The organism is Gandjariella thermophila (assembly GCF_005405885.1).
Classification (GTDB): domain Bacteria; phylum Actinomycetota; class Actinomycetes; order Mycobacteriales; family Pseudonocardiaceae; genus Gandjariella; species Gandjariella thermophila.
The window spans coordinates 1-57,671 of the sequence record NZ_BJFL01000006.1 but is presented as its reverse complement, the minus strand read 5'-3'; the positions used below and the strand labels follow the sequence as shown (position 1 = coordinate 57,671).

Here is a 57,671-nt window from a genome sequence, read left to right as displayed (position 1 = left end):
GTGGCCGGCCGAAGCCAGATCGTCCGCGACGGGACGGAACACCGCCGCCACGTCCTCCGTCACGCCCGGGATGATAGGCGTGCCAACACGATCATTTCGACGTGGCGACGGCCTGCGGTCGCGGTCGCAAGCCGGCCCCGGGCCCGCCCACGCCGGCCACCGCGGGGCGTGACGGATGTCGGCCCACCGGTGTTCCCCGGTTCACCAGGTGGGCACCGGCGGGGCGGTCACCGGCGGCGCCGGCACCGGACGGTCGGCGCCCCACGGCGTGCATCTCCGGCCCCCGTCGCGGGCTTCCAGGCATGCTTGGACCTCGGAATGCCGGTGCGCGGCGAGCATGCGCGTGTAGACGTACGGTGCCGCGGCGGCATCCGCGTCGATGACCACCGACTCGGACTGGCCGTCCCGGGCGACCACGAGCACCCGGTCGCCGGGGGTGACGCGGGCCGCTCGGGCCCACGCGGCGCCGCACGCGTCGCTGACCCTCAGGTGCAGCGACGCCGCACCGACGGTCAGCACGGCGAACGACGCGGCGTCGACGGCGCACGCCATCGCCTCCGGGTCGTGGCCGGCGCACTGGGCGCCGGAGCACCCAACCGTGTACGGCGGTGTGGTGGGCTCCGACGCGGCGGAGCCGCCGAGGATGCCGGTGAACCGGACCAGTGCGCCCAGCACGGCGGCACCGGTGATGGCGGCGGCCACCGCGAGCGCCGAGCGCCCTCGCGGACCGGGAAGGCGGCCTGCCGTGGTGGGGCGGCTCGCCGCCGGCGCCTCGGATTCGGGCTCGGCACCGGATGGCTGCGGGCCGGCGGCCCGGCCGCTCCAGCGGGTCTCCGCCCGCTCCCACAGCGCGTGCACCCGGTCGACCGGCTGACCGGTCAGCCGCGCCAGCGCGTCGACCGCGTCCCGCGGTGGCAGCTTGATCCCGTTGAGGTACCGCTCCCAGGACGACTTGCTGTACGGCGTGCGCCGCGCGAGCGCGGCCAGGCTCAACCCCGAGCGGTCCTTGAGGCCCCGCAACACGCCGACGAGGTAGGCCACCTCCGGATCGAGGGAGCCGGGCAGCGGCCGCCACCGGCCGCTCATGCGCGTAGCAGGGGCCATGTCTGCGGTCCCACGATGCCGTCGGCGGGCACCCCACCCGCCTGCTGCAACCGCTTCACCGCCGCCTCGGTGCGCGTTCCGAACAGCCCGTCGATCCGCCCCGGGTCGAAGCCGTGGCGTGCCAGCAGGCACTGCACCTCCACGACGTCCTCGCCGTCCCCGTGCAGCGCCACCAAACGGTCCGAGGTGGTGCTGTGCCCGGCGTAGAGCCGACCGTCGCGCCGGGAGTAGTCGCAGCCGAGACCCTCCGGCCGCACGGAAGGCCGCGAATGGCCCGGGCTACCGAGCCCGGTCAACCAGGCCGCCGCGCCGGCCGCCGCCAGCACGGCGAGGCCGCTGGCTGCCACGAGAACCCATCGCCGCCGGAACCGTGGGGGCCGTCCGCTCGGTGTGCCTTCCGGTTCGCTCGGCGCGTCCTCCGGTCCGCTTGCCACGGGTTCGTCGGCCGGCTGTGGTGGCGGAGACTCGGCGCGCCCCCATTCGGCCAGCTCCCACAGCGCGAGCAGGCGGGGCAGGTCAGCCCCGGCCAGGCGGCCCAGTTCCTCCACCGCCCGGCGCGGGGGCATTGTCCGCCCGTTGAGGTAGCGGTTCCAGGACGACCTGCTGTAGGTCGTCTTCCGCGCGAGCGCCGACGCGCCGATCCCGGCGGTGTCCCTGAGTTCCCGTAACCGCACGACCAACTGGCGCACCCGTGGATCCAGGTCGCCCGGAAGCGGTCTCCACCGAGCCATGTTCCCCCCCTGGTCAGTGTGACTCCGCGATCTTCTGTTGTCCCCCCTGATCCCGTGGTTCAGGATTACCGCAGTGCCGGCTGGACGGGCAAGGTGAATTCCTTTCCCGTCCCGTGATCGTCATGGTGAAAGATTGTGATCAAGATGATCTGGGCTGCTCCAAGATCCGCAACAAGTGGCGACCATCGCTATCGCGGCCGGGGCGGGCGTGAGTTTGGCGACCTGAGGCCCGCCCCGGCCGGAGACGCCGAGGAAGGAGTGATCCGATGGATCAACCCGTCGACCGGTGCCCGGGCGGGCAGAACCCCCACCGGGGTACCGCCACCGAGGTCATCATGATGGTGTGTCACCTTCCGTGTGCACGGCGCGGCGACTGGGTGGTCCACATCCCCATGGGTTGCACTTATGTCAGTTAGGTCGGATGATGGCGCACGAGGGGAGGGGTCGACATGGTGCTGGAGATGCGATTGGCTCGCCGCGTCGAGCCGCCGGCTGATCGGGACGTGGTGGCCGACCTGGCTGAGGCACTCGCCGAGTCGGATGGCGACGTGGTGGTTCGGCTGGGACAACGTGATTTCGTGCTGCCCGACCAGGTCGCTGGTGCGCTCCGTGACCTCCTCGCGCGCCTCGCACGGGGCGAGGGCGTGGTCGTCGCCAACACGGGTCAGCTCCTGACGACAAGCCAGGCCGCGGAGGTTCTTGGGGTCTCGCGGACGTACCTGTGCCGGCTGCTTGACGAGGAAAAGATTCCCTACGTATACCGGGGTACCCATCGTCGGGTCCGACTGGCGGATGCCATCGCCTACACGGAGGAGCTTCGGAGGGGGCGCAAGCGCGCTCTGGACGACATGGCAGCCGTGTCCCGGGAGCACGGACTCTATTCGGATGATTTTTAGCCCCCGTGACCACGCTTGCTGCCTTGATCGATAACGTCGCCGTGTGCCGTTTCTCGCCTTCCTAGATGCCAATGTGCTTGTCCCCGCTCGGCTTCGGGACGTGCTACTGACACTGGGGGAGGAAGGGCTGTTCCAACCCCGCTGGAGCGTCGGTGTGCTGGAGGAGGTGCGGCGGCACCTCCCTGCTGAGATGGACGTGCGAGCCGTTGATCGGCTGCTGTCCGCGATGGAGGAGGCCTTTCCCGAGGCCAAGGTGGAATGGCCGGGCGTCGTGGACATTTCTGTCCGGCTCATGTCGAATCCCAAGGATCGCCACGTGGTGGCAGCGGCGCTGTGGTCGGGTTGCGAGGTCCTCGTCACCGCAGATGTGCGCCTCTGCGCGGAGATCGAGCGGTTGACCAGCTTGGAACCGCAACGCCCAGACGCCTTCCTGGCGTTCGCCGTGGATGCGGGCCCGCCGCGAGCCATTGCTTCACTTGTCGAGATGGTGCGCCGTCGATGGCTCCCCGAAGACCAACGGATCAGCGACGATCAAGTCATCGAGCGGCTCGTTGCCTGGTGCCGACGCCGAGACCTCCCCGCCACCGCTGACGTCATTTCCCGCTGCCGCTGAACGCCGCGTGATGCTCGGCTGCCCGGCCGGAGAGGTCAGCCGGGCAGCCGAGCGGTCAGGGCAGCAGGTGGTGGATGCGGATGGGGAGGTCGCGGACGCGGCGGCCGGTGGCGTGGAAGACGGCGTTGGCGATGGCGGCGGACACCCCGACCGCGCCGAGTTCGCCGATGCCCTTCGCGCCGATCGCGCTGGCCACGCGGTCGTCGTCGTCCACAAAGGACACATCGATCTCGCCGATGTCGGCGTTGACCGGGACGATGTAGCCGGCCAGGTTCTTGGACAGGAACCGGCCGAGATTCGGCTCGAACACCGACTGCTCCAGCACCGCCTGGCCGTAGCCCCAGGTGATGCCACCGATCATCTGGCTGCGCGCGGCCAGTGGGTTGAGGATCCGCCCGCCGGCGTAGACGCCCACCGCCCGGCTCATCCGCAGCAGACCGAGGTCCGGGTCGACGCGCACCTCCACGAAGATCGAGCCGTAGGTGTGGATCGAGTAGCCCCCGGTCCGGCCGCGGGTCATGCCACCGCCTTCCGGCGACCAGCGGCCCTCGGACTCCAGCTCGGTGAGTCCCGCCTCGGCCAGGGCGCCGGCCAGCGGGTCACCGGGCTCGGCGCCGAGCTTCTCCAGCGCCGACTCGGCCGCCGCTCGCACCGCGGAGCCGAGGCCCATGGTGGACATCGACCCGAACGTGCCGGTGTGCGGCGGAAAATCCGAGTCGCCGTGGCGCACCGCCACATCCTCCGGCGGGCAGCCGAGGGTCTCCGCGGCCACCGCCTGCACCATGGCCGGCAATCCGGTGCCGATCTCCTGCATGCCGGTCTCCACCACGACGTGCCCGGTGTGGTCGATCCGCAGCCGGGCGGACGACGGGGAGCGCGGGCTGTCCATGGTGGCCGCGGCCATGCCCCAGCCGATCAGCTCATGACCGTCCCGCATGGACCCGATCTCCGGATTCCGCTCGGACCAGCCGAACCGGCGCGCCCCTTCGCGCAGGCACTCGACCAGCTTCCGGGACGAGAACGGTTCGCCGGTGAGCGGGTCGACCTCGGGCTCGTTGCGCAGTCGCAGCTCCACCGGGTCCATGCCCAGTTCGTGGGCCAGCTCGTCCATGGCGGATTCCAGCGCGAACATTCCCGGCCCCTCGTGGGGTGAGCGCATCGGCGTCGGTCCCGGACGGTGCAGCCGCTGGATCCTCGTGCTGGTCTCGATCGCCGGGCTGGCGTACATCCACGTCGAGCCGTGCGGGGTGTTCTCGCAGTAGTCACCGAGCTGGGCGGAGGCGTTGCTGCTCGTGTGCCGCAGCGCGGTGAGCCGGCCGTCGGACGTGGCGCCCAGGCTGACCGTCTGCCGGGTCGCCGGCTGGTGCCCGGCGAGGGTGAACATCTGCGCCCGGGTGAGTACCAGCTTCACCGGCCGCCCGGTGACCCGCGCCGCGGCCGCGGCCAGCGGGATGTGCGGCCACACGAAACCCTTGCAGCCGAAGCCGCCGCCGACGAACGGGCAGAACACCCGCACGTTCTCCGGCGGCACCCCGAACAGCGCGGCCAGCGCCGCCTGGGCGAACAAGACGGACTGCACCGAGCTGTGCAGCACCAACTGGTCGCCGTCCCACCGGGCCAGGGTGGCGTGCGGCTCGATCGGGCTGTGGTGCCGGTCCGCGGTGGTGTACGTGGCGGTGACGGAGACGTCCGCGGCGGCGAGACCGGCGGTCACGTCCCCCTTCGACTCGTCGGTCTCGCCGAACACCAGACCGCCGTGCGGGACCACGTCCTCGGCCTGCCCGAACGGCACCGCCGGCGTCACGTCCGCGTACTCGGCCCGCACCAGGGTGGCCGCGTGCCGGGCCTGCTCCCAGGTCTCGGCGAGCACCACGGCGATCGGCTCGCCCTCGTGGTGCACGGTGTCCTCGAGCAGCGGCGGCACCGGGAAGCCCAGCGGCGGCGTGGACAGCTCACCAAGCGGCGGCAGATCGGCCCGGGTGAGCACGCGTACCACGCCGGGCGCGGCCTCGGCGTCCGCGGTGTGCAGCGCGGTCAGCCGCCCGTTCGGCACGGTCGTGGTGACGAGTGCGGCGGCCAGCGCGTCCGATGTGTCGGCGTCGGCGGCGTAATGCGCGGTGCCGGTCAGCTTGGCCGGCCCGTCCGGCCTGGTCAGTCCCGTTGTCATGCGGCGGCCTCTCGTTCCGCGAGTTCGCGCGCATCCGCGATCGTGTCGCCAGGGCGCGCCGGAGGTTCTTGGGTCACTTCGGCCGGTGAGGCGCCCTGCCGCCCCGATCGCGGGGCCTGGCGGCCGGGACGCGCGTCGTGGTCACCTCGGGTGCCGCGGCTTGACTCACGCATCAGGCTGCCTGCAACGCGCGGACGGCGGCCCGCTGGGCGAGCGTGATCTTGTACTCGTTGCCCGGCAGCGGGCGGGCGTCGCCGAAGTCGGCGGCGACGGCGGCGAGCAGAGCCGGCCGGTCCGAAACGGACAGTCCGACCACGGCCTGCTCGGCGCCGCCCAGCCGCCACGGCCGGTGCGCGACGCCGCCGAGAGCGAGCCGGGCTCCGGTGATCGTCGTCCCGGAGAGCTGGACCACCGCGGCGGCGGAGACCACCGCGAACTCGTACGACACCCGCTCGCGCACCTTGAGGTAGTGGGAGTGCTCGGCACCCGACTCGGCGGGCACCTCGACCGCGGTGATCAGCTCGCCGGCGCGCAGTTCGGTATGCCGCTCCGGCTCGTCGCCGGGCAGCCGGTGGAACTCGGTGGCCGGGATGCGCCGCTCGCCCGCCTCGCCACGGACCACGATGGTGGCGTCCAGCGCGGCGAGCGCGACCGCCAGGTCGGAGGGGTGGGTGGCCACGCAGTGCTCGCTCCACCCGAAGATGGCCTGCGCGCTGGTGTCGCCGTGCCGGGCGGCGCAGCCGGAGCCGGGCACGCGCTTGTTGCACGGCAGCGCGGTGTCCGCGCGGAAGTACGGGCAGCGGGTACGCTGCAGCAGGTTCCCGCCGATGGTGGCCATGTTGCGGAGCTGCGCCGAGGCGGCGCGCAGCAGCGACTGCGCCAGCACCGGGTAGCGGTCCCGGACCACCGGGTGCGCGGCCACGTCGCTCATCCGGGCCAGCGCGCCGATCCGCAGGCCGTCCGGAGTGGACTCCACGCCGGCCAGCGGCAGGCCGGTGATGTCCACCAGCCGGGCCGGCGCCTCGATGCCCTCCTTGAGCCAGTTCACCAGTTCGGTGCCGCCGGCGATGGCCTGCGTCTCCGGCTGGCGAAGCGCGGCCAGCGCGACGTCCACATCGGACACGCGGTGGTAGCTGAACGTCCTCATCGGGCGGCACCGCCCAACTCCGCGGCGGCCTTCGCGACCGAGGCGACGATCTGCGGGTAGGCGGCGCAGCGGCAGATGTTCCCGCTCATCCACTCGCGGATCTCGTCGTCGGAGGTGGCGTGGCCCTCGGCGATGCAGGCCACCGCCGACATCACCTGACCGGGGGTGCAGAAACCGCACTGGAACGCGTCGTTCTCCAGGAAGGCGCGCTGCACCGGGTGCAGCTCACCGCCGGAGGACAGCCCCTCGACGGTGGTCACCTCGGCGCCGTGCGCGGTGACCGCCAGGGTCATGCAGGACAGCACTCTCCGGCCGTTGACCAGGACCGTGCAGGCACCGCACTCACCCCGGTCGCAGCCCTTCTTGGTGCCGGTCAGGCCGAGCCGGTCGCGCAGCGTCTCGGTCAGTGTGGCCCGCGGATCGACCTCGATCTCCCGGTCCACGCCGTTGACCCGCACGGTCACGGCGACATGGTTGGACACGATTGCTCCTTCTTGTCCGCGAGTCTGGGCGCCCACGATCCCGTCGGCAGGGCACGATTCGAGTACGAAGTCGGCTTGCTGCGCACGGGTGCCCTGCCTCCGTGATCGTGGCGGTGGCCGAAGCGCGACCACAGGCGGTTGCTCGTGCGCCTGCTCCGGCAGCCGGAACGCTATGCCCTGGAGTGCGCTCCAGGTAAAGGGGAAATGTCCCGCGACCTCGACCGCGCCGCCGTCAGTGCCTGTTCCTGAACGCGCGCCGCGATCGCGTCGCCGGGGCGCGACAGGGATATGACACTCCGGTTATTCCTGGTAGGGCGCCACGCCCCCGCGATCGCGGGGCTTCGCCCCGGCGCGTTTCCGTGCTCGTCATCGCAGGTCCGTCCCGTTCCGGGACAGGCTGTCAGCGCAGGTGCTCGGCGAAGAAACCGAGCACGCGCCGCCAGGCGTCCTCGGCGGAGTCGTGGTGGTAGCCGAAGCCGACGACCCTGGCCAGCGGGGCGAACGGACCGAGCGGCATCCGGTTGGCGAAGCTGTGCACGGCGTCCGGGTACTCCTTGACGTCGTGCGGCACGCCCAGCTCGGTCAGCGCCGACTCCAGCTTCGCGGCGGCCCCGCGCAGCGTGCGGTCCCGACCGCCGAAGCTGGCCACCACCGGGCAGGAGCGGCGCAGCACGGATGTGTCCTTCGGGACGGCCCCGTAGTACGGCGCGGAAGCCTGGAACCCGCGCGGACCGGCGAGCAGTGCGAACCCGCCACCGAGGCAGAACCCGGCAACGCCGACCCTGCCGGTGCAGTCGTCCCGGTCGGCGAGCAGCTTCCTGGCCGCGTCGATGTCGTCGAACGCCTGCCCGCTGCCCGCGGCAAGTTGGCCGAACACCGCACGCACGCAGCGCAGGAAGCCGCCGCGGCTGTAGAGGTTGGGCACCACGGCGAGGTAGCCGGCCGTGGCGAAGCGTTCCGCGATGCTCCGAATGTCGTCGGACATGCCGAGCGCGTCGTGGACCACGACGACCCCCGGCCACGGTCCGGCGCCGGACACCGCCGGCGTCGGAACCGCGAGATAGCCCTCGATCTCGCCGTCCGTGGACGGGAACCGCACCGTCACGCGGCCGAACGTAGTACACCGCGGCGGCCGAAGGCACCTCCCGACGTGTTGGAGTTCGGTCAGGCCGCGTAGTACGCGCTGCCGCCGATCCGGCCGTGGCCGCAGACCTCGCCGAGGTTCCACGCCGCCTGGAACGGCTGTGTCTCGTCCGGCGGGATCACGGAGATGGTCGCGGCCGCCGGCTCGCACGGCGCGGTGTCCGGCTCACCGTCCGACGGCACGATCGTCCAGTGCAGGTTCTTCGCCGCTGACGCGCCCGGCGCGAGCCGCACCATGGTCGGCCCCGGCTGCTCGTCCCGGCGCAGGTCGGTGGGGACCGGCCGGCCGGAGCCGTCGACGAGTTGCAGGCCGCCGTAGCCGTAGAGGGTGCACGGCGCCCGGCCGGTGTTGGTCACCACCAGCCGCGCGTAGCGCTGGCCCGCGCCGGGCGAGCCCGGCTCGACCCGGCCACGCAGCACGGCCGCGGAGCAACGGGTGGTGGCCGGCGGCGCCGGCGCGGCCTGCCCGCTGGTCGTGGGCCGCTCGCCGGCGGGCGACGTGGCCGGCACGCTGGTGGCTCCGCTCGGCGTGGCGCCGGCGGCGGCCGGCTGGCTGATCGCCGCCGTCGTGGTGGTCGGCGTCGGAGTGCCGTTCGACGACCAGGGCTCCGCGCCCTGCGTGCCACTGCACGCACCGAGCAGCAGGCCGCTGGCCGCGACCAGCACGCCGAACACGATTCGGTTGCCGATGCCCGTCATGGTGTCCACCTCCCGGCTCGCGTACCCCCATCTACCCGCGAAGACGCGTGTCCGATCGGCCGGTTGGCCAGCGTCGTGAAGAATCACCGGTTCGGACGCACATCCGGGTGAAGGTTCCCCAGACCTGTCGATGAGCGGACGGATCGGGCGTCCGCCGAGGTTGCTCGGCGCACCGATCGGGTGGGCCGGTTCAGCCGGCCGCGGCCCAGCCCGCGGGCAGCACCGGCATGCCGTCCACCGGCTCCGTCCACAGGTAGGTCCAGCAGACCTGGCCGTCCGGCAGGGTGGTGCGCACCCGGCGGTACTCCTCGCCCTCGTAGCGGTCCAGCGCCGGCAGTGCGCGCCGGGGCGAGGCGAGCCGCAGCACGTGGCCGGGCACGCCCGGGCCGTCCCCGAGGCGCAGCGCGGGATACCCGAGTCCGGTGTCGTAGAGGGTGCCGCGGACCGTGGCCGGCACCGGCCGCCCGGTCAACTCCGGCTCGACCAGCCGCCACGCGGGCTGGCCGGGTTGCAGCGTGCCGTACACGAACACCCGGTCCGGCCAGTCCAGCGGGTCGGGTTCGCCGCGCACTGTGCCGCAGTCCAGACCGTCGGTGGGCGCCGGTGTCCCGGTGAGCGCCGCGGCGGCGTCTTGGGCGAGCTCGGCGCAGCGCACCGGCGCGCCGTCCACCAGCAGCGGCTGCCGCTCCGTCGAGCAGGACACGTAGCCGAGCACGCCGTCCACGACCGCGCCGTCGGCCAGCACCACCCGGCCGGTGTGCACCCGGGCCAGCCGGTAACGCCGGCCGCGGCCCTCGCACCGGTCCAGCACGCGCACCTGCTCCGGGGTGGCGAGCCACACGGCGTGCTCCTCCACGGTGCCGGGGGCGGCGGCCAGGGTCGCCGGGCGCTGGTCGTCGACCACCCGGAACCCGGTGGACCACACCGCGGCCAGCCCCTCGCACCGCGCGCGCAGCACCACCGCCGGACCGGTTAAGCCCAGTTGCTCACGCAGCCAGGTCACCTTGGACGGGCAGCGGTTGGAACCGTAGGCGAGCACCGGCACCCGCTCGGCGAGCGGCGCGGCGCCGTGCTCGGCCAGCCACGCGTCCAGGTCCGTGCCGCCCGGCTCCACGGCCCACCCGGCCGGGGTGCCCGGTTCGGCGCGCACCGGCCAACCCGTCCGTCCGATATGGACGAAGCTGTGCTCGGGCCGGGCGCCGGGGTAGGGGTCGGCGGGGTAGGCGGTGTCCGGGAATGACGCATGCACGGGCCCCAGTGTGCCGGCTGAGCCCGGGCCGGGTCAGTACCGCCGGTGCGCCCACCGGTCGCACGGCATGGGCGCCATTCGCCGGTGTGCCGGCGGCCATTCGGCGGGATCGGGATACCGGCCGTGGGTTGTTGGTGGTTTGAACGATAATTCCCACGATCGTGTTGGGAATGTTGTGTGTCGGTCGGCAACGGAGTAGCCAAATGGGCGTGAACGCGTGCTCGCCGAAGGCGCGGATGGTGGAATGCCCGAGGTGTCTCGGGTCCGGAATGGTTGGCGGTAAGCCCTGTGGTGACTGCGGAGGGCTCGGCCAGGTCCCCGGGCGGTGACGGATCGGGCGGCGAATGTGACCTGTGCGCCGGAACGGGCGTGCTGACCTGGCAGCAGCCGGTGCCCACCCAGACCGGGTTCGTCGTCCGCGAGATGGAGCACCCCTGCCCGCGCGGCTGCTCCGGCTGGTGGCGGATGTCGGCGGCGGAGCGGGAGGACGCCGTTTCCGAGCGTCCCGGCGCGGGCGGCTTCGCGGCCGAGGCGAACGAGATCGGCTGGCTGCGCGGCCGCGAGTTGGAGGACTAGCCAGCATCCGACGGTGACGTGCCGCTCCTGGAACGGAGCGAGGCGCGCTTGTCAGTGCCTGTTCCCGAACGCGCGCCGCGATCGCGTCGCCGGGACGCGACGGGGACATGACATCCCGGTTATTCCTGACAGGGTGCCCCGCCCCGCGATCGCGGGGCTTCGCCCCGGCGCGTTCCCGTGCTCGTCATCGGAGGTCCGTCCGGTCCTGGAACAGGCTGCCAAAGCGCGCGCCAATCGGGCACCGCGCGACCGCCGCTACCATGGCCCCGGCGATCGAGACGATCACGGCCGGGGGAGGTGCGGCGATGTCCCCGCCCGTCGAATGCCCCTTTCCCGCGGTGCGGGGCGAGCGGTTGGACCCGGCGCCGATGTACGGCCGGCTGCGCACCGAGCAACCGGTGTCCCGAGTGGTGCTGCGCAACGGTGAGCGCGCCTGGCTGGTCACCCGGCACGCCGACGTGCGCGCGGTGTTACGTGACCGGCGGTTCACCTCCGACCCGACCGCACCGGGATTCCCCCAGCTACGCCCGATCCAGGAGCCCCCACCCCCGCCTGGCACCTTCCTCTCCTACGACCCGCCGCGGCACACCCGGTTCCGCCGGATGCTGGGCACCGAGTTCGGCGCCGGTCGGTTGGCCGCCTTCCAACCCGAGATCGACCGGATCGTCGCCGAGCAACTCGACGCGCTGGCCGGCGTGGGCCCGGGCGCGGATCTGGTGCGGACCTTCGCCCGCCCGGTGCCGTCCCGCGGTATCTGCGCGCTGCTGGGCGTGCCGTTCGCCGACCGGGCGGAGTTCCAGCGGCACATCGAGGTCCGGCTGGACTGGTCGCGGCCGGCCGAGGAGGTCCAGGCGGCGAACGCGGCGGTGCGCGACTACATCGAGGGGTTGGTCGCCGCGAAGGAGGCGGAGCCGACCGACGACCTGATCGGCCGACTGGTCCGCCGGCAGGTGCGCACCGGGCGGCTGCGGCACGAGGAACTGGTCAGCATGGCCATGCTGCTGCTGGTCGCCGGCCCGGAAACGACGGCGAGCACCATCGCGCTGGGCGTGCTGGCGCTGCGCAGGGACCCGGACCAGTGGGAGGCGCTGGTCGCCGATCCCGGCCTGGTGGACGGCGCGGTCGAGGAACTGCTGCGCTACCTGTCCGTGGTGCAGAACGGCGTGGTTCGCGCGGCCGTGGCGGACGTGGAGATCGGCGGGCAGCGGATCGCGGCCGGGGAAGGCGTGATCGCGTTGCTGCCCTCGGCGAACCGGGACCCGGCCGCGTTCGCCGACCCGGACCGGCTGGACGTGCGCCGGGACGCCCGCGGCCACCTGGCGTTCGGTTACGGCGTACACCAGTGCATCGGCGCGCTGCTGGCCCGGCTGGAACTGCGCGGCGCGTTCCGGGGGCTGCTGCGGCGCTTGCCCGGCCTGCGGCTCGCCGCGCCCGAAGCCGACCTGCGGTTGCAGCACGGCGGCGCGGTGTTCGGTGTGCGTGAGCTACCGGTGCGCTGGTAGCCGCTGACTGCCCGGTCCCGGCGTGCGGCCGGCCTTGACCGCCGACCGGTTTCGCTAAAGACTGCTGGTGAAATTGTGGCGACAACCGGGGCCGGGGTGTCGCCGCGCGCCCCGCGGTGAGCGCGGCCGGTCAGCCCGCCGAGTGCAGGCGGTCCACCACGGCGGGGCGGCGGGGGTCGTCCACCCGCACCACGACGTCCGCCACCCGTTGCGGGCTCACCTCGTCGTCGTAGCGCCGGTACGCCGGCAGCGCCCAGTGCTCCTCGGCCGGAGTGCGGCGGGCCAGCGCGCCCGGTGACAGCCACAGGTGCACCGTCAGGTCCAGCGGCAGGCCCCGGCCGAGCAGCAGTTCGCCGTCCAGCAGCAGCACGCCTCCCTCGGGCAGTTCCACGTAGCCCGCCCGGCTGGCCCGGTCGACGCGCGCGTCCCACAGCGAGGGCAGCGCCCGGCCGGAGCCGCCCGGCGACAGCGGGGCGAGCACCTCGCGGCGCAGCGCCCCGGCGTCCAGCCAGTCCTCGTATCGCGCGTCGGGATCGGTCCGGCCGTGCTCGTAGCGCAACGAGGCAGGACGGAGAAAGTCCCATGTGGACACTCGGAGCACCTGGCGGCCGCGCACCCGCAGCGGGTCGACCAGGGCGTCGGCCAGCGCCGCGGGCTCGGCCGCCGGCGGGCCGTCCACCGCGACGCGCGGCCACGGCGCGCCACCGCACGCGTCGATCCGTTCGGCCAGCTCCGTGACCAGGCGTTCCGGGGAGACGGGGCGAACCTGCACCCCGCCATCCTGCCGGTACGGGCGCGGCGCTGCTCCGTTCGGCGGAGAGCGATCGTCGGCCCAGGTCGCAACCATCGCTGGGTACTGGCGGGCGGTCACGCCCCGTAGCGTCCGGCCATCTCCTTGGCAGGACGTCAGGGAGCGGAAGGAGAGAGGACATGTCCGCACGTTCTCTGGGCCGGGGCCTTCTCGCGTTCGCCGCGACCGTGCTCGCCGGCCTCGCGCTTTCGGTACCCACCGCCGGGGCCGCGCCGGCGTCGGCCGCGCAGCCGTTCATCGTCGGCGGCCACGACGCCACGCAGACCTACAGCTTCATGGCGTCGATGCAGACCACGCAGGGCGAGCACAACTGCGGCGCCTCGCTGATCGACAAGCAGTGGCTGGTCACCGCCGCGCACTGCGTGGAAGGGCAGCAGCCGAGCGAGTTCCAGTACCGGATCGGCACCACTGATCGCACCAGCGGCGGCGAGGTGGCCACGCCGGACAAGTTCGTGGTGAACCCCAAGTACGACCCGCAGAACACCGGGGACTACGACATCGCGTTAGTCCACCTGGCCAAGCCGGTGCAGGCGCAGCCGATCAAGATCGCGGGCACCTCCCCGCAGCCCGGTACCGACGTGCGGGAGATCGGATGGGGGCTGACCTGCCCGGTGCGCGGTTGCGGTGAGCCGCCGCAGAAGCTGCAGGAGCTGGACACCAAGGTGGTGGACGGCAAGCAGTGCACCAGCCAGGAGAGCCCGTTCGACCCGGACCGGGAGCTGTGCATGGACAACCACGGCGGCCAGGCCAGCGCCTGCTACGGCGACTCCGGCGGCCCGGCCGTGGTGCATGACGGCAACGGGTTCGCGCTGGTCGGCGCCACCAGCCGGGGCCAGACCGCGAGCTGCCCGGAGAAGCCGGGCATCTACACCAACGTGGTCGCGCACACCGACTGGATCAAGCAGACGCTCGGCTCCTCGGCGTCCTCCTGACCCCGTCACCCAGGCCCGTGGGGGCCGTGGCGCCTGCCACGGCCCCCACGGGTGTCCACACCGGACCGCCGGTGACCCTGCCGGATCACCGGTCTCCTCGGGTGGCCGCCGTCAGTGCTTGTTCCTGAACTCGCCCCGGCGTGTTCCGACACTCGTCATCGCAGGGTCGGTCCGGTTTCGGAACAGCTGTCAGCGGGTGAGCGGGGTGAAGTCGCGGCTGGCGATGAACGTCGGCCGCGGGTTCTTCGCCGCGAACGGGTCCACCAGCGCGTTCTCCACGCTGTTGAACACGATGAAGATGTTTGACCGTGCGTACGGCGTGATGTTGCTGCCGGAGCCGTGCATCGAGTTGGAGTCGAACATCAGCGCCGAGCCGGCCGGGCCGGTGAACTGCTCGATGCCGTGGGTGGCGGCGAGCTGGGTGAGGCTGTCCCGGTCCGGCGTGCCGATCTCCTGCTCCTTCAGCGACTCCTTGTAGTGGTTGTCGGGTGTGTTCCCGACGCAGGAGACGAAGGTGCGGTGGGCACCCGGCATGAGCATGAGGCCGCCGTTGTACGGGTAGTTGTCGGTGAGCGCGATGGAGATGCTCACCGCCCGCATCGCGGGCATCCCGTCCTCGGCGTGCCAGGTCTCGAAGTCGGAGTGCCAGTAGAACCCGGCGCCCTTGAATCCGGGCATGTAGTTGATCCGGCTCTGGTGCACGTAGACGTCGGAGCCGAGGATCTGCCTGGCCCGGTCCAGCACCCGCGGGTCCCTGGCCAGTTCCGCGATCAGCTCGCTGGTCTTGTGCACCTCGAAGATGGACCGCACCTCGTTGGAGGTCTTCTCGATGACGGTCCGCTCGTCCTTGCGGACGGCCGGGTCGTTGGCCAGCCGCTCCAGCTCCTGCCAGAACGTCTGCACCTCAGCCGGACTGAGGAGCTGCTCGATGGTCAGGAACCCCTTACTGTCGTAGGAGCGCAGGGTTTCCTCGTCGATGGGGCCGGAGTCCAACCCGGGCCACACCGTCGGGTCGGTGCGCTCGATCCACTTCGGCTCCGAAAAGACGCGGGTGGGGTACCGGTCCTCCGTCCTGGTGTCGGCAATAGTCATGCTCGCCTCCTCTTCCGCGAGTGTCCGCGGAGTTCACCCTGTCGACCACCGCGCGCGCCGCGGCTTGACATGATCCTTCGAAGGCTGTCGCGGCCCGGCCGGGGTCGCGATCCGGCGGCTCACTCGCCAGCGGCCACCGTCTCGTCGTCCTCGATGATCAGCGGGTACACCCCGTTCTCGTCGTGCACCTCCTGGCCGGTCACCGGCGGGTTGAACACGCACACCGTGCGCATCTGGGTCTTCGGCCGAAGCTGATGGTGCTCGTGACCGTCCAGGAGGTAAAGGGAGCCGGGCCGCAGCTGGTAGGTCTTGCCGGTCTCCTTGTCGGTGAGCTCGCCCTCACCCTCCACCACGAAGACCGCCTCGACGTGGTTGGCGTACCAGAAGTCGTTCACGGTGCCCGCGTACAGCGTGGTCTCGTGCACCGAGAAGCCGACCTTCTCCTTGGCCAGAATGATGCGCCTGCTGCGCCAGTTCGGGGTTTGGATGTCCCGATCGGTGCCGTCGATCTCGTCGACCGACCTGACGATCACGTCGCCTCCTCACTGTCCTTACGGGGAATCTCTTCGGGTCAGGCGGTCTTGAGCACCGAGCGCACCGACGCGGTGAGCAGCTCGATGCCCTGGGTCAGCTCCTCGTCGGTGAGGGTGAGCGGCGGCAGCAGCTTCACCACCTCGCTCTGCGGCCCGGAGGTCTCCATCAGCAGGCCACGGGCGAACGCGGCGGCGCACACCTTGCCGGCCAGCTCGGGCTGCTCGAAGGCGAGGCCACGGGCCAGGCCGCGGCCGCGCGCCTCGACACCCGGGTTGGCGTCGGCGATCTCCTGCAGCACGGTGCCGAGTTGCTCGCCCTTGGCGAGGGTGCTTTTCTCCAGCAGGTCGTCGTTCCAGTAGGTGCGCAGCGCGGTGGCCGCGGTGACGAAGGCCGGGTTGTTGCCGCGGAAGGTGCCGTTGTGCTCGCCCGGCTCCCACTGGTCCAGCTCCGGTTTGATCAGGGTGAGCGCCATGGGCAGGCCGTAGCCGCTGATGGACTTGGAGAGGGTGACGATGTCCGGCTGGATGCCGGCCAGCTCGAAGCTGAAGAACGGCCCGGTGCGGCCGCAGCCCATCTGCACGTCGTCCACGATGAGCAGCATGTCGTGCCGCTGGCACAGCTCGGCCAGGCCGCGCAGCCATTCCGGCCGGGCCACGTTGACGCCGCCCTCGCCCTGCACGGTCTCCACGATCACCGCGGCCGGCTCGTTGAGTCCGCTGCCGGCGTCCTCGAGCAGCCGCTCGAAGTACAGGAAGTCGGGATACTGGCCCTCGAAGTAGTTGTCGTAGGGCATCGGCGTGGCGTGGACCAGCGGAATTCCGGCGCCGCCGCGCTTCATGGAGTTGCCGGTCACCGCCAGCGCGCCCAGAGTCATGCCGTGGAAAGCGTTCGTGAAGCTGATCACGGACTCCCGTCCGGTGATCTTGCGGGCCAGCTTCAGCGCGGACTCCACCGAGTTCGCCCCGGTGGGACCGGGGAACTGGACCTTGTAGTCCAGCCCGCGCGGCTTCAGCACGATGTCGGAGAAGGCTTCCAGGAAATCCCGCTTCGCAACGGTGTTCATGTCCAGCGCATGCGTGACGCCGTCGCCGGACAGGTAGTCCAGCAGCGCCTCCTTCAGCACCGGATTGTTGTGGCCGTAGTTCAGCGCCCCGGCCCCCGCGAAGAAGTCGAGGTATTCTTTTCCGTTCTCGTCTTTCAGCCAGCTACCGCTGGCTTTGTCGAATACGGCCGGCCAGGAGCGGCAGTAGCTCCGAACTTCCGACTCGATGGTCTCGAAGATATTCACGGTTGCTCCGTTCGATCTTCTCGTCGGTTCCGTGATCACGCGTGGGGGCCGACCCGGTCGGCCGGCGGTGCGGCCGGGGCCGGCGTGACCAGCGGGCCGATGCGGTAGAGATACTCGGCCTCGTGCCCGTCCGGGAACAGCTCCGCGCCGAACAGCACGCTGCGCGACAGCTCGGCGCCCCAGCGCTCGGCCAGCGCGGTGAACAGCCGGATCGACGCGGCGTTGTCGGCAGTGATGGTGGTCTCCAGGTAGCGGACGCCGGTGCGGACCGCACGGTGCAGTACATGGTCGACGAGTCTTCCGGCCACGCCGCCACCGCGGTGTGACGCGTCGACGGCGACCTGCCAGACGACGACGGTATCCGGCGCATCGGGCCGCACGTATCCGGTGACGAATCCCACGACATTGCCGTCGTGCCTGGCCACGGCGGAGGTGCCCGCGAAGTCGCGGGCCCACAACAGGTACGCGTACGACGAGTTGAGGTCAAGTGCCCCAGAATCACGTGCAATTCGCCAGAGCGCCGACCCGTCAGCCAGCGTGGGCGGCTCCACGGACACGGTCGACGACCCGTTACCGAGATTCCCGGGTTTCGGGTGCGCGCTGGTCATGTGGACCGAACGTAACAGGTCTGTGGAAAATCGCCACTCGCTGCCCCGTCACCGGCTTGGAGTTTGTGAGGGTTGCTACACCCCTGTTGAGGGCAGGTATCGTCCGTGCTACCCGGCTACATCACGGACCAATAACGCCGCCGTTCGGGGTGTCACCTGCGACGATGCCCGGCGGCGCGGTCCGGTACGCGTTCGTCCGTTGTGGACCCTCAGGGTGGGTGTAACCATCGCGCCCGGGCGGCTAAACGTTACCTGTGACATTCATCACATTCCTGGGTGACTGCGGTCGCCGGCCCCTCCGGCCCCGTGCTCGACCGGTCAGCCGGGTGCCGGCGGCCCCGCCGCCCCGACGCGCGGTGAACCCTTCCGGCCCGCCAGCCGTGTAACCACGTGACGAACGGCCGCGGGCACGCTCCCGCGGCCGACCGCGCAGCAACAGGGAGACTGCCGATGGGTTGCCGAACGCCGGCCCCGGTGGGTCGCGCCATCGCAGGTTCGTCCGGTTCGGCAGCGGGCCGCGCGACCGGGAGATGGCGATGGTGAGCTCGCTCACTGCCGCCGACCGCGCTGCCCGGGCCGGACATGCACGCGCGGTTTCCGGTGCCGCGGAGGGAACGCCTTCCTCCCGCACCGGATTACCGATGCCGACTGGGCGGTCGATGCCTTCGGAGCTCGGGAGGAAGCGCGTGAGGTTCGGAGCCCGTCGATCCGATCGCGGGTCAACCGCCGTGGACGAGGCCCTGATCAAGTCGGTCTTCGACGAGCACGGGGGAATGCTGCTGGCCTACGCGACCCGGCTGACCGGCGATCGCGCGGCGGCCGAGGACGTCGTGCAGGAGACGCTGTTCCGCGCCTGGAAGCACCCCGAGGTGCTGGGCAACCGGAAGGGCTCGGTGCGCGGCTGGCTGCTCACGGTCGCGCGCAACATCGTCACCGACCGGGCGCGGGCCAGAGCGGCGCGCCCCACCGAGGTGGCGGAGCAGTCACCGAACTCGGCGAACGGCCCCGTGGAGCGTGACCACGCGGACCACGTGGTCAACTCGATGGTGGTGCTGGAGGCACTGGACGCGCTGTCGCCCGAGCACCGCGAGGTCCTGGTGGAGATCTACTACCGCGGCCGCAGCATGGTGGAGGCCGCGCAGGCGCTGGGCATCCCGCCGGGCACGGTGAAATCGCGCTGCTACTACGCACTGCGCGCGCTGCGCGGCATCGTCGGCGTCAATCAGCCCGCACGAACCAGGGAGGGGGCTCGGTGATGCGGTTGCCGAGCCGCGGCACCCAGGGTGGGCGTGGCACGCGCGGGGGCCGCCAGGCCTGGCGATCGGGGCGGCACGGGGCGTTTGGTCGGGGTGTGACGAGGACGGGTGTGGGGCGTCCCGGCGACAGGGTCGCGGGCGGGCTCGCGGGAAGGACGGTGGCGAGATGAGCGAGCAGGAGATCGACCGCTCGCTGCTGGGCGCCTACGCGCTCGGCGTGCTCGACCGCGCCGCCCGGCATTCCGTCGAGTCGCACCTCGGCAGGTGCGCCGGCTGCCGGCACGAACTGGCCGAGCTGACCGCGGTGGAGCGCGCGCTGCGCCAGGTCCCGCCGGAGGCGTTCATCGAGGGCCCGCCGCCCGGCGGCGACCTGCTCCTGCAGCGGACCCTGCGCCGGATACGGGACGACCGCGGCGGCGGCTCCCGGGTGGGACGGCGGATCGCCGTCGCCGCCGGCGTCGTGGCGCTGGCCGGAGCGCTGGTCGGTGGCGGTGCGGTGGTCGGCAGGATGACCGCTCCGCAGCAGCCGGTGGCGCTGAACCCGCCGCCGCAGGACGAGAACACCGCGCAGCCGCCCGGGACCCGGATGCTCACCGCGGCCGACCCGGCCACCGGCGCGCACATGACGGTGGCGGTCGCTCCGGCGGCCGGCTGGGTGCGGCTGCACGCCGATGTGGTCGGCGTGCCGGCCGGCACCCGGTGCCGCATCTGGGTGGTCGGCGACGACGGGCGCCGCGAGGCCGCCGGAAGCTGGCTGGCCTCGGCCAACGGCAAGGCGGGGACCACGGTGGACGCGCTGGCGCTGATCCCGCCCGACCAGGTGGCCGCGGTGGAGGTGAACACCACGGACGGCAAGAAGCTGCTGGTCGCCCGCGCCTGACTGGCCACGATCGGGCGACCGGCCGCGCGCGTCACGGCCGGCACCCGGCCGTGCGGGGCGACGATGACCGCGTGACCGAACCCGATCCGCAGCCCTACGCGGAGCAGGCCAGCAGCGGAATGAACCGCATCCTCCGCTCCGGGTGGTTCTGCCTGCTGCCGCCGTCCGCGATCCATCTGGTCTCCCAGGTGGCCTCGGCGCACGCCGAGGGCGCCGTCGCGGACCTGGACACCCTGCTCCGGCCGCTGCGCACGGTGATCGACCTGGACAGTCCACCGGACTGGGAGGACCACGTCGACGGCGCCGACCCGCACGCCGACCCGGAGGAGCAGCGGCTGAACAAGCAGCACCACGACGACCTGGCCGCCGGCCTGGCCGAACTCGGCCTGCCCATGCCGGCCACCATGCGCGAGGTGGCGCACCTGCTCGTCCGGTTCGGCGTGCTCACCCGGGAGGTCGGGGCGGAAGGGGAACGCTGGCGGTTCGCCGACCCGATCCCGTACCCCGAGGAGGTGCTCCCGGTCCGGCCGGAGTGGCTGGAACGGGCCCACCAGTACCGCTCGGCGAGCTGACCTGGCGCGGCTGGCTGGATCCTCCCGCCGCTCTGCCCAGCCGCGCGGCCAGGGCACGGACCTGCTCGACGAGTTCCGGCGGCTCGTGCACCTCGAAGTCCACCCCGATCGCGGCGATGGCCACGGCCAGCGCGGCCACCGAGTCCGCGCCGGTGTAGAGCAGGCAACGGTGGTCGTCGAGCGGCTCCAGCGTGCCCACCGTGGGCGGCACCCACTCGGCGACCACGGCGACCGGGGCGTACATGGTCAGCCGCGCCCGGTAGCGGTACGGCGCGGAGGACACCGCGCGGGAGACGTAGCCGGCGAGGTCGTCGGCGGGCGGCCGGCGCGGGGCGAACCGCGCGCCGGGGGACGGGCGGGACGCGATCCGGTCCACCCGGAAGGTGCGCCAGTCCCGCCGGTCGACGTCCCAGGCGACCAGGTACCAGCGCCGGCCGGTGTGCACCAGCCGGTGCGGCTCCACGGTGCGGGTGCTCTCCGTGCCGTGGTGACCGCGGTAGCCGAACCGCAGCCGCTCGTGGTCCCGGCAGGCGCCGGCGATCACGGTGAGCACGTCGGCGGCCACGGTCGGCCCGGCGTGCCCCAGCGGCACGGTGAAGGACTGCAACGCGTTCACCCGGTGCCGCAGCCGGGACGGCAGCACCTGTTCCAGCTTGGCCAGCGCGCGTACGGACGTCTCCTCGATGCCGGCGACCGTGCCGCCCGCGGCGGTGCGCAGCCCGATGGCCACCGCCACCGCCTCGTCGTCGTCCAGCAGCAGCGGTGGCAGCGCGGCACCGGCGCCGAGCCGGTACCCGCCCGCCACGCCCGGAGTGGCGTGCACCGGGTAGCCGAGTGCGCGCAGCCGCTCCACGTCCCGCCGCACGGTGCGGACGTCCACCTCCAGCCGCTCGGCGAGCGCCGCGCCGGACCAGTCCCGCCGCGCCTGCAGCAGCGACAGCAGGCGCAGCAGCCGGGCCGAGGTCTCCAACATGTGCCCAGTCTGGCAGCCATTCAGGGCGAAATCTGTCCGCGTTTCGGGCCGAAGGCGCCGGGCGGTGCGTGCCCATCCGTGGGACCGACCCAGCGTTGCGGTCGCCGGCAACAGACCAGACCGATCGTGCGACCGGCCTGTGGCTCCCGGCTCGGCTACCGTCGCCGGCACGGAGGTGTGTCATGCGGTTGCCCCGCGCTGTCTACCTGGTCCTGGGCGCCGTCCTGTACTCGCCACGCACGACGTCGCCACGCTGTTCGGTGACCTGGTCGGCCGCCCGAGGCGGGTGTTCCTGGCCGGCGTGTCCATGGGCGGGCACGTGATCGCGCGCTCGATGGAGCAGTACCCGGGGTTCTACGCCGGCGCGCTGCCGATGTGCGGGGCGCTCGGCGACCGCGCCCTGTTCGACTACTTCCTGGACTACCAGCTCGTCGCGCAGGCATTGGCCGGAGTGCGCGCCTACCCGGCGCCGGAGGACTACCTCACCGCGGTGGTGCCGCGCATCGAGCAGGCGCTCGGCCTGAACCGGCTCACCCCGACCGGCCCGGACGTGGTGGGCGAGCGTGGCGCGGAACTGCGCGCCATCGTCACCAACCGCACCGGCGGTCCCCGTCCCGGCGCGGACGCCGCCTTCGCGTACTGGAAGGACTTCCTGTTCCGGTTGGGCGCGTCACCGCAGGGCAGCGGCCGGGGGAGCGGCCCGGACCAGGTGGCCACCAACATCGGCACCGTCTACCAGCCCGACGCGCCGGTCGACGTCAACACCACGGTGCGGCGCGTTCCGCCGGCCAACCCGCTGGCCCGGTTCCTGCCCTCCCTGACCACCGTGCCGCGGGTGCTCGGCACGCCGTCCGGGCCGGTGGTCAGCCTGCACGGCCTGGACGACGAGTTCGTGCCGTTCTCCATGGAGCAGGTCTACGCCGCCGCGGTGGCCGGGCACGGCCGCGGCCAGCTCCTCGCCCAGCGGGTGATCCGCACGGTGGGCCACTGCGAGTTCGACACCCGGGAGGTGGCCACCGCCTGGCACGACCTGGTCCGCTGGGTGGACACCGGCGAGCGGCCCGCGGCGGACGCGGTCGGCGACCCGGCGGTGATCGCGGCACCGGACTACGGCTGCCGGTTCAGCGACCCGGACGCCTACCGCGACCCGCCGAGGGGCAGCACCCGCCGGCTGCTCCCGCCCTGCCCGCCGGCCACGGCGGTCAGCAGTCGCGCAGTTCCGGGCTCTGGTTGAGCAACTGGCCGCGCGGCGAGATGAACGCGCGGTAGCCCGCGCCGTCCACCGCCGAGATGCGGAACGCGGCCACCCGGTGGCAGTTCTGGAACGCCAGCCGCACGCCGAAGTGCCGCTCCAGCCCGCCCCGGATGGCGTCCGAGGCGAGGGCGCGCAGCAGTTGGCCACGCTCGGCCTCGCTCGGCGGCGGGGTGGCGTGGTCGGCGAACTCCTCGTCACCGGCGCGCAGGTCGTCGACCACCGCGCTGATCACCCGCCAGGCGTAGGGCAGTGAGGTGCGGACGCAGTCGACGAACTCGGCGTCGGACACCTCGCCACGCTCGGCGCGGTCCAGCAGGGTGGCGGGCACGTCAAGGGACACGGGAACCTCCGGTTTGTCGGGGATGGCTTTCGTCACCGTGCGGTGGCCGGGGTGACGCCGGACCGCTCCAGCGCCTCCGGGCCGAGCACGAAGTCGGGGTCGACCTGGCCGGCCAGGTCCTCGCCCGCCCGGTCGTTGGCCCAGGCGGCGGCGTTGCGCAGATGGAACTCGACGGCGTGCCGCTGGTAGGTGTCCCAGTCCTTGCCGGTGGCGTCGACCAGGGCGCGCATCGCGTCCAGCGCCGCGCGGTTCTCCGGTTCCAGCGCGCCGATCGACCGCACGTCGCCGCGTTCCGCCGCGCGCACGTGCCCCGAGCGGGTCACGCAGGCCAGCAGGTGGTCGCCCACCGCGTCGCGCAGGAAGTCGACGTCCTCGGCGTCGGACACCTTGTTGCCGACCACCGCGATCCGCACCCCGAAATCGCGGGCGTAGCCGAGGTACTGCCGGTACACGCCGACGCTGCGCACGGTCGGCTCGCACACCAGGAACGTCACGTCGAACCGGGTGAACAGCCCGGAGGCGAACGCGTCCGCGCCCGCCGTCATGTCCACCACCACGTACTCGTCCCGGCCGTCGACCAGGTGGTTGAGCAGCAGTTCCACCGCGCCGACCTTGGAGTGGTAGCACGCCACGCCGAGGTCGCCCTCGGCGAACGGGCCGGTCACCGCGAGGCGCGCGCCGCCGACCTCGCGCACGCATGCGGCGTAGATCGGGTTGTCCTCGACCACCCGCAGCAGCCGCGAGCCCGACCCGGGCGGGGTGGTCTTCACCATCGCGTCGGCCGAGGAGATACGCGGGTTCCGGCCCCGCAGGTACTCCTTGATCATCGGCAGGTGCTCGCCGAGCGTGGGCAGCGCGGCCGCCTCCGCATCGGTGGCGCCGAGCGCGGTGGCCAGGTGCTGGTTGATGTCCGCGTCCAGGGCCAGCACGGTCCGGCCCTGCGCCACGAGATGGCTGGTGAGCAGGGAGGCGAGCGTGGTCTTGCCGCTGCCGCCCTTGCCGACGAACGCGATCTTCACGGGCTGCTCCGTCATCCGATGGGTCTCTTATACTGAAATTGATATCGGTTTTCATTTCATGGTGCAAGACCGTGGCGGTCGCGCTCACCGCACCGGGTGAGCGTGCGTACCGTGTCGCCTATGGCGACCCTGGTGTCCTTCCACGCCCACCCGGACGACGAGTGCATCGGCTGCGGGGGCGTGCTGCGCAAGGCCCACGACGAGGGGCACCGCACGGTGCTCGTGGTGGCGACCCGCGGCGAGCACGGCGAGGTTCCGGACGGCTTCCTCGACGAGGGCGAGGAACTGTGGCAGCGGCGGGTGGCGGAGACCCACGCGTCCGCGGAGATCCTCGGCGTCGCGCGGGTGGAGTTCCTCGGCTACGTGGACTCCGGGATGATGGGCACGCCGACCAACGACGCGCCCGGCTCGTTCTGGACCGCCTCGGTGGAGGACGCCGCGCAGAAGCTGGCCGCCGTTCTGCGCGAGGAACGCGCCGACGTGTTGACCTGCTACGACGACAACGGTGGCTACGGTCACCCGGACCACATTCAGGTGCACCGGGTGGGCGTGCGCGCGGCCGAACTGGCCGGCACGCCCCGCGTCTACCAGAACACCATCAACCGCGACCACATCCTCCGTGGGATGGCCGCGTTCGCCGAGCGGTCCGGCGCGGCCGAGGCGCCGGGTCCGGACATCCGCGACAGGCCCGACTTCGGCAAGCCGGAGTCGATGATCACCGCCGCGGTGGACGTCTCCGCCTACGTCGACCACAAGCGGCGGGCGATGCGCGCGCACGCCAGCCAGATCAGCGAGCAGTCCTTCTTCCTCGCCATGCCGGACGACGCCTTCCGCTACGCGTTCGGCACCGAATGGTTCATCCGCGACGGCCAGGGCCCCGGCATTACCGAAACCGACCTGCTCGCCGGCCTGTGAGCAGGCCGCAGCGGGACGACGCGGCGCCGAGGTAGCACCCTTCGCGGGCCCGCCGGCCGAAGGCCGGTGTCGAGTTCGATGGTCGCAGGCCGCGAAGTTCGTCCAGGCGCTGGGCCTCGAACTGGAGTTCGCCACCGACCACAACTCCGGCCTGCTGCGCAACGGCGAGGGTCCGTACGTGTTCGTCGCCGAGGTGCCCCAGGACCGGGAACCCCGCATGCAGGTGGCGCTGAAGGTGGTCGACGCGGACGCGTTCCGTCCCGCTCCGGCCGTCGAGGTGGTCACACCGTTCGAGGACACCCATTACGGCACCAGGGAGATGACCGTGGGCGCAGATGCGGATGAACGCGACCATCGCGTCCATCGGCCGGTCGCGGAAGGGATTCCGCGGCCCGTGGGCTTCCAGGGAGAGGACGGTGTCCTCCCAGGTCATCCAGTGCATCGCGGCCTGCTCCCGCGGCCGGACGACCGGTGCCTCGGGCTGATGCGCTCCACGCCGTAGCGCCCGCCAGACGGCGGTTCGCCGGTTCGGCAGGCGGGTCAGGCGGGTGGCTCGGCCTGCGGGGTGGCCCGGCCGTCGACACCGGCCAGGTCCTCGGGGTCGAGGTCCTGGCCGTGTGTCGCGGCGTCGGCGTGCTCGGCGTCGTCGTGCACGTCGTGCAGGTCCTCCGGGTGCGCGCCGAGCACCCGTCGCTCCAGCGCGTCCAGTGTCTCGGCCGGATCGCGCCGCTCGCTCTCGGAGAACTCGCGGCCGTCCGGGTGTTCCTCGTCGCGCTGTGCCATCTGGTCTTCCTCCACGCCACCGGCGCCGGGCCCGGTGACGACCACGGGGAATGCCGGTCCGAACTCGGGTTACCCCGTGGCGGTGCGCGGCTATGCCTCGCCGAGCGCGCCCACCGGCACCGCCAGCGGCTCCGGCCGGGACTCGGGCGCGGAGTCGGGCTCGGGCTCGTCGAGGTCGGCGGCGAGTTCCCTGAGCAGGCCGGCGATCTCGCGTTCCAGGTCCTGGCAGGTGTTCGCCACCTCCTGGGCCTCGATCGCGTATTGCTCGATGGCCTCGGCGGCCTTCCGGATGGTGTCCATGGCCCGCTCGGTCGCCGGGCGGACGGCATGCGGGAAGAGTGGGTGGTTGCTCGGCGAGGCGATGCCCCAGCTGCCGGGGCCAAGCTGACCGGTGTCCGGCGCGCCGGCGGACGGCGCCTGGATGTGCGGCACCGCACCGGAGGGTGGCAGCAACTCGTCGGCGTCGATGACGAAGCTCTCGCTCACGGGTCGTCCTTCGTTTCGGATCAGCGGATGTGCGGAAACGAGTGCTGTCCGGCCGGGTCCGCGGCGTCGTGTGCGAGGACCGGCCGCGGCGGCGGGCGCGATACGTCCGCCCAGCACCATTAACTCACCAACCCCGCGCGAGGTTCCGGCCGGGGGTCGACGTCACACGAACGCACTGGTGGACCACCCGGACGCGGTGCGATGCGGAACACGGCTGGATGAATGGAGCCGCCGGAGGCAGCCGCCAGGGAGATAGATCCGAGGACCATGCCGCGATTCCGCGGAAATCGGCCGGTGTGCTGTGGGACAACCCCTCCGTCACGAGACGGCGGCTGACCGGCGCGGATGCTGCCCGGCGTGTACCGGTCAGGCACGACCGGAGTGCCGGGTCCCGATCGCGCCCCGGCGACGCGATCGCGGCGCGCGTTCAGGAACGAGCACTGAGAGCGGGCGGCACGGGCGGTGTTCCTCCTCGCCCGCCCGTGCCCCTTTCCCAGCTCAGGAAATCCGGTGCAGCACGGCGGGGCAGTAGCCACGTTGCTCGCCGTCGCCGGGTGCCCGCCACCAGCGGGCCAACTCGTCCCGGGCGGTGCGGTCCGCCCGGCCCAGCTCGTCCAACCGGTACTCGCCGTCGCGATGCGGCCGCAGGGCCAGCCGGGTCCGGCCGAGCAGCAACTCCACCGGGCCGCCGTTCCGCCGCCACAGCACCGGTTCCTGCCGGTCCTGCCGCGCGGCGTCAACCAGCCGCTGCCACACCGGCGGATCGGCGCGCACCGCGACCTCACCGGGCAGCGGCCAGCGGTGCTGCCAGCTCGCGCCGAGGTCCTCGGCCAGCCGCCGGGCGATGGGCCGGTACACGTAGTCGCGGGTGGCGGTGTCGATCGCGTGACGCAGGTAGCCGGCCAGCCCGTCCAGGGCGCCGGTGCCGTCCAGCCGGGCGCCGAGTTCGGCGCCGGGCCCCGCGTCCATGCCGTGCTCGGCGTCGAAGGTGGCGGTGAACAGCATGCCGTGCCGGCCGTCGGCGACCACGGCGTTGGCGTGGTTGACGTCGTCGGCGACGATCTCCACGCCCAGCTCGTGCAGCAGGCCGGCGTCGCGCCGGTGCGGGTCGCACTCGTTGCGGGCGCGGACCAGCATCCGCACCCGCACCCCCCGGCCGATCGCCCCGGCGACCGGGTTCACCAGCAGGTCGGGCCGGCCGAGCATGCCGTTGAGGGTGAACCCGGCCAGCAGCAGGTCCCGCTCGGCCCGGCCGATGACGTCGTGCACGCCGTCCAGCACGCCCCGCCGGTCCGGACCGGTCCACAGCACCCCCGGCCGAGTGTCCACTGTGGCCACCGGCACGTCGAAGTCCGCCGGCACCCCCTCGTGCCGCACCGGTTCGGCGTCCTCGCCCGCGTCGGGCATTCGCAGGGTGCAGCCGGACAGCCACATCCGGGCGAACAGCCGGGCCAGCCGGTCCACCTCGGTGGTGTCGCCGATCACCACGCCGACCTCGCCGAGCCGGGTGAACGCGGCGGTGTCCAGGTTCGCCGTGCCCAGCCACGCGGTCTCGTCGTCGACCACGACGAACGCGGCGGGGCAGTTCGGGTGGCCGCGCACCCGCACCCCACTGCCGGCCAGGAAGCCCACCCGCCGCCGGTGCGCCGCCGCCTGCTCCCGGACCTCCTCCGACGTCTCGTCCCCGGCGGCGAGCCGGGCGAGGCCACGGGCAAGGCCGGCACCGTCCAGCTCGCTGATCACGTAGACGCCGCCGGGCAACCGGTCGGCGGTGGCCGCCAGCGCGTCCACCACTTCGTCGTCACCGAGCAGGAAGCTGGTCACGAACACCTTCCGGCGGGCCGAGCGGATCAGCTCCAACACCGCCTCCCGCAGCGTGCGCGGCGATCCGCGGAACGTGCCGCAGAACCGCCAGGTCCGCTCGCCCTTCACCGCGGGCAGCGGCCGCTGCTCGGCCCCGCGCAGCAGGAAGAACCCCTCCTCGGCGTGCAACCCGCCGAGGTCCAGCCGGTGCGCGTCGGCATCGCCCGGCGCGTCCGTCCGATGTGGACCTTCTTCGGGAGCCGTCAGGTCCGGTCGGGTCGCCGGCGTGGTGCGGCGCCGGTCAGTTCCGCGCATAGTCGAAGTCCTCCGCCTCGCGCAGGGCGTGCACCATCCGCCGGTGCCCGAGCTGCCACGCCCGCCGCCACACCGCCTGCGGGCCGCCGACCTCGCGCACGGTCTCCGGTTCCGCGGCCACCACGTCCACCGCCCCGGCCGGCCGCTCGGCCAGCCGGCCGACGAACTCCTCCAGCGCGAAGATCCGCTCCGCCTCGTCGTCGGCCGGGGTGAACTCCACGGTGCCGAGCAGGTGCACTTGCTCGGCCCGGATCTCCAGGCCGACCCGGCGGGGAAGCGCACCCTGCCTGGTTACCGCCTGTGCGTACCGGCCGGTGAGCGCGAGCGAGAAGCATCCCGGCCCGGCCGGCCGCAGCGCGTCGGCCGGCAGCGCGACGCCGGTGAGCGCGCGCACCGCGGCGGCCCGGTGCTCCGGCTCACCGGGCCGCTCCGCGATCCGCCGCCATGACTCGATCAGGCCCTCGGCGCCGCTGATGTCGACGGTGCTCGGCGCGTCCGCGTCCTCGCCGCGCCGGTGCCACGTCACGGTGAGCGTCGCCTGGGGTCTTTCCTGGTCGAGCAGCACGGTGGCGGTGCCCTCGACGGCCGGGCACACCGGAACCGACGGCCGCAGGTTCCCGCCGGCGATGCTGTTGATCGGCTCGTCCGGCGTGCCGCGCGGATCCAGCGCCACCACGGACGCGGGCAGGTTGGCCACCCGCCGCTCGCCGATCCGGCCGGACAGCAGCCCGTGCAGGGTGGTGCCGTGCAGCTCGGCGGGGATCGGGGCGACCCCGAACGGCGCCGGGCCGTCCCGCTCGAAGTCGGCCAGGGTGTCCTCGACCACCAGCAGGTCGTCGGTTTCCGGGAGGTAGAGGAAGTCCAGCGCGGTGCTGCGCCGCTGGCTCACCGTGCCCTCGTCGAGCGCCCGCGCGGCGTCGCCGCCGGCGACGAAGTCGCCGTCCCGCGGCGCCAGCAGGTCGATGGTGCACAGCCGCCGGCCGAGGGCGGTGAAGGCCAGCTCGGGCAGGCCGGTGAGATCCTCGAAGGTCGCCGCGTCCAGGCGGCCCAGCTTGGTGGCCGCCTCCACCATGAACCGGTCCACCGGGTCCAGCTTCACCTGGTCGACCTCGACCACGGACACCTTCCGCCACCACAGCATGGGCAGCCGCACCCAGCTGATCCGCAGCGCCGGCGGCCCCTCGGGCGGGGCCTCGTCCACCGGCCGGAACTCGATCACCGCTCGCTCCCGCGGCGCCCGGGCGCCCAGTCGTCGCGCCGGGTCACGCCGCCCCGCTCGCAGAGCCGGAACAGGTTGGCGTAGAAGGATTCCGGCGCCTCCGCCGCACCGCCCAGCCGGCGCAGCGTGTCGCCGTGGCCGATCAGCACCAGCGCCTGCCGCGCGCTGGTGCAGGCGACGGCGAGTCGGCGCGGGTCCCGCAGCTCGCGGGCGAACCCCTCGGGAGGCCGGCCGTTGCCCGTCCGGAGTGGACTGTCCGCGAGCGCGACCCGCTCACCGGCCGGCGCGGGGCCGGTCGCGGTCGGGCGGGGTGCCGTGGAGCTGGGCGCGGCTCCCGCCGGCACCGCGGACACCGGCGTCTCGGGCGCGCCCTTCCCGGCTGGCCGGCCGAACGCGCGGCAGAACGACACGATCATCACGTCGGCGCGCTGGCCGCGCAGCCGGTCGATCGAGTCGACCACGGTGAACTCCAGGTGGCCGAACCCGGGATACCGGGGATGCCCCAGCTTGCGCCGGATCAGCCGGGCCTGGGCCGGGTAGAAGGTGAGCACGCCGACCCGCCGCCGGCCGTTCGCGCCGCCGGCCTTCAACTCCTCCTCCCACTGCTGGCACACCCCGCGCACCCAGTCCGCCTCCAACTCGTTGACGAAGCCGGCCGCGCCGTCCGGCGTGTCCCACGGCTCCGGGGCCGCGGTGGTGTCCAGGAACGTCACCGGGTCGCCGAACTCGGCGGGCGCGGTGCCCGCCGGCTCGCCGCTCTCCGGTGCCGGGGTGTCGTAGCGGCCGCGGTAGACCGGTACCCGCACCAGCTCCGCCATCTCGGCCGGCATCCGCCGCTGCTGGATCAGCCGGCAGCGCAGCCGGCTGTCCACGTTGCGCACGCACCAGTCGAAGACGCTGGCCGTCAGCGGTTCGCGGATCGCGGTGACCAGCCGAGCCTCCGGCGCGTCCTGGCCGCCCGGCAGCCGCCCGAACTGCTCGGCGTAACCGCCGCGCAGCTCGTTCGCCCAGGCGCCGCCGTCGCGCAGGCCGCTGGCCAGGCGCAGCACCTCGGCGGCGCGAGTCGGGCCCAGCTCGCCGTCCTCGGCGTCCCGCCACGGGCCGGCGAGGTCGTCCACCGCGTCGGCCAGCGTGCGGCCGGAGGTCCGCTCGGTGCGGTGCAGGGCGGCCATCGCGTGCAGCCGGTGCTCGTCCTCGGACGCCGTCCGCGGCGGCAACGCGTTCTCGTCACCGAACATGATCCACCGCCGGGCGCGGCGGCCGGGGATCAGGAACTCCGCGGCGGTGACCGCGTTGGCGTCGTCCACGATCAGCGTGTCGTAGTCCAGCCCGAGGCAGTCCGGGTCGGCGCCGAACGCGGTGGTGGTGCCGCAGACCAGGTTGACCGCGCCGGACAGCGCGCGGCCCACGGCGGCGCGGGCCCGCTCCCGGTCCCTGGCCTCCTCCCGCCCGGTCAGGCCGACCAGTTCGAACCAGCGGCGCTGCAGCTCCAGCTTCTTGGTCAGCTCGGCTTCCTCGGTCTCCAGCTCGGCGATGCGCAGCAGCGCGGCGCCGGTGTCGTCGCGCAGGTGCTCGGCCCCGGCGCGCTGCAACCGGTCCGCCGCCTCCTCCAGCCGGGGCAGCACCGACTCCAGCGTCCGCTCCGCGTCCGCCGCCCTGTTCCGCTCGCGTTCCTCCCGGTCGGTCAGCGAGTCGACCTCGGTCTCGTGCCGGCGCAGTTCCTCGTCGTAGCGCTCGGCCACGGCGATGTAGGCCTCCACGGCGAGCATCCGCTTGCGGTGGATCCCGCGCCACGCGGACCGCATCTTGCCGGCCGGGCCCATGCCGATCAGCTCCATCAGCCAGGTCAGCGGGCCGCGCCTGCCCCGGCGCACTGCCAGGCTGTGCTCCACGGCCAGCTCGCCGCCCTGCGCCTTGGTCACCTCGGCCGCCGCCTGCGCGGTCTGCCGGCGCACCAGGTTCAGCCGGTGGGCGGAGTGCTCGCGCTGTTCGCGCAGCGTCTCCGCGTCCACCTGCGGCTCGTCCTGGCCCGCGTCGTCGAGTTCCTGGCGGGCCGCGGCGTGCTCGGCGTTGACGTCCTGCCACGCCACCAGCGCGGCGCGTTCCTCGGCGAGCCGCGCCAACCGCTGCTCCCACCGCGCCACCCCGCCGTTCGCCGGGGTGCGCACGTCCTTGAGGAGCATCGCGTCGTAGCCGGCCTTGGTGAAGCCGCGCACGTCCTCGGCGACCAGGGCGTCCTTGCGGGACAGCCGTAACGGCACCACGCCGGGTTCGCCGGCCAGCCGGCGCAGCACGTCGTCCACCGCGAGCGGGTTCGGTGCGGTCAGCAGCACCCGCTCGCCGCGCGCGGTCAGCCTGGTGACCAGCTCGGCGATCACCTGTGTCCGCCCGGTACCGGGCGGGGCGTGCACGAAGAACGCGTGCGGCGCGGCCAGCGCACCCGCCACCGCCCGCTGCTGGTCCTCACCGAGCGGCCGGCGGTCCGGGATCACCTCGGGCAGCTCGGCGGGGGTGGCCAGCTGATCCGGTTGGCACAGCAGGGCGGCCAGGTTGGCCCATCCGCCCGCGCCGCCGTCGCCGTCGAGGAACCTGCGCAGCGCCTGGGCGTGCGGCCGGAGGCGGAAGTGCTCGGTCTGCGCGACGACGACGCGGGTGCCCGGTGCGAACCGGCGGCGCAACTCGGCGGCCCGGTCGGCGTCGTCCGGAAGCATCAGCACGACCACGTCGTCCTGCGCCTCGGCCAGCATCAGCCGGGTCCGCTCGTCCTTGCCGTCCGGGCACACCGCGAGCAGGCAGCCCTCCTCGGCGGCGAACGGCAACGGCTCGTCCAACCGCACCACCAGCTCACCGGACAGCGGGTCAGCCGAGGGGAACCAGCGGCTGCCGGACACCACCACGCCGGCCCGCCACGCCGTCGGGCCGGCCGCGGCGCACCGCTCGGCCAGGTCCAGGAAGGCGCGCAGCGGCCCGTACCGGCGGCGCGCCGCGTCCCGCAACTCGTCGTCACTCCGCGGCGTCGGAATCACCCCGGAGAAGCCGGGCAGGTCGTCGTCGGCGCGGCGCCAGACCAGCCCGTCCAGGCGGTACCGGCCCACCTGCTCGTGCGCCGCGCCCTCCTTCCGGTCGGCCCGTCCGCTGGCGTCCTGCCCCGTCCGCTGCACGTCTCGCTCGAACTCACCACCGCTCGCGCTGGCCACGGCCGTCCCTCCCTGTCGGACCCCGCCAAGGTCCACCGGGCACACCGGCACGATCGCGGGCCACCGACGCTGGACGCCGGCCACGGCCGCGCCGCCGGGTCACCACCCACAGGTACGCGCCAGTTCCCCATCCGGTTCGGGCCCGTTCCACCTCGCAGGACGGGAGAGCCCTCGCCCAGGTGCGGACTTCAGGTGGTGAGTAGGCCGACGCCCAGGGAGACGACGCCGGCGGCCAGCGCGAGGGCACCGGTCCAGACCAGCCAGATCAGCTTGTTGGGCCGGACGACGTCGCGCCCCATGGAGGAGAAGAAGAAACCGCCGGGAATGAGCAGTGCCGCCACGGGCACACCGAGGCGGGCGAGCCATCCGGTCGCACCCGGCAGCGCCGCGGCGTCCGCCAGCACCAGGCACACCAGGCTCAACGTGACCAGCACGCCGGCGTGGCCGTGCCCAGCCCGGGCGAACGTCTTCTGGAACTCCGTCATCGGCACCGCGCCGCGGGCGATGCGGGTCATGAAGTAGCCACCGAACTCGATGGTCACGATCGTCAGCAGCACGATCCCCGCGATGACTCGGGTCTCCGTGCTGAGCACCAGCGCTGGCATCCCTACTCCCGTCGCCCACGATGTCGTAACACTGTTACTAAACAACGTTACGAATTCCGCGTCAAGACCGTCCGTGTGGATCGGTAGGTCGCCACGCCGACCGACGGCCTGCCGGGCTATCGGTTGGCCTGCCGACGTGCCGCGACGGCGTCCGTGTACGTCTCGCTGGACAGGTCGGACTCGCTGACCCCGAGCTCCGCGAGCACGGCGCGGACCACGCGCAGTGCATCCGCCACGTCCTCGGTCCCGACGATCGTCTCCAACTCGATGAAGACCTCATCGCCCAGCTCCGGCACGCGTACCAGAGTGGCCAGTAGTTCGCGACCATGGGCGGTGAACCGGTAGTTCGTGCAGCGCTTCTCGAAGGAGAGGAAGTTCTCGACGCCCAGCGCCGCAAGCGCCGTGGCGATCACTTCGGCGTCTCCGACGGTTGTCTCGTGTTCGGGTTTCGAACCGCTGGCCGCGTCGACCGGAGGCTCCTTGTAGGTGAGTATCGACCGTCGCCGACCATCGGCGGTTTCGACGGTGCGTAGCCGCAGTTCCCGCCCGGCGTTGGAGAGTCGGCGGTCCGGGTAGTCGAAGTAGCGATCCCAGTACGTGCTGACCTCCGGCCGCGCGCGCTGGTCGAGCCGCTTCCGCACGGCGTCGGCATCCCGCACACGTGCCTTGAGCTCCGCCTCCACCGCCATTGCTACCTCCCGCTTCACACGACACGCCGCGCCGTACGGCGAAGCTCCCCCATGAACCTACGAAAGCCGCGATGCAGGGCACCATGCGGCGAGCCAGCGATGCGGTACATCGGTGAGGTATGCCCCTCGTGAATCTCTCCGAACGCTGAAACGAACAGAGTGTTGTCAAGTCCGATCACGCGCCAGGTTGGCAGTAGGTCGTAGATGTGGCCCTCCACGTCCACGCCTGCTGCCGCCAGTTCACGGAGCCGTTCGATGGACAGTCGAATGCCGCTGCTGAAACTGCCGTAGCTCTCGCCGACCTCGCTTGCGCGGCGGTGTGCGGCTTCGCAGTCAGGGTCGAGTAGTAGGACGCGAACCGTTGGCGCCCCAAACTTGACAAAAGACCGCAGAATCGAGTCGTTGAGTCCGATAATCCCGAGGCCGCGCACGGCCAATATGTCCACTTCTTTGGCGGCGTTGGCCAGGCCTTGTATGTCGGACAGTGCCGTAGACTGAGTCGGGTACACGGCAATCAATTCGGCCCTGCCGCTTGCGCTGAGATGATCAAGCCCGGCTGGGTGCCTTGGTGCAAGTCCCATGAGCATCCGCGCGTCGTCCGGCATGCTGAGGCCATCAGCTATCCGTTCGAACAGATCCAGTGTCGTAACAGCGCGAGTGTTCCGGACAATCTCGCTGACCCGTCCTTGCAGCATCCCCGTGGCAATCGCAATCCTTGACTGGCTGGCTCCTGTGTACCGCTGAGCAGCGCGGAAGAGCGCGGAAACGTCACGGGTACGGAGGGCATCGCGTACGTCCTCCCGCTGCCACGCCCACGCTGGCAACACAAGCGGCACTCCCGTCGACTCGGCCACATGATCACCTTACATCTCACCGTGAGATGTATATGGCGGTATGGGCTGAGCGGCGATCTTCGGTCGACAGTTGGGTCACCGTGTCGGGAGGTGATGGATCGTGGTCGAGGTCGATCCGGTGGTGCGCATCGCGGTGCTGGTCGGCGCCCTTGGCATCGTGCCGGTGGCACTGACAGTGGAAACACTCGTGCACGGCTTGATGCGCTGGTGGACCCGATCGATCACCGTCACCGTCGCACGCGCCCGGATCTCCAGTTGGTGCGCGTGTCTTGCTCGTCGGCTGCGCTCTGCTCGACCTCCGGTCGACCCGTCGCGCCCCCGGGGCGGCCGGCCGTCGGCGGGCACGGACTCGCCATTCCTCGCCCCCGTGCCCGCCGACCAGCAGAAAGGACAGTCGCGGTGACGCCACCGATCCTGCTGGTGCGCCTGAGGTCCGGCGTGGTCGGTGAGTCCCGCCGGGTCGTGCACGTCGTGCCCTGCCCGGACGTGCCGCGCATACCCGATGTGCTGGTGGCCTACTGCGGTGCCGAGATTCGGGCGGGTGTTGCCGAGTTGCTGCCGAGGCCGTGCGGAATGCCGTGTACCGCCTGCCTGATCAGCGCACCGTTGCCGGCATCGGCGCCGGTCCCTGCCGGTGACTGAGGTTGGCGGATGCGGAGCGCCGCGTGTGCCGCCGAGGATCAGGCGTCGTTGGCGGCGAAGCGTTCGAGGTAGCCGGTGACGAGGTCGATGCCCTGCTCGATCACCCAGGGGTCGCCGCGCAGGTCACGTTCGAAGGCGACCTGGAACACCCGGTCGCCGACCTCCACGGCCAGCTCGGCCACCCGCAGCGGGACCTCGGGGTCGACCAGCCCGGCCCTGGTGGCGTAGTCGTGCAGCGTGCGGGCGATCTGGCGGTTGTGCGCCCGGCAGAACTCCACCACCGCGCGGTTGGTGCGGCCGCGCCACCAGATCATCACGAACGCCGGCCGGCGGTGGTAGACGCGGACGAAGGCCCGCATGGTCGCGGTGATCAGCGAGCGGAGGGTGGGTTCCTCCAGTGCGGCGACGGCCTCGGCCACCTGCTGGTCCATCTCGGCGGTGTCCCGCTGCACGAGCGCCAGGATGATCTCGTCGCGGTCGGCGAAGTACTGGTAGAGCGACGCGACCGGGATGCCGGCGCGGGCGGCGATGGCCCGAGTGCTCAGGCCCGCCACACCGTTGTCGGTGATCAGCGCGGCGGCGGCGTCCAGGATGCGCGCGAAGCGTTCCCGGCTGCGCTGCTGGGTGGGGGCGCGCCGGCTGGTGACCGAGCCGGCAGCGGGCCTTGCGGTAGCCATGGCACCACTGTACAAATACTCGAACCTGACTCGGGTTCAGCTTTCTCGCAGGGGGCCGGCGCGTGAGGGAGTCTCGATGGGACGACTGGACTTCAGCCGCAGGAACCTGCTCGGTGGGATAGCCGCCGCCGGCGCCCTTGCCGCCACGGGCGGGCTGACCGGGACCGCGTCCGCGAGCACCACCGGCCGGCTACCGTCCACTGTGGACGTCGTCGTGGTGGGCGGCGGGATCTCCGGCCTGGTGGCCGCGCGGCGGATCGCCGCGGCCGGCCCGTCGGTGCTGGTGCTGGAGGCCCGCGACCGGGTCGGCGGCCGCACACTGAACCACACGCTGGCGAACGGCTCGGTGGTCGAGTCCGGCGGCGCGTTCGTCGGCCCCACCCAGGACCGGGTGCTCGCGCTGCTCGCCGAACTGCGCATCCAGACCTTCAAGGAGTACGCCCAGGGCGACAACGTCTACGTGGCCAACGGGCTGCCGCCGCAGCGCTACACCGGCACGATCCCGCCCGACCCGACGATCCTGCCCGACGCCGCGGTGCTGCAGACCCGGATCGACCAGATGTCCCAGCAGGTCCCGGTCGACGCGCCGTGGACGGCTGCCAACGCGGCCGACTGGGACGCCACCTCGCTGCACGACTGGATCAAGTCCACCACGGTCAACCCGAACACCGCCAAGCTGATCGAGTCCTACCTCCAGCCGCTGCTCGGCGCCGACGCCCGGGACGTCTCGCTGCTGTTCTTCCTGTGGTACATCGCGACCGAGGGCGACGAGCGCAACCCCGGCACGTTCGAGCGCTCGGCCGGCACCAGCGACGGCGCCCAGGACTCCCGGATCGTCGGCGGATCGCAGCTCATCTCGATCCGGATGGCCCAGCAACTCGGCGACGCCGTCGCGCTCAACGCCCCGGTGCGGAAGATCAGCCAGAACGGCTCCACCGTCACGGTCACCAGCGACCGCGGTGTGGTCACCGCGTCGAAGGTGATCGTCGCCGTGCCGCCACCGCTGGTGGTGGGCATTGACTGGGATCCGCTGCTGCCGCCGAAGCGGCTGCAACTGCTGGAACGCATGCCCATGGGCGCGCTGATGAAGGTCGACGCGGTGTACGACACGCCGTTCTGGCGCGCGGCGGGCCTGTCCGGCATGGCGGTGAGCGACACCGCCCCGGTGCGGGTGTGCTTCGACAACTGCCCGCCGGACGCGTCGGTCGGCGTGCTGATGGCCTTCATCGGCGGCGCGACCTGGGCGGACTGGGGCAACCGACCGCTGGCCGAGCGGCGCGCCGGCGTGCTGCGGCAGTTCGCGCAGTTCTTCGGTCCCCAGGCGCTGAACGCTATCGACTACGTGGAGCACGACTGGACGCACGAGCGCTGGTCGCTCGGCGGCCCGGTGGCCGGCATGGGCACCGGCACGATGCTGCGGTACGGCTCCACCATCCGGCAGCCGTTCGGGCTGGTGCACTGGGCCGGCACCGAGACGTCCACCTACTGGTCCGGTTACATGGACGGCGCGGTGCGGGCCGGCGAGCGCGCCGCCGCCGAGGTGCTCGGGTGAGCGACCGGGCCGAGGTCGCGGCCGCCTGCCGGCGGCTGGCCGCCGAGGGACTGCTGATCGGCACTGCGGGAAACGTCAGCGTGCGCACCGGCGACCGGGTCGCGGTGACCGCCACCGGCGCGGTGCTCGCCGAGATCACCGCCGAGCAGGTCACCGTGGTGGACACCGCGGGCGCCGTGGTGGCCGGTGAGCTGGCGCCCACCTCGGAGCTGGACCTGCACCTCGGCGTGTACCGGCGGTACGGCGCGAGCGCGGTGGTGCACACCCACGCGCCGATGGCCACCGCGCTGTCCTGCGTGCTGGACGAGGTGCCGTGCGTGCACTACCAGATGCTCGCCCTCGGCGGGTCGGTGCGGGTCGCGCCGTACGCCACCTTCGGCACCCCCGAACTCGCCGAGTCGGTGCTCGCCGCGCTGGACGGCCGGGCGGTGGCGCTGCTCGCCAACCACGGCGCGGTCACCCACGCCGACACCCTCGACAGGGCCGTCGAGCACGCCCTGCTGCTGGAGTGGGCGTGCGGCGTCTACTGGCGTGCCGCCGCGCTCGGCACCCCGCGCGCGCTGGACGAGCGGCAGCAGGCCGCCGTGATCGAGGCCGCGATCGCGCGGCAGTACGGCACCACACGGAAGGCTGAGCGCCGATGAACGTGATCACGCTGGGCGTGCATGTGCTGGACGTGCTCCTCCGGCCGGTGGACGCCATTCCCGAGGGGCAGGGCGCCGCCCTGGTCGACGACATCCGGATCACCGCGGCCGGCACCGCGGGCGGCACCGCGCTCACCCTGGCCAAGCTCGGCGCCTCGGTGCGCAGCGCAGGCGCGATCGGCGCGGACGCCACCGGCGACCTGCTGGTGCGGTTGCTGCGGCGGGCCGGCGTCGACACCGAGCTTCTCGTCCGCCGCGCGGACACCCCCACCTCGGCCAGCGTGCTGCCGATTCGCCCCAGCGGCGAACGGCCGTCGCTGCACCTGCTCGGCGCCAACATCACCTACGGTCCGGAGGACGTGCCGTGGTCCGCGATCGAGCGGGCCACCCACCTGCACCTCGGCGGGCCGGAGTTGATCGGCGCGGAGACCGCCGCCCGCATCCTGTCCTTCGCGCGCGGGCACGGCGTGGTGACCTCGGTGGACCTGCTCGCCCCTGGCGCCATGGGCAGTCTCGACCTGATCGCCGCCGCGCTCCCGTACACCGACTACATCCTGCCCAACGACGACCAGGCGCTCGGCTTCACCGGGGCGGACGACGTGCTGGACGGCGCGCACACGCTGCTCGACGCGGGCGCCGGAACGGTCGCGGTCACCTGCGGCGCCGACGGCGCGCTGATCGTCAGCGGGGACCGGGCGGACCGGGTACCCGCGTTCGCGGTCGACGTGGTGGACACCACCGGATGCGGTGACGCGTTCTCCGCCGGCTTCCTGCGCGGCGTCGCGCTGGGCCGGTCGCCGGTCGACGCCGCGGTGCTGGGTGCGGCCGCGGCGGCGCTGGTCGCGCAGGGCCTGGGCAGCGACCACGGTGACTTCGACCTGGCGGCGGCCGACGCGTTCGCCGCGAGCACGCGACCCCGCTCCGCCGATGCGGCCGGCGACCCGCGGTGAGCTTTCCGACCGGCACACAATCCGTTCGCGCCGGACCGGGCGAATCCCGAGCCGGACGCCTGCGGCCCTGCCCGGTCGTAGGGTAAGGAGTCGTGCGGCCGGGCGGGCCGTCCTGCCCGGCTCAGCCCAGTCACCCGAGAGGATCTGCATCTGAGCGCGCCGCTCGCGGAGGCCCTGTCCGCCGCCCTGCTCCTGCTGGTGCTGGCCTTCGCGGTGATGCGGCCGTGGGGCTGGGCCGAGGCGGTGGTCGCGGTGCCCGCAGCGGCCGTGCTGATCGGCACTGGGGCGGTACCAGTACACCAGGCCGCCGCCGAGACCGCGCGGCTGGGCCCGGTGGTCGGCTTCCTGGCGGCGGTGCTGGTGCTGGCGCACCTGTGTGACGCCGAGGGACTGTTCCGCGCGTGCGGGGACTGGATGGCCCGGGCCGCCGCGGCCAAGCCGCGGCGGCTGCTGGTCCAGGTGTTCGTCACCGCGGCCCTGATCACCGCCGTGCTCAGCCTGGACGCCACGGTGGTGTTGCTCACCCCGGTGGTGTTCGCGACCGCCGCGCGGGTTGGCGTGCGACCCAAGCCGCACGTCTACGCGTGCACCCACCTGTCCAACACCGGGTCCCTGCTGTTGCCGGTGTCCAACCTGACCAACCTGCTGGCGTACGCGGCCAGCGGGCTGAGCTTCACCCGGTTCGCCGCGCTGATGGGGTTGCCGTGGCTGGTCGCGATCGCCACCGAGTACGCGGTGTTCCGGCGGTTCTTCGCCACCGACCTCGGCGCCGGGGCCCCGCCGCCCGGTGCCGGGCAACCGCCGGAGCGCCCGGTGTTCGCGCTGGCCACCGTGGCCGGCACGCTGATCGGTTTCGTGGTCGCCTCGGCATTCGGCGTGCCGCCGGCATGGGTGGCCGCCGCCGGCGCGCTGGTCCTCGCCGCCCGTGCCCTCCCCGGCCGCGGTACCAGCCCGCTCGCCGTCGTCCGCGCGGCGGCGCTGCCGTTCCTGCTCTTCGTGCTGGCGCTGGGCGTCGTGGTGCGTGCCGTGGTCGACAACGGCCTCGCCCGGGCGCTGGATGATCTCATCCCCAGCGGCGCCGGGCTGCTCGGGCTGCTGGGCACCGCCGCGGTGGCCGCCGTGCTGGCGAACGTGATCAACAACCTGCCCGCCGTGCTGGTTCTGCTGCCGCTGGCCGCTCCGGCCGGTTCCGGTGCGGTGCTCGCCGTGCTGCTGGGCGTGAACATCGGCCCCAACCTCACCTACGCCGGCTCCCTGGCCACCTTGCTGTGGCGGCGGGTCATGCGTGCCCACCGCACCGAGGTGGACCTCGGCGAGTTCACCCGGCTCGGCCTGCTCACCGTGCCGGCCAGCCTGGTGCTCGCCGTGGTGGCACTCTGGGTCTCGTTGCGGGTGATCGGAGGCTGACCGATGGCCGTCGTCGTCTGGGTCGTCGAGGGCACCTGGCCGGCGTGCGTGGACGCCGCCCGCACGCATGTGCCCGAGGGGACCGACATCGTGCTGCTCCATGTCAGCGGACCGGACGTCCCGGGCGCCGGGCACGGTGCGTATGCCGGCCTGCTCGGCCGCGGCCATCCCGAACTCGACCCCGGTACCCGGATGGAGCGGCTGGCCGCCACCTCGGCCGAGCGGCTGCTCCGGGCCGCCGCCGAGCGCCTGGGCCGGCCGTGCACGCGGGTGGAGCGCGCCGGCCGCGTCGAGCGCGAGGTGGTGGCCGCCGCCGAGCGTGCCGACCTGCTCGTCCTGGCACGCGACGGTGACCGCACCCGCCTCGGACCCAGAAGCCTCGGCCACACCAGCCGCTTCGTGGTGGACCACGCCCCGTGTGCCGTGCTGCTGGTCTGGCCCGAGCCGGCGCCCGACCTCGGCACGATCCCGCCTCCGCCGCACCATCCCTGACACGCGCGCCCGCTGCCCGGACTCGCCGATCCCCCTCGCGCCTTGGCGGATTCCCCGCGTCCGTGCCAGAGTGATCCGCTGCGGTGGTTCGGTCCTTGTCTTCGGCAAGGGGGGTGTCGATGAGCTCCGAACAGTCCTCTCCCGAGGACGTCCGGGGGGATGCCGGGATCCCCCTGCGAGGTGCGGAGCACTGCGCGGCGGCCGGTGAGCATGGCAGTCACCGATGCTGCGATTCGTGCGGCCAGCCGCTGGGGTTCTGGGCGGTGGACCGGATGACCGGGTTGCTGGACCGGTGGGGATGGGACACCGAGGCGCCGCGAGCCCTGGCGCTGGCCAACCGCTCCGGCCGCACCACCGCGCTCCTGCTGATCGACCTGGACCGGTTCAAGGACGTCAACGACCGGTTCGGCCACCACGCCGGCGACCAGTTGCTGCGATCCGTCGCCGACGTGCTGCGGCGGTGCACCGGGGACGGTGACCTTGTCGGCCGTTACGGGGGCCACGGCGGCGACGAGTTCCTGCTCCTGCTGCCGGGCACTGACCTCGACGCCGCCGTGGACGTCGCCTGCCGTATCCGCGACGGCATCAGGTCGCTGGTGGTCACCGCCAGCGTGGACGCCGACACGGCGGTGACGATCCGGCACATGACCGCCTCCGTCGGGGTCGCCGTCCGCCACCCCGGCGAGGACCCGGACCTGGCCGCGCTCGTGATGGGTGCCGACGCGGCCCTGCGGGACGCCAAGCGCCGCGGCCGCGACCGGGTGGGAACACCGGCCCCGACCGGGCCCCGGGACGCGGCGCACCAGCCGCGGGGCGAAGTGACCGCGCGGCACGGCGTCGTGGCTGGCAGCCGGCGAAGACGGCACCCGCTCACCACCCGGCATGCCCAACCGTGGCCGGTGGCGCACCGCCACGCCGCGAACCACCGGACGCTGCCACGGCGGTTCCCGGTCGCGCCCCGCACGCTGGCTTTCGCGCTCGCCGGCCTGGTCGCCGGACTCTCCGCCGTCCTGGCGATCGCCATGACGGCGAACACCGACCAGGCCGTGGACACGGCTTCCCCGGTGCGCGGAGCCTCGAGCGCCCCACCGGCGCCGACCAGCACCTCGCCCCCGGCGACACCGGCAGCGCAGAACTCCGCGGTACCCGCGCCCACCGCACAGCCGCATGCGCGGCTGACGCCTCGCCCGCCGAGGCCACGCCCGCCACGGCCGGCGACCACCCCACCGCTGGCCGGCCCGTGGTTGGCGGCGTGCCCGTTCATGACATCGGCCTGGCTCAGCGCCCAGGCCGAAGCCCTCGGCTGCCGAAACTGACCGCCGCGTCGTCGCCAGCCTCGAGCGATCACGTGCGTGCGCCCGGACCGAACCGCCCTTGGCCAACCCGCCGATAGTCGGGTTGACATCGACATGCTCCGCTGCTTTTCTCTGCCTTCGGAAACCTTCTTTACAAACTGTGCACCGGGACTGATCTTCCCCGCTGGTCGACCGTGCACCGCCGTTGCCGGCCAGCATGGGCGTCCCGGAGCCAGGCAGACGGAGGTGTTCGAATGCGAATCCTGGGCAAAGCCGTGTTCCTGCTGTTACTCGTGGCCGCGCTCGCCGGCCAGGGTGCTGGGGTGACCCTCGCCGCGGGCAGCGGCCTGGACGATCCGCGCAAGAAGGACATCGCGCGGCAGATCGTGTCCAGCAACGAGAACTCGTCGCTGGACTGGCGGGCGCAGTTCACATACATCGAGGACATCCACGATGGGCGCGGCTACACCGCCGGCATCGTCGGCTTCTGCTCCGGTACCGGCGACATGCTGGACCTCGTCCGGCTGTATACGGAGCGGAAGCCGGACAACGTCCTGGCCAAATACCTGCCGGCCCTGGAGAAGGTGAACGGCAGCGACTCACACGAGGGTCTGGACCCGGACTTCCCCGACGACTGGCGTATGGCGGCGGAGGACCCGGACTTCCAGCAGGCGCAGCTCGATGAGGTGGATCGCGTCTACTTCAATCCGGCCGTAACCGCGGCCAAGCAGGATGGCCTGCGCGCGCTCGGGCAGTTCGCCTACTACGACGCGATCATCATGCACGGTCGGGACGGGTTCGACAGTATCCGCTCCGCGGCCATGGCGGTCGCGCAGCCGCCGTCCCAGGGTGGCGACGAGGTGGCGTACCTGAACGCCTTCCTGGACGCACGCGTCGAGGAGATGAAGAAGGAGCCCGCGCACTCCGACACCAGCCGCGTGGACACCGAGCAACGCGTCTGGCTCCAAAACGGTCAACTCGACCTCGATCCACCGCTGCACTGGAAGGTCTACGGCGAAAGCTACACGATCGACGGCTGAGCTGCGGACATGCTTCTCAGACACGGAATCCGTTGACCGTGCCCGGCCCGGTCAAGACGCCGCCGACGGGCACGGAGACCGACGCCCACATCGGGCACGCCACACGTTTTGCCGCCGCAACCCCGCACGTTTCCCAGCAGTCCGGGAGGACGCAGTGATCCGAAAAACTGTCGCTCTCATACTCGCGTTAGGCGCGGTGCTCGCCGTACCGGGAGTCGGGTAAGCCGCTGCCCATCCGAGCACCCCCGTCCGGCCGGCGAGCACGACCTACAACATGCTCGTGACCCTGTACGGGGCACGGGACAACGACCCGCCGGGCAGTAGCGACATCTCCTACCCGCAGATCCATTCCCAGGCCGGTGGCACCGGAACCTACGACGATCCGATCACCTTCGCCACCGACAAGGACGAGCTGTTAGACGGCGAACAGCACGGCGTGGATGTAGACGAACGGCATGGAACCGCTGCCAGGGTGTCATGAACTACGACGCGCGATGTTCGAGCTCCCTCATGGCACCGAACCAGCGGCGGGTCCTACACAAGAGGCGGTAACCGCGCTGACCTGTGCTGCCTTCGGTGGGACTCGAGAGTTCTCACCACAAGATCCATCCACCGGGAGAGGACTTCACCCTGATCGTCTATCGTGTCCCTGAGGATGGTGGTGTCCTGCTTCGGGTGGTGGTTTGACCCATATCGTGCCTGGCCGTGATGCTTGAGTGTGATCCGGCGGTGATCGAGGTCGCCATTCCACTTCGCCCGCATCGTGCGAGAGATGCCGTCGGTCGGCCGCGGGTGAGTCGGAAGGGATCAGCGTGTTCGAGAATTTTCCTCGACCGCCACCGCCACCGCCACCGCCACCGCCCCGCGCGGATGCTCCGTGTCGCCGCCGCTCTCGACGTGCGGCGCGGTGTTCCTGCGTGGATGGAGCCGCCCGGACGGGGACCGGGTGGCTGGGCGGGGGATTCTGCGTGTGGGGTGCGGCGGGCCGTCACGGCCTCTGCACAGGCTGTCAGTACCACCAGGCATGATGGGGAACCGGGCACGCAGACCACTCCCGGAGGAGCAAGTGCCAGAGCATCAGTACCAGACGTTCGCCCACCTGACCACGCCGAACGCCGAGCTGTACCGGCAGGTCATGGGCGTGTTGATGCAGGCCAAGCGGCGGTTCGTGGTGCACCTGCGCCCCGAGGACGTGCACGAGGCACTTGTCGCGGAGTGTCCCGACGGCGTGGCCGCTCCCGATCTCCGGACCGTGACGGACGCGCTGAACAACCTGGAGGAGTGGGGCAACCTTCGCGCTGATCCGGACACCAGCCGGGTCACCACGGTCGAGGATTTCCACCGCGCCCGCTTCCTCTACCAGCTCACCTCCGCGGGTGAAGCAGTGGAAAAGGCACTGGCCGCCTACGACGAGGCGTTGGGCAAGCGGGGTGCACTGCAGGCCGTCGCGCTCGCCGACATCGTCACCCAGTTGCGGGCGCTGCTCGAACTGGCCACGGTTGCGGCCCCGGACCCGGCGAAGACGCACCTCCTGCTGCGCGGGCTGGTCGACCGGTTCACCGACCTGGCCGGCAACGCGCAGGCGTTCATGGGCTCGTTGCAGCGCACCATCGACCTGCACGACGCAGACGTCGACGCCTTCCGCTCCTACAAGGACCGGCTTATTGACTACCTCGAACGTTTCGTGAAGGACCTGGTGACCACCGGGGCGGAGATAGCGACCCTGCTGCACCGGATCGAGGAGTCCGGTGTCGACCGGCTGCTGGCGCTGGCCGCACGGCGGGAGGCGGAGGACGCGGCTCCCGGCGCGGGCGACGGCGAGGCGGACGACCCGCGTGCCGTCGCGTTCGCGCAGGGGCTGGCCTCCTGGCGGGAACGGTGGGGTGGCCTGCGGCAGTGGTTCGTCAGTGAGCCGAACCATCCCAGCCAGGCCAAGCTGCTGCGGTCCCGCGCCCGCGCGGCCATCCCGCAGTTGCTGCAGGTCGTGGCCAGCCTCAACGAGCGGCGCGCCGGCCGGTCGGACCGCTCCGCCGACTTCCGCACGCTGGCCCGCTGGTTCGCTCAGGCGCCGGACACGGACGCCATGCACCAGCTCTGGCGGGCCGCCTTCGGCCTGTCCTCCGCCCGCCACCTCACCACCAACGGGGACACCCTGGCCGAGGAGACGGAGAACCCGGTGCCGCCCAGCACCCCGTGGGCGCAGGCACCGCCGGTGGTGATCAGCCCGATACTGAAGCGCACCGGCAGCTACGAGCGGCGGGGCAGGCCCAACCGGATCGTGGACCGCGCCGAGCACCGGCGCCTGCTGGCCGAGCGGGCCGCCCAGCAGGCGGCCCAGACCGCCGAGGCCCGTGCTCGGCTGGTCACCACGCACCCCACTCGGCTGAGGGACATCGGTGAGCTGGACGCCACGGCCTTCGACCTGTTCCTCCAGTTGCTCGGGGACGCGCTCGCCGCCCGCAGACCGGGCCAACGGGCGGTGACCACGGCCACCGCGGACGGGACCCTGGAAGTTCGGCTCACCGTACTCGAGGGCGGCGGCACCGCGCAGATCCGCACACCGGCCGGTGTCTTTGGCGGGCCGGACCACCTGATCGAGATCGTTGACCTGGCCGCCGACAGTGTCGAGGAGCGGTCCGCATGACCCATGCCGTGACCGATGCGCTGTCCGCCTCGAAGGCCGACGAGCTGCGCAGGGCGGCCCGCGCCCTGCTGCGTCGCCCGTTGTTGCTCGCCAGTGGACCAACGGCGGACGAGTTCGCGTTGGTGCGCCGGCACGCGTCCGTGCTGCGTGACTGGTTCGAGCGCAACACGGGCTGGCGCGTGCTGGTCGACAGCGAGGTGGCCCGCCTGCTCAAGGTGCATTCCGGCGCCCGCGAGCACACCTACCCCGCGCGGGAGGTCCGCACCCGGGTGCCGTTCGGCCGCCGCCGGTACGTGCTGGCCTGCCTGGCACTGGCCGTGCTGGAGCGCGCGGATGCCCAGATCACCCTGGGCAGGCTTGCCGAACAGGTGGTGCTGGCGGCGGCCGACCCCGAACTTGTCGAGGCCGGCGTGGTGTTCCGGCTGGACAGCCGGGACGAGCGCAGCGACCTGGTGGCCGTGGTCCGGCTGCTGCTTGATCTCGGCGTGCTCAGCCGGGTCGCGGGAGAGGAGGAAGCCTTTGTCAGGGAGTCCGGCGACGTTCTCTACGACGTGCGGCGGCGGGTCCTGGCCGCCCTGCTGGTCACCCCGCGCGGGCCGTCCACCGTCACCGCCCGCGAATTGCCGGAGCGACTCGCCGCGCTGACCGCCGACGCTCTGCCCGACACCGACGACCTGCGCAACCGCGCCATTCGGCACGAGCTGACCCGGCGCCTGCTGGACGAGCCCGTGCTGTACTACGAGGATCTCGACCGGGCCCAGGCCGCGTACCTGACCAGCCAGCGGGCCGCGATCACCCGGCGGATCACCGAACTCACCGGGCTGGTGCCCGAGGTTCGTGCCGAGGGCATCGCCATGGTGGACCCCGCCGACGATCTCACCGACGTCCGCATGCCGGAAAGCGGCACCGAGGGCCACGTGACGCTGCTGCTGGCCGAGTACCTGGCCGACGCCGGTTCCTCCCGCGTGGTGCCGTTGACCGAGTTGCACGAACGGGTGCGGAATCTGGCCAGGGAGCACCGGTCGTTCTGGCGGAAGAGCGCCACCGAGGCGGGCGCCGAAACCGAACTGGTCCGGCTCGCGATCGAGCGGCTCGAGGCGCTGCGGCTGGTGCGCCGGCACCCGGATGGCGTCAGCGCACTCCCCGCCCTCGGCCGCTACGCGATCACCGCACCCACCATTCGCGAGACCGTGACGACCAGGGAGGCCAGGTGAACCGGCCGTTGCCGTTACCGAGCCGCGAACGCTGGCAGCCGCTACGTGCCGGCTTGGTTGATCTCTTCTACTACGACCAAGAGGAGTTCTGGTTCCGCGAGGGTCGCCTGCTGCTGCGCGGCAACAATGGCACCGGAAAGTCGAAGGTGCTTGCCCTGACCCTGCCGTTCCTGCTCGACGGCGAGCTCAGCCCGCACCGGGTGGAGCCGGACGCCGACCCGAAGAAGCGGATGGAGTGGAACCTGCTGCTCGGTGGGGCGCATCCGCACCCGGAACGGCTCGGCTACACGTGGCTGGAGTTTGGCCGGCTGCGGGAGGACGGTACCGCCGACTTCCGCACCCTCGGCTGCGGCCTGAAGGCGGTGTCCGGCAGGGGAATCGCCCGCCACTGGTTCTTCGTGACCTCGCGAAGGATCGGCGCCGATCTGTCTCTTGTGGACGCGACGAGGACCGCGTTGACCCGCGATCGGCTGGACGAGGCGCTCGGCGACCACGGCATGGTCTACGACCGGGTCAGGGAGTACCGGCGAGCGGTGGACGAGACCCTCTTCGGCCTCGGCGAGCAGCGCTACGCCGCGCTGGTGAACCTGCTCATCCAGCTTCGCGCACCACAGTTGTCCAAACGCCCCAGCGAGAAGGCGTTGTCCACCGCGCTCACCGAGGCGTTGCCGCCGCTGGACCAGGCCGTGGTGGCCGACGTCGCGGAGGCGTTCCGCAGCCTGGAGGAGGACCGGGACGCCCTTGCCGCGATGAGCGATGCACAGCAGGGCGCGGACTCCTTCCTCCACCACTACCGCCGCTACGCGCGGACGGCCGCGCGGCGGCGGGCGGCCGAACCGCGCAGGGCACAGTCGGCATACGAGAAGTTGCGCGCCGAGCTTGCCGCCGCCGAGACCGCCTACGCCGAGGCCGGGCAGGAGCTCGAAGCGGCGGAAAGCGCGCTGGCCGAGGTGCAGCAGGCCACGCTGCGCCTGCAGACCAGGGACAAGACGCTGCGCGCCGGGCCGGAGATGCGCAGCGCCCGGGAGTTGGAGCGGGCAGCCGACGACGCCCGCCGGCTCGCCGGCGAGGCCGAGCAGGCGGCCGACGACCGTGCGGCCGCGGCCAGACAGGTGGAGAAGCGGCAAGGCAGGGCCGCCGCGGCACAGTCCCGCGTGTCGGCGGCGGAGCAGGCGCTGGACGCCGCGAGGGGCGAGGCTCTCGATGCCGCGCGAACGGCACGTCTCGCCGAGGCGCATGCGCGCGACGTGGACGCCGCGTTGGACCACACCGCCGAAGGGCAGCCGCGGTCGGCGGCGGAACAGCTCGTTGACCGGCAGCAGCGCGCGACCAACCACGTCGAGGGGCTGATCCGGGCCGCCGAGGAGGCGCGGCGGTCCGTGGCGGCGCGGCGCCAGCGGGTCGATGATCTGGCGAGCGAGGCCGGCGCGCTGGCCGAACGCCGCGCGACGGCCGCCGGCGCCGTGCGGGAACGCGGCGCCGAGCTGGTGGCGGCGACGCGCCGGTATCTGGAGACGGTGCGGGAGTTCCGCGTCGACGACCCGGCGGCCGTGCTTGCCGCGCTGGAGCTGTGGGTGGACACGGTGGACGGGGCGAACCCGGCTCGTGCGGCGGTCGACGTGGCCGGACACGCCGCTGCGGGGCGGTTGGCCCGCGCCGAGGCGGCCCTGGATGGCCGCGCCGAGGAGGCCCGGCGGCGGGAGGCCGAACTGGCGGCGGAGATGCAACGGTTGGAGCGGGGCGAGGACAGCGTTCCGCCGCCGCCGCACACCCGTGATCCGTCCACACGGGATGGTCGGGTCGGTGCGCCGCTGTGGCAACTGGTGGACTTCGCCGACGAACTGGGCAGCGAGGACCGGGCCGGGCTGGAGGCCGCGCTGGAGGCGTCCGGCATGCTTGACGCCTGGATCAGCCCCGACGGTGAGTTGATCTCGCCGGACACCCACGACGTGCTGCTGCGGCCGGAGCCCTCGGCGCCGCGACCCACCGCCAGCCTCGCGGGCACGCTTCGCCCGGCGGTCGACCGGGAGGATCCGCGGGCCGCGGCCGTCTCCGACGAGGCGGTGGTCGCGATCCTGTCCGCGGTCGGTTTCGGCGAGCACAGCGGAGCCACCTGGGTGAGCACGACGGGCCGGTTCCGGCTCGGCGTGCTGGAAGGTGCGTGGCGCAAGCCCACCGCGGTCTACATCGGTCGCGGCGCGCGGGAAGCCGCCCGCAGGGCCAGGCTGGCCGAGCTGCGCGCCGAACTGGCCGAGGTGCGTGCCGAACTCAGCAGCGTCGCCGCCGGCCGCGAGGAGTTGGCGGCGCGCCGCGGTGCGCTCGCCGGTGAGCTTGCCGATTACCCGGATGACGCCGGGCTGCGTTCGGCGCATGCCACGGTGGAAGCCCTCGACGCCGAGGCGGAGCGGCTGGCCGAACGCCAGGCCGCGGCTTCGGAAGCGCTGGCGCGCGCGACCGAGGCGGCCGAACAGGCCGAGGGCGAACTCGCCGAGGGCGCCGCCGAGCTTGGCCTTCCCGCGGACGCCCGACAACTCGCCGCGGTCCGGGACGGCCTGCACCACTACCGGCTCGCGCTCGCCGGGCTGTGGCCGGCCCTGCGCGAGCGGGCCGACGCCCGGCGGGAGGCCGGTGAGGCCGGGGAGGAGCTCGGCCTCGCCGAGGCGGAGTTGGCACTGCGCGCCGAGCGGGCCGGGACGGCCGAACGGGCGGCGGTCGAGGCCGCGGAGCACTACCACACCCTGGACAGCACGGTCGGCGCGGCAGTGGCCGAGCTGCAGCGGCAACTCGCCGAGGTAGCCGAGGAACTGCGCTCCTGCGAGCAGCGACGGCGTGCTGCGGACGGGCGGCGGACCGAGGCCGTCCGCGCGCGGGGCCGTGCCGAGGGCCAGTTGGAGACGCTGCGCGAGCAGCTCGAACCGGTGACCGCGGAACGCTCGGCCGCTGCCGAGTCGCTGCGCCGGTTCACGGCAACGGGTCTGCTCACCGTGGCGGTACCCGAGCTGTCCACTCCGGACACCGCGACACCATGGGCGCCGGACCCGGCGGTGCGCCTGGCCCGGCAGGTGGAGCGCGAGCTCACCGAGGTCACCGACGACGACACGGCGTGGGAACGGGTACAGCGCCGGGTGACGGAGGAGTTCAAGACCCTCGCGGAAACCCTGTCCCGGCACGGCAACACGGCCTCGGCGCGACTGCTGGACGAGGGCATCGTGGTCGACGTGATGTTCCAGGGCCGTCCGTGCACGGTGCCGGAACTGGTTGCCGCGCTGTCGGTCGAGGTGACCGAGCGGCAACGGCTGCTGGACGAGCGTGAGCGGGAGATCCTGGAGAATCACCTGGTCAACGAGGTCGCCAGCACCCTGCAGGAGTTGATATCCGCCGCGGAGGCGCAGGTCGCGCGCATGAACGCCGAACTGGCCGAGCGGCCCACCAGCACCGGGATGCGGCTGCGCCTGCTGTGGCAGCCCGCCGACGACGGCCCCGCGGGACTGGCCGCCGCGCGGGAGCGGCTGTTGCGGCAGACCTCCGATGCCTGGTCCGAGGAGGACCGCGCGGCCGTTGGCGCGTTCCTGCAGGCCAGGATCGCCGAGGTCCGCGCGGAGAACACCGCGGGGACCTGGTTGGAGCACCTCACCGAGGCGCTGGACTACCGCGGCTGGCACCGGTTCGTGATTCAGCGGCACCAGAACGGGCAGTGGCGTTCGGCCACCGGCCCCGCTTCGGGTGGCGAGCGGGTGCTCGCCGCGAGCGTGCCGCTGTTCGCCGCGGCCTCGTCGCACTACGCCTCGGCCGGCAACCCGCACGCCCCTCGGCTGGTCACGCTGGACGAGGCCTTCGCCGGTGTGGACGACGATTCCCGGGCCAAGTGCATGGGGCTGTTGGCCGCGTTCGACCTCGACGTGGTGATGACCAGTGAGCGCGAATGGGGCTGCTACCCGGAAGTGTCCGGGCTGGCCATCGCCCAGCTGTCGCGCACCGACGACGTGCCGGCGGTGCTGGTGACCCCGTGGGAGTGGGACGGACGGCAACGCGTCCGGGTGGCCCGTCCGGACGCGGCCTCGATGGCGACCGCCGGTGACCAGGCGCCGACCACCTCCGTGGAGCAGAACGCCCTGTGGAACTGAGCCACGACCATGCTCGGCTTGCCCGGCTACTCGGCGGGGAGGACCTGGCCTGGCTGGTGGATCGGGTCCGCCGCCGACTGGAACGGGAGGAACCACTGGACGGCAGCGTCACCCTGACCGACGCCACACCCGAGCAGCGGCATGCGGTGCAGCGGCTGCTCGGACGGCGGCCACGTGCCGGCCGGACGTTGCAGGTTTCGCTGCCGGCGGTGGACGAGGTACTCCGCCGTTCCGGCGCCTGCCCGGACGGTCTGGCGGCCGCCGTGGTCGCACTCACCGGCCCGGTCGCGGTCCGGTCTTCGGTTGCCGCGGCACAGGAACGCGCATGGCAGGCGGCGTTCGCGCCGGTGCGGACCGCGACAGCCGCGCGGCCGGAACTGGCGGCGTGGTACGAGCGGTTGCGCGGCAGCGGGCTCGTGCGGCGGCTCGCCGGCACCCCGGAGGCGGCCGTTCCGCTGCTGGTCGAGGTGGCCGCGGTGCTCGACCAGCTCCCGGCATCCGGTGAGCCGCTGGGCCGGTTCGCGGCGCGGGTCACCGGCGACGCGCACGCCCTGGACGACGACCGTCCACTGGCGACACTGGTGATCGGTGCGGCTCGCGCGCTGGCCGGGCTGCCGGCTGGGACGGGTGCGGAATGGCGCCGCGAGGTGTGGGCCGCGGTGGGCCTGCTGCGGGACGAACTGTCCACCACCGTGCTGACCCTTGGCCTGCCCGGCGACGGCAGCACCGCCACCGGAAGGGCACTCGGTGCGTTGCGGGAGGCGGGCCAACCGGTCGCCCTCACCCTGAGGCAGCTCGTTCGGGACGCACCACGCCTCGATGTCGCCGATCGGACCGTGTCGATCTGCGAGAACCCGGTTGTGGTCGCCGACGCGGCGGACCGGCTCGGGTCCGCATGTGCACCACTGGTGTGCAGCAACGGCCAACCCGGGGCAGCGGTGACGCGGCTGCTGCGGCTGCTCGCCGCCGCCGGTGCACGCCTGCGGTTCCACGGTGACTTCGACTGGGGCGGCCTGCGTATCGGCAACGTGCTGCACCGCGGACTGCCGGTCACCGCCTGGCGCTACGACACCCGGGCTTACCAGGGTCTCGTCGCCGCTGGCCTGGGTCGGGAGCTGACCGGCCCACCGATCGACGCGCGCTGGGACCCCGAACTCGGCCCCGCCATGCGCGCCGCCGCGCGGCGGATCGACGAAGAACTCGTTCTCGACGACCTGCTGGTCGACCTGGCCACCTGACGCGGAGGACACCGACGACCTGCGGCACGCAGCCGTGTCGACGTGGCTGAACGGAGACCGTTCCAACGAGCGCGGGCAGCTGATCGACGCGCTCGGTCTTACGCCGCAAACCGCACGATCCGTACCGTCGAGACCGCCACCGTCCGCTGGGCGAACGGGCTGGCGCCTGGTGGCATGTCGTGTCACTAGGCGTGAGTGTTGTTCCTGGTCAGGACGTTGTTGGGTGTTCGGTGTCCAGGTGCAGGATCCGCGGTGGGAGCGCGATGCCGAGGGCGTCGTGCAGCCGGCGGGTCTCGGTGTCGGCGGGGGTGGTCTGCCGGAAGGTCCCGGCGGGTTCTACACCGGTTACGCTTGGTTGGCGCAGGCCGAGACAAACCTGGCGTTCGTCACCAACTACCTGGTCGCCAGGGACCCCGGCGGAGCCGACCTACCTCTGGGATGGGGTTGCGGTGCCGTCGATCACCAGCGCAAAGCGCTGTGGGGCGTCCCTCGTCGACCATCGTCGGCGGCCCTGCGGTCAGGTCTCTTTTTCTGGTTGGGAGCGCAGCAGGGCGTCGGCCCACCGGGCTCGGGGGTCGATGTCCACCAGAAGTGCCTTGGCCAGCAGCGCCAGGGGAATGGACAGCAGCGCGCCGATGGGGCCGAGCACCCACGTCCAGAACACGAGCGAGACGAACGCGACGGTGGTCGACAGCCCCACTGCGTGGCCGGTGAAGCGGGGCTGGATCAGGGACTGGACGACAAAGTTCAGGGCGCTGTAGATGGCGATGACGAACAGCATCAGTTGCCAACCACCGATGAGCAGTCCGAGCAGGGCCGGGGGGAGGACGCCGAGCACGAAGCCGATGTTGGGGATGTAGTTGGTGATGAACGACAGCAGCCCCCACAGGATGGGTAGCGGGATGCCGAGCAGGGCCAGCGCGATGGTGTCCAGGACGGCCACGATCAGCCCGAAGACCGTGGTGACGACCAGGTAGCGGCGGGTGCCGCTGGCGAAGTCGTGCAGCGCGGCGACGACCTGTGGGCGGTCGGTGGCGATGTCGGCGAGCCGTGCTCCCGCACCGTGGGCTTCCAGGCTGAGGAACCCCAGCAGCGCCAGCAGGAACACGAGGCCGGCAGCCGCGTCGGTGACGTTGCTCAGCACGGATCCGGCCGCCTGGGTGAGCTTGCCGAGGTCCAGGGAACGGGCCGCTTCACGCACCTGCCCTGGTCCCACGCCGAACCGGGTCAGTGCCGCGGTCAGCGAGTCGACGAGCGCGGTGGCGCGGCCGGCGTACTGGGGCAGCACGGTGGCCAGGCGTGCCACCGAGACCATGAGCACTAGGCCCAGCATGATGATCACGGCGTAGACCAGCACCACGAGTGCCAGGGTGCTCAGCCAGGCCGGGAGGCCGTGGCGCCGCAGCCAGGCCCGCACTGGGGCGATGGCGATGACGATGACCAACGCGAGGAAGGTCGGCCCGGCGAGCCAGGCGATGCCCTTCATGCCTGCGACGACGACGACCAGGGCGGCGAGGCCGAGCAGCACGACGAGGCCGCGTGGCAACGCCGCGGGGAGGGCCCCGATCGGCTCCCTGTCGTTGGCACGGCCGAACGACTGGCGCGGTGGCCTGGTCACCTGTTTGACGTTAGGGGAGCGCTGTGCGCGGTCATGCCACCTGCCGGCGCCTTCACACGAAAGTTTGGCATGAATATCTTGGTGCCGACCGGCGGTGACGGCTGTTCGCAAAGTGGCCGTCTCGACCGAGCGTACCTACGCTGATCTGCGTGAACGCCACGCCGAGGGCCGCGGCGTCCGGTGGGGGGATAGTGCTTCTCACTCTCGCGGCCGGGCAGTTCCTGATGACTCTGGACACCTCCGTGATGAATGTGTCCATCGCCACGGTGGCCGAGGATGTCGGTACGACGGTCACCGGCATTCAGACCGCGATCACGCTCTACACCCTGGTGATGGCGATGTTCATGATCACCGGTGGCAAGCTCGGCGCGCTGATCGGCCGGCGTCGCGCCTTCAGCATCGGGTGCGTGATCTACGGGTGTGGCTCCCTGACGACCTCGCTGACGCCGGGGCTGGGAACGCTCATTCTGGGTTGGTCGTTCCTCGAGGGGTTGGGTGCTGTGCTCATCATGCCGGCGATCGTGGCACTGGTGGCGTCCAACTTCGGCCGCGCACAGCGCCCGCGGGCCTATGGATTGGTCGCCTCCGCCGGCGCGATGGCCGTCGCGGTCGGGCCCCTGGTCGGCGGACTCGTGACAACCTACTTCTCGTGGCGCTGGATCTTCGCGGGTGAGGTCGTGCTCGTGCTTGCCATCCTCCTGCTTGCCCGTGGGATGGAAGAGGCTCTACCAGAACGCCGCCCGACACTCGACCTCGCTGGCACGGCGCTCTCCGCCGCCGGACTCGGGCTCACCGTCTACGCCGTGCTCCGTTCAAGTACCTGGGGATGGGTGCTGCCCAATGCCGGTGCGCCACATCTGCTGGGCATCTCCATCACCCTTTGGCTGATCCTGACTGGCGCGATCGTGCTGTGGGCGTTCCTCGCCTGGGAACATCGCCGACTCTCGCGAGACCACGAGCCGCTCCTCGATCCGGCCATCCTGGGGAACCGCCAACTCCGGGGCGGGCTGACAGTCTTCTTTTTCCAGTTCCTCCTCCAAGCCGGACTGTTCTTCGTCGTGCCCCTCTTCCTGTCGATCGTGCTCGGACTCTCCGCGCTCCAAACCGGCGCGCGACTACTGCCGCTTTCGATCACCCTGCTCCTGGCGGCCGCCGGCATCCCGAAGGTAGCGCCGCGCGTATCACCTCGCCGTGTCGTTCAAGCTGGACTGTTCGCCCTTTTCGCTGGCCTTGTGGCCTTCCTGGCAGCGCTTCATGTCGGTGCCGGCCCGGAAATCACCACCGGACCCATGCTTCTGGCTGGACTCGGAATCGGATCGCTGGCGTCGCAACTCGGTAGCGTGACCGTTTCAGCAGTACCCGACCAGCAGGCCAGCGAGGTCGGGGGGCTCCAGAACACATCCACAAACCTCGGCGCATCCGTTGGCACCGCGCTCGCCGGCTCAGTGCTCATCGCTGTACTGACCACGTCGTTCCTGCATGGGATCAGCCAGAACCCGGCCGTGCCGAAACAGGTAACCTCCCATGCCGAGGTCACCCTTGCCAGCGGCGTCCCCTTCATATCCGACGCGACACTTGCTCGAACCCTCTCCGATGTCGGAGTGCCGCCCCCCACAGCCGCCGCCATCCTCGGCGAGAACGAGTCAGCCCGCGTGCAGGCGCTGCGCGCAGCAATCGCCACGCTGGCCGTCATTGCAGCGATCTCGCTGTTCTTCACTCGTCATATTCCCACTGAGCAACCCGGCCGGAACCACGAATCGCCCGATACCAAAACGAGCGCGTGACGCGGGGTCCCACGCGGTTGAGTGGACGGCGATCGCGCTGTTGCTCCGTGCCGACCCAGCCCGTCACTGCGGCGGGCAAGCCCCAAGCAAGGTCGGGCCCCGGCAACCCGCTGTACCAGCCCCGTGCGGCGACGGAGACCCGACCCTTGTACGGGGTGATCACGCGGCGGCCGGTCTGGTCGTAGCCGTGGTAGCCCTTGCCGCCCAAGGCGATCAGCCCGGCGTCGCGCAGCGCGGCGAGGATGTTCCAGATCCGGGCGGCGGCGGTGTCGTGGGTGCTGCCGGGCAGGTCGCCGGACACCCACAGGATCGTCCCGTCCGGGGAGGCGATCACCTGCAGGTTCACCCCGTGGATCTTGTGCTTGCCGGAGTAGAAGGGCCGGTCGGCGGCGATCCGGTCAATCGGGATCAGCGTGCCGTCGATCACCACGTAGGCCAGGCCCTGGCGTTTGGCCTTGCGTAGTGCGTCGCGCAGCTTCGGGGCCCGACCGGCCAGCAGTTCGACGACTTCGTTGACATAGCGCCAGCATGTGGTGGTGGAGACCGCGAACCCGGCGCCCACCTCGGCGAACGGCTCGCCCTTGCGCAGGTACACCAGCACCAGCAGTGCCTGCCGTGCGGGGTTGAGCTTGCGCCACACCGAGCCGAGCCGCTTGCGGTGGGAGCGGACCAGGCCGGAGACGAAGGTCAGGGTCTGATGTGACAACGGCAGCGCGGCACGGTAGAACAGCACGTGAAGCCCCTGGCATCTGCAGAACGGTCTTGGTTGATAGCTCTGCTACCAGGGGCTTCGTCATATCCGGGCGTTGCCACGCCGGTGCTCATCAACCTGTGATCAGCAAGACCTTGCCTGCCAACGCATCCAGCCCAGGATAAAAACGGCTCACGGCAGGGGAGAACCGACAGTCGCGAAGGCATAGCGGCTGTTGCGTTCTATCTTTGCCACAGCGAAGGACGACGAGATCATCAGGCGCAACCCGTGCCGGATCAAGGGAGCGGACAAGTCCGAGGCGGGCAAGCGGACGGTTGCATTGCCCGCGTTGCTCGTGCCGGAACTGCGGCGACATCTTGCGGAGTTCGTCGGCGTGGATGGTGGGTCGCTCGTGTTCACCAGCCCGGAGGGTGCTCGGCTTCGCCGGGCCAACTTCCGGCGGTCGGTGAAGTGGGACGACAACAAGCGGAAGGCCGGGCTTCCGCCCGAGTTTCACTTCCACGACCTGCGCCACACCGGCAACCAGCTCGCCGCGGAGGCCGGTGCCAGCACGCGGGAACTGATGTACCGGATGGGCCACTCGACGTTGCGGGCGGCGATGGTCTACCAGCACGCGACGAGCAAGCGCGACCGGGAGATCGCGGCGGAGATGGACCGGCGGGCCAAGGCGGCGATGAGCAAGAAGCAGGCGCGTGGCGTCGGCCGACGTGGTGGGGGCAAGGCCAAGGGCTAATGGCACGCCAATGGCACGACAGACGAAAGGGGTACGGGCCATGATCGCAATGCCGTTAAGTTTGGGTGTTTGGGCAGGCCAGTAGGGGGGTGGCCGGGCCGGTATGGCGGATGTTCTGGTCGGTGGGGCGTTTGACCCGGTAGGAGTTGTGCCGGGCGCGTTTGACGGCG

The 57,671-nt window shown here is 72.1% G+C and carries 53 protein-coding genes and 2 pseudogenes (1 of these 55 running past the window's edge); 27 read left to right on the top strand and 28 right to left on the bottom strand.

The features are described 5' to 3' along the window. The 3 genes from FFT21_RS08665 to FFT21_RS08655 all read right to left on the bottom strand — a co-directional run. Positions 1–63, bottom strand: partial view of a hypothetical protein gene (locus tag FFT21_RS08665; protein WP_137813268.1) — the 5' end (the start) only. 336 nt of this gene lie to the left of the window's left edge; only the first 63 of its 399 coding nucleotides appear in the window; it begins with the start codon at positions 61–63; its stop codon lies off the left edge, out of view. A 138-nt stretch (positions 64–201) separates the two neighbouring features. Next, a complete protein-coding gene (locus tag FFT21_RS08660) occupies positions 202–1,086 on the bottom strand; it encodes a helix-turn-helix domain-containing protein (protein ID WP_225978227.1) in 885 nt (294 codons plus the stop codon). Continuing rightward, positions 1,083–1,793 (bottom strand): peptidoglycan-binding protein, encoded by a 711-nt coding sequence (locus FFT21_RS08655; RefSeq protein WP_225978226.1) that lies wholly within the window; start codon positions 1,791–1,793, stop codon positions 1,083–1,085. The genes FFT21_RS08660 and FFT21_RS08655 overlap by 4 nt, the downstream gene beginning before the upstream one ends. Before the next feature lie 491 nt (positions 1,794–2,284). Here FFT21_RS08655 and FFT21_RS08650 point away from each other — a divergent pair, with 491 nt between their 5' ends. Next, positions 2,285–2,731 carry an excisionase family DNA-binding protein gene (locus FFT21_RS08650; RefSeq protein ID WP_225978225.1) on the top strand — a complete coding sequence of 149 codons (447 nt, stop codon included), beginning with the start codon at positions 2,285–2,287 and terminating at the stop codon, positions 2,729–2,731. A 43-nt stretch (positions 2,732–2,774) separates the two neighbouring features. Further along, the gene (locus FFT21_RS08645) at positions 2,775–3,344 is read left to right on the top strand and encodes a PIN domain-containing protein (protein ID WP_137813265.1); all 570 of its coding nucleotides are present in this window, start codon (positions 2,775–2,777) and stop codon (positions 3,342–3,344) included. A gap of 55 nt (positions 3,345–3,399) precedes the next feature. Here the strand turns inward: FFT21_RS08645 and FFT21_RS08640 are convergent, their stop codons facing one another. The 6 genes from FFT21_RS08640 to FFT21_RS08615 form a co-directional block, all read right to left on the bottom strand. Continuing rightward, positions 3,400–5,511, bottom strand: a complete 2,112-nt coding sequence (locus FFT21_RS08640; RefSeq protein ID WP_137813264.1) for a xanthine dehydrogenase family protein molybdopterin-binding subunit — start codon at positions 5,509–5,511, stop codon at positions 3,400–3,402. A gap of 172 nt (positions 5,512–5,683) precedes the next feature. Then, entirely contained in the window at positions 5,684–6,658 is a 975-nt protein-coding gene (locus tag FFT21_RS08635; protein ID WP_137813263.1) for an FAD binding domain-containing protein, read from the bottom strand. After that, entirely contained in the window at positions 6,655–7,140 is a 486-nt protein-coding gene (locus FFT21_RS08630; protein WP_137813262.1) for a (2Fe-2S)-binding protein, read from the bottom strand. Before FFT21_RS08630 ends, FFT21_RS08635 begins: the two co-directional genes overlap by 4 nt. A gap of 400 nt (positions 7,141–7,540) precedes the next feature. Further along, positions 7,541–8,245 (bottom strand): dienelactone hydrolase family protein, encoded by a 705-nt coding sequence (locus FFT21_RS08625; RefSeq protein WP_137813261.1) that lies wholly within the window; start codon positions 8,243–8,245, stop codon positions 7,541–7,543. Between the two features lie 59 nt (positions 8,246–8,304). Then, positions 8,305–8,982 (bottom strand): DUF4232 domain-containing protein, encoded by a 678-nt coding sequence (locus FFT21_RS08620; RefSeq protein WP_137813260.1) that lies wholly within the window; start codon positions 8,980–8,982, stop codon positions 8,305–8,307. 190 nt (positions 8,983–9,172) lie between these two features. Continuing rightward, entirely contained in the window at positions 9,173–10,231 is a 1,059-nt protein-coding gene (locus FFT21_RS08615; RefSeq protein WP_137813259.1) for a gamma-glutamylcyclotransferase family protein, read from the bottom strand. 288 nt (positions 10,232–10,519) lie between these two features. On the opposite strand from FFT21_RS08615, the gene FFT21_RS08610 reads away from it, so the two are divergent. Together FFT21_RS08610 and FFT21_RS08605 are read left to right on the top strand one after the other, a co-directional pair. After that, positions 10,520–10,807 carry a hypothetical protein gene (locus tag FFT21_RS08610; RefSeq protein ID WP_225978224.1) on the top strand — a complete coding sequence of 96 codons (288 nt, stop codon included), beginning with the start codon at positions 10,520–10,522 and terminating at the stop codon, positions 10,805–10,807. A gap of 305 nt (positions 10,808–11,112) precedes the next feature. Then, positions 11,113–12,309, top strand: coding sequence for a cytochrome P450 (locus tag FFT21_RS08605; RefSeq protein WP_137813257.1), 1,197 nt, complete (start codon positions 11,113–11,115; stop codon positions 12,307–12,309). 130 nt (positions 12,310–12,439) lie between these two features. Here the strand turns inward: FFT21_RS08605 and FFT21_RS08600 are convergent, their stop codons facing one another. After that, entirely contained in the window at positions 12,440–13,081 is a 642-nt protein-coding gene (locus FFT21_RS08600; RefSeq protein WP_137813256.1) for a nucleoside/nucleotide kinase family protein, read from the bottom strand. A gap of 158 nt (positions 13,082–13,239) precedes the next feature. On the opposite strand from FFT21_RS08600, the gene FFT21_RS08595 reads away from it, so the two are divergent. Then, positions 13,240–14,052, top strand: coding sequence for a S1 family peptidase (locus tag FFT21_RS08595; protein ID WP_137813255.1), 813 nt, complete (start codon positions 13,240–13,242; stop codon positions 14,050–14,052). 189 nt (positions 14,053–14,241) lie between these two features. Here the strand turns inward: FFT21_RS08595 and thpD are convergent, their stop codons facing one another. The 4 genes from thpD to ectA all read right to left on the bottom strand — a co-directional run bounded on the left by thpD (position 14,242) and on the right by ectA (position 17,574). Beyond that, entirely contained in the window at positions 14,242–15,144 is a 903-nt protein-coding gene (gene thpD / locus FFT21_RS08590; protein ID WP_137813254.1) for an ectoine hydroxylase, read from the bottom strand. Between the two features lie 119 nt (positions 15,145–15,263). Then, the gene (locus FFT21_RS08585) at positions 15,264–15,677 is read right to left on the bottom strand and encodes an ectoine synthase (RefSeq protein ID WP_137813253.1); all 414 of its coding nucleotides are present in this window, start codon (positions 15,675–15,677) and stop codon (positions 15,264–15,266) included. A gap of 38 nt (positions 15,678–15,715) precedes the next feature. Further along, positions 15,716–16,966, bottom strand: a complete 1,251-nt coding sequence (gene ectB, locus FFT21_RS08580) for a diaminobutyrate--2-oxoglutarate transaminase (protein ID WP_137813252.1) — start codon at positions 16,964–16,966, stop codon at positions 15,716–15,718. 35 nt (positions 16,967–17,001) lie between these two features. Continuing rightward, a complete protein-coding gene (gene ectA, locus FFT21_RS08575) occupies positions 17,002–17,574 on the bottom strand; it encodes a diaminobutyrate acetyltransferase (protein WP_137813251.1) in 573 nt (190 codons plus the stop codon). A 659-nt stretch (positions 17,575–18,233) separates the two neighbouring features. Here ectA and FFT21_RS08570 point away from each other — a divergent pair. From FFT21_RS08570 to FFT21_RS29645, 3 genes are all read left to right on the top strand, one after another. Further along, a complete protein-coding gene (locus FFT21_RS08570; RefSeq protein WP_137813250.1) occupies positions 18,234–18,830 on the top strand; it encodes a sigma-70 family RNA polymerase sigma factor in 597 nt (198 codons plus the stop codon). 166 nt (positions 18,831–18,996) lie between these two features. After that, positions 18,997–19,710 (top strand): anti-sigma factor, encoded by a 714-nt coding sequence (locus FFT21_RS08565; RefSeq protein WP_137813249.1) that lies wholly within the window; start codon positions 18,997–18,999, stop codon positions 19,708–19,710. A 71-nt stretch (positions 19,711–19,781) separates the two neighbouring features. Further along, positions 19,782–20,282: a DUF6042 family protein gene (locus FFT21_RS29645; protein WP_307722908.1), complete on the top strand. Its 501-nt coding sequence runs from the start codon at positions 19,782–19,784 to the stop codon at positions 20,280–20,282. A gap of 22 nt (positions 20,283–20,304) precedes the next feature. Here FFT21_RS29645 and FFT21_RS08560 read toward each other — a convergent pair. Next, positions 20,305–21,255: pseudogene (locus FFT21_RS08560) on the bottom strand (helix-turn-helix transcriptional regulator); the annotation flags it as partial. 175 nt (positions 21,256–21,430) lie between these two features. Between FFT21_RS08560 and FFT21_RS08555 the strand changes: the two are divergent. Next, positions 21,431–22,489, top strand: coding sequence for a hypothetical protein (locus tag FFT21_RS08555; protein WP_137813247.1), 1,059 nt, complete (start codon positions 21,431–21,433; stop codon positions 22,487–22,489). Here the strand turns inward: FFT21_RS08555 and FFT21_RS08550 are convergent. Beyond that, positions 22,458–22,850 (bottom strand): SCO5389 family protein, encoded by a 393-nt coding sequence (locus FFT21_RS08550; RefSeq protein WP_137813246.1) that lies wholly within the window; start codon positions 22,848–22,850, stop codon positions 22,458–22,460. The genes FFT21_RS08555 and FFT21_RS08550 overlap by 32 nt on opposite strands. Before the next feature lie 32 nt (positions 22,851–22,882). Then, positions 22,883–23,869 (bottom strand): ATP-binding protein, encoded by a 987-nt coding sequence (locus FFT21_RS08545; RefSeq protein ID WP_137813394.1) that lies wholly within the window; start codon positions 23,867–23,869, stop codon positions 22,883–22,885. A gap of 120 nt (positions 23,870–23,989) precedes the next feature. On the opposite strand from FFT21_RS08545, the gene FFT21_RS08540 reads away from it, so the two are divergent. Both FFT21_RS08540 and FFT21_RS30515 read left to right on the top strand, forming a co-directional pair. Continuing rightward, positions 23,990–24,784, top strand: coding sequence for a PIG-L family deacetylase (locus FFT21_RS08540; protein ID WP_137813245.1), 795 nt, complete (start codon positions 23,990–23,992; stop codon positions 24,782–24,784). Positions 24,785–24,962: 178 nt separating this feature from the next. Beyond that, entirely contained in the window at positions 24,963–25,286 is a 324-nt protein-coding gene (locus FFT21_RS30515; RefSeq protein WP_307722907.1) for a hypothetical protein, read from the top strand. Positions 25,287–25,324: 38 nt separating this feature from the next. On the opposite strand, the gene FFT21_RS08530 is transcribed toward FFT21_RS30515, so the two are convergent. From FFT21_RS08530 to FFT21_RS08495, 8 genes are all read right to left on the bottom strand, one after another. Next, on the bottom strand, positions 25,325–25,567 hold the full coding sequence (locus FFT21_RS08530) for a hypothetical protein (RefSeq protein ID WP_137813244.1): 243 nt from the start codon (positions 25,565–25,567) through the stop codon (positions 25,325–25,327). 90 nt (positions 25,568–25,657) lie between these two features. Continuing rightward, the gene (locus FFT21_RS08525) at positions 25,658–26,053 is read right to left on the bottom strand and encodes a hypothetical protein (protein ID WP_137813243.1); all 396 of its coding nucleotides are present in this window, start codon (positions 26,051–26,053) and stop codon (positions 25,658–25,660) included. A 498-nt stretch (positions 26,054–26,551) separates the two neighbouring features. Beyond that, on the bottom strand, positions 26,552–28,171 hold the full coding sequence (locus tag FFT21_RS08520) for a phospholipase D-like domain-containing protein (protein WP_137813242.1): 1,620 nt from the start codon (positions 28,169–28,171) through the stop codon (positions 26,552–26,554). Next, positions 28,158–29,390, bottom strand: a complete 1,233-nt coding sequence (locus tag FFT21_RS08515) for a hypothetical protein (RefSeq protein WP_137813241.1) — start codon at positions 29,388–29,390, stop codon at positions 28,158–28,160. Before FFT21_RS08515 ends, FFT21_RS08520 begins: the two co-directional genes overlap by 14 nt. Then, a complete protein-coding gene (locus FFT21_RS08510) occupies positions 29,387–32,587 on the bottom strand; it encodes an AAA domain-containing protein (protein WP_137813240.1) in 3,201 nt (1,066 codons plus the stop codon). The genes FFT21_RS08515 and FFT21_RS08510 overlap by 4 nt, the downstream gene beginning before the upstream one ends. Before the next feature lie 188 nt (positions 32,588–32,775). Further along, positions 32,776–33,192: a hypothetical protein gene (locus FFT21_RS08505; RefSeq protein ID WP_137813239.1), complete on the bottom strand. Its 417-nt coding sequence runs from the start codon at positions 33,190–33,192 to the stop codon at positions 32,776–32,778. A gap of 116 nt (positions 33,193–33,308) precedes the next feature. Further along, positions 33,309–33,881 carry a class IV adenylate cyclase gene (locus tag FFT21_RS08500; protein ID WP_137813238.1) on the bottom strand — a complete coding sequence of 191 codons (573 nt, stop codon included), beginning with the start codon at positions 33,879–33,881 and terminating at the stop codon, positions 33,309–33,311. A gap of 14 nt (positions 33,882–33,895) precedes the next feature. After that, positions 33,896–34,735, bottom strand: coding sequence for an XRE family transcriptional regulator (locus tag FFT21_RS08495; protein ID WP_137813237.1), 840 nt, complete (start codon positions 34,733–34,735; stop codon positions 33,896–33,898). A 100-nt stretch (positions 34,736–34,835) separates the two neighbouring features. Here FFT21_RS08495 and FFT21_RS08490 point away from each other — a divergent pair, with 100 nt between their 5' ends. Beyond that, positions 34,836–35,138, top strand: a complete 303-nt coding sequence (locus FFT21_RS08490) for a hypothetical protein (RefSeq protein ID WP_137813236.1) — start codon at positions 34,836–34,838, stop codon at positions 35,136–35,138. Beyond that, positions 35,135–35,377: a hypothetical protein gene (locus FFT21_RS08485; protein ID WP_137813235.1), complete on the top strand. Its 243-nt coding sequence runs from the start codon at positions 35,135–35,137 to the stop codon at positions 35,375–35,377. The genes FFT21_RS08490 and FFT21_RS08485 overlap by 4 nt, the downstream gene beginning before the upstream one ends. A gap of 38 nt (positions 35,378–35,415) precedes the next feature. On the opposite strand, the gene FFT21_RS08480 is transcribed toward FFT21_RS08485, so the two are convergent. Then, positions 35,416–36,054, bottom strand: coding sequence for a TetR/AcrR family transcriptional regulator (locus tag FFT21_RS08480; RefSeq protein ID WP_137813234.1), 639 nt, complete (start codon positions 36,052–36,054; stop codon positions 35,416–35,418). A 76-nt stretch (positions 36,055–36,130) separates the two neighbouring features. Here FFT21_RS08480 and FFT21_RS08475 point away from each other — a divergent pair, with 76 nt between their 5' ends. The 12 genes from FFT21_RS08475 to FFT21_RS08420 all read left to right on the top strand — a co-directional run bounded on the left by FFT21_RS08475 (position 36,131) and on the right by FFT21_RS08420 (position 52,654). Further along, positions 36,131–37,606, top strand: coding sequence for a flavin monoamine oxidase family protein (locus FFT21_RS08475; protein WP_137813233.1), 1,476 nt, complete (start codon positions 36,131–36,133; stop codon positions 37,604–37,606). Further along, complete coding sequence (locus FFT21_RS08470) at positions 37,603–38,250, top strand: class II aldolase/adducin family protein (protein WP_137813232.1); 648 nt, start codon at positions 37,603–37,605, stop codon at positions 38,248–38,250. The genes FFT21_RS08475 and FFT21_RS08470 overlap by 4 nt, the downstream gene beginning before the upstream one ends. Next, positions 38,247–39,200 (top strand): carbohydrate kinase family protein, encoded by a 954-nt coding sequence (locus FFT21_RS08465; protein ID WP_137813231.1) that lies wholly within the window; start codon positions 38,247–38,249, stop codon positions 39,198–39,200. The genes FFT21_RS08470 and FFT21_RS08465 overlap by 4 nt, the downstream gene beginning before the upstream one ends. A gap of 198 nt (positions 39,201–39,398) precedes the next feature. Beyond that, on the top strand, positions 39,399–40,607 hold the full coding sequence (locus FFT21_RS08460) for an SLC13 family permease (protein ID WP_264081632.1): 1,209 nt from the start codon (positions 39,399–39,401) through the stop codon (positions 40,605–40,607). Positions 40,608–40,610: 3 nt separating this feature from the next. Next, entirely contained in the window at positions 40,611–41,099 is a 489-nt protein-coding gene (locus FFT21_RS08455) for a universal stress protein (RefSeq protein ID WP_137813229.1), read from the top strand. Positions 41,100–41,371: 272 nt separating this feature from the next. After that, positions 41,372–42,415 (top strand): GGDEF domain-containing protein, encoded by a 1,044-nt coding sequence (locus FFT21_RS08450; protein WP_192909438.1) that lies wholly within the window; start codon positions 41,372–41,374, stop codon positions 42,413–42,415. Between the two features lie 233 nt (positions 42,416–42,648). After that, positions 42,649–43,434, top strand: coding sequence for a chitosanase (locus tag FFT21_RS08445; protein WP_137813227.1), 786 nt, complete (start codon positions 42,649–42,651; stop codon positions 43,432–43,434). A 274-nt stretch (positions 43,435–43,708) separates the two neighbouring features. Next, a complete protein-coding gene (locus FFT21_RS08440) occupies positions 43,709–43,915 on the top strand; it encodes a hypothetical protein (RefSeq protein WP_137813226.1) in 207 nt (68 codons plus the stop codon). 585 nt (positions 43,916–44,500) lie between these two features. Then, positions 44,501–46,078 carry a TIGR02677 family protein gene (locus tag FFT21_RS08435; protein WP_225978223.1) on the top strand — a complete coding sequence of 526 codons (1,578 nt, stop codon included), beginning with the start codon at positions 44,501–44,503 and terminating at the stop codon, positions 46,076–46,078. Beyond that, entirely contained in the window at positions 46,075–47,292 is a 1,218-nt protein-coding gene (locus FFT21_RS08430) for a TIGR02678 family protein (protein WP_137813224.1), read from the top strand. Before FFT21_RS08435 ends, FFT21_RS08430 begins: the two co-directional genes overlap by 4 nt. Next, positions 47,289–51,416, top strand: coding sequence for a TIGR02680 family protein (locus FFT21_RS08425; protein ID WP_137813223.1), 4,128 nt, complete (start codon positions 47,289–47,291; stop codon positions 51,414–51,416). The genes FFT21_RS08430 and FFT21_RS08425 overlap by 4 nt, the downstream gene beginning before the upstream one ends. Beyond that, positions 51,407–52,654 carry a TIGR02679 family protein gene (locus FFT21_RS08420; RefSeq protein WP_225978222.1) on the top strand — a complete coding sequence of 416 codons (1,248 nt, stop codon included), beginning with the start codon at positions 51,407–51,409 and terminating at the stop codon, positions 52,652–52,654. The genes FFT21_RS08425 and FFT21_RS08420 overlap by 10 nt, the downstream gene beginning before the upstream one ends. A gap of 517 nt (positions 52,655–53,171) precedes the next feature. On the opposite strand, the gene FFT21_RS08415 is transcribed toward FFT21_RS08420, so the two are convergent. Then, on the bottom strand, positions 53,172–54,272 hold the full coding sequence (locus FFT21_RS08415) for an AI-2E family transporter (RefSeq protein WP_371856747.1): 1,101 nt from the start codon (positions 54,270–54,272) through the stop codon (positions 53,172–53,174). 149 nt (positions 54,273–54,421) lie between these two features. Here FFT21_RS08415 and FFT21_RS08410 point away from each other — a divergent pair, with 149 nt between their 5' ends. Then, a complete protein-coding gene (locus tag FFT21_RS08410) occupies positions 54,422–56,056 on the top strand; it encodes an MFS transporter (protein ID WP_225978221.1) in 1,635 nt (544 codons plus the stop codon). A 139-nt stretch (positions 56,057–56,195) separates the two neighbouring features. On the opposite strand, the pseudogene FFT21_RS08405 reads toward FFT21_RS08410, so the two are convergent. Continuing rightward, positions 56,196–56,789, bottom strand: a pseudogene (locus tag FFT21_RS08405) (transposase family protein); the annotation flags it as partial. A 193-nt stretch (positions 56,790–56,982) separates the two neighbouring features. Here FFT21_RS08405 and FFT21_RS08400 point away from each other — a divergent pair. Further along, positions 56,983–57,501, top strand: coding sequence for a tyrosine-type recombinase/integrase (locus FFT21_RS08400; protein ID WP_225978220.1), 519 nt, complete (start codon positions 56,983–56,985; stop codon positions 57,499–57,501). Positions 57,502–57,671: the final 170 nt, after the last annotated feature.

What these genes read in the sequence shown, in the direction of transcription:
- FFT21_RS08660 (WP_225978227.1), bottom strand. Translation starts at nt 1,086, where the DNA reads ATGAGCGGCCGGTGGCGGCCGCTGCCCGGCTCCCTCGATCCGGAGGTG.
- FFT21_RS08650 (WP_225978225.1), top strand. Translation starts at nt 2,285, where the DNA reads ATGGTGCTGGAGATGCGATTGGCTCGCCGCGTCGAGCCGCCGGCTGAT.
- FFT21_RS08640 (WP_137813264.1), bottom strand. Translation starts at nt 5,511, where the DNA reads ATGACAACGGGACTGACCAGGCCGGACGGGCCGGCCAAGCTGACCGGC.
- FFT21_RS08635 (WP_137813263.1), bottom strand. Translation starts at nt 6,658, where the DNA reads ATGAGGACGTTCAGCTACCACCGCGTGTCCGATGTGGACGTCGCGCTG.
- FFT21_RS08620 (WP_137813260.1), bottom strand. Translation starts at nt 8,982, where the DNA reads ATGACGGGCATCGGCAACCGAATCGTGTTCGGCGTGCTGGTCGCGGCC.
- FFT21_RS08605 (WP_137813257.1), top strand. Translation starts at nt 11,113, where the DNA reads ATGTCCCCGCCCGTCGAATGCCCCTTTCCCGCGGTGCGGGGCGAGCGG.
- FFT21_RS08595 (WP_137813255.1), top strand. Translation starts at nt 13,240, where the DNA reads ATGTCCGCACGTTCTCTGGGCCGGGGCCTTCTCGCGTTCGCCGCGACC.
- thpD (WP_137813254.1), bottom strand. Translation starts at nt 15,144, where the DNA reads ATGACTATTGCCGACACCAGGACGGAGGACCGGTACCCCACCCGCGTC.
- ectA (WP_137813251.1), bottom strand. Translation starts at nt 17,574, where the DNA reads ATGACCAGCGCGCACCCGAAACCCGGGAATCTCGGTAACGGGTCGTCG.
- FFT21_RS08570 (WP_137813250.1), top strand. Translation starts at nt 18,234, where the DNA reads ATGCCTTCGGAGCTCGGGAGGAAGCGCGTGAGGTTCGGAGCCCGTCGA.
- FFT21_RS08565 (WP_137813249.1), top strand. Translation starts at nt 18,997, where the DNA reads ATGAGCGAGCAGGAGATCGACCGCTCGCTGCTGGGCGCCTACGCGCTC.
- FFT21_RS08540 (WP_137813245.1), top strand. Translation starts at nt 23,990, where the DNA reads ATGGCGACCCTGGTGTCCTTCCACGCCCACCCGGACGACGAGTGCATC.
- FFT21_RS08530 (WP_137813244.1), bottom strand. Translation starts at nt 25,567, where the DNA reads ATGGCACAGCGCGACGAGGAACACCCGGACGGCCGCGAGTTCTCCGAG.
- FFT21_RS08520 (WP_137813242.1), bottom strand. Translation starts at nt 28,171, where the DNA reads ATGCGCGGAACTGACCGGCGCCGCACCACGCCGGCGACCCGACCGGAC.
- FFT21_RS08505 (WP_137813239.1), bottom strand. Translation starts at nt 33,192, where the DNA reads ATGCCAGCGCTGGTGCTCAGCACGGAGACCCGAGTCATCGCGGGGATC.
- FFT21_RS08500 (WP_137813238.1), bottom strand. Translation starts at nt 33,881, where the DNA reads ATGGCGGTGGAGGCGGAGCTCAAGGCACGTGTGCGGGATGCCGACGCC.
- FFT21_RS08480 (WP_137813234.1), bottom strand. Translation starts at nt 36,054, where the DNA reads ATGGCTACCGCAAGGCCCGCTGCCGGCTCGGTCACCAGCCGGCGCGCC.
- FFT21_RS08475 (WP_137813233.1), top strand. Translation starts at nt 36,131, where the DNA reads ATGGGACGACTGGACTTCAGCCGCAGGAACCTGCTCGGTGGGATAGCC.
- FFT21_RS08465 (WP_137813231.1), top strand. Translation starts at nt 38,247, where the DNA reads ATGAACGTGATCACGCTGGGCGTGCATGTGCTGGACGTGCTCCTCCGG.
- FFT21_RS08455 (WP_137813229.1), top strand. Translation starts at nt 40,611, where the DNA reads ATGGCCGTCGTCGTCTGGGTCGTCGAGGGCACCTGGCCGGCGTGCGTG.
- FFT21_RS08450 (WP_192909438.1), top strand. Translation starts at nt 41,372, where the DNA reads ATGACCGGGTTGCTGGACCGGTGGGGATGGGACACCGAGGCGCCGCGA.
- FFT21_RS08445 (WP_137813227.1), top strand. Translation starts at nt 42,649, where the DNA reads ATGCGAATCCTGGGCAAAGCCGTGTTCCTGCTGTTACTCGTGGCCGCG.
- FFT21_RS08440 (WP_137813226.1), top strand. Translation starts at nt 43,709, where the DNA reads ATGCTCGTGACCCTGTACGGGGCACGGGACAACGACCCGCCGGGCAGT.
- FFT21_RS08430 (WP_137813224.1), top strand. Translation starts at nt 46,075, where the DNA reads ATGACCCATGCCGTGACCGATGCGCTGTCCGCCTCGAAGGCCGACGAG.